Origin of the sequence: Nocardiopsis sp. NPDC006832 (assembly GCF_040635885.1) — a bacterium.
In the GTDB taxonomy this organism is placed as follows: domain Bacteria; phylum Actinomycetota; class Actinomycetes; order Streptosporangiales; family Streptosporangiaceae; genus Nocardiopsis.
In genome coordinates this window covers 1-57,671 of the sequence record NZ_JBEYLC010000020.1, presented here as the reverse complement: position 1 = coordinate 57,671, position 57,671 = coordinate 1, and the positions used below count along the sequence as shown (strand labels likewise).

Genomic DNA, 57,671 nt, shown 5'->3' with positions numbered 1-57,671 from the left:
CGTAGCTCGGCGCCTCCGAGACACGGACACTTCTCGGCACCAACGTCTTCAGGACCAGGTCCCCGAAGTGCGAACGCACCTCCTCGGCCACCTGTTGGGACAAACGGGTACGCCCGTCGTACATCGTCAGCAGGATGGTGCTTATCGACAGCCCGGTGTTGAGGTGGGACTTGACCAACTCGACGTTGCGCAGCAACTGACCGAGCCCCTCCAACGCGTAGTACTCGCACTGGATCGGGATCATGACCTCATCGCAGGCGACCATCGCGTTGACCGTCAGCAGGCCGAGCGAAGGCGGGCAGTCGATGAGGATGTAGTCGAGGTCCGTGGTGTCGTAGGCGGCGAAGGCACGCTTGAGACGTGCCTCGCGAGCCACGAGCGAGACCAACTCGATCTCCGCGCCGGCCAGGTCGATGGTGGCCGGGGCACACCACAGGTTCGGGATGTCCGGCACCGGCTGGGCGAGCTTGCGGATCTCCTCGTCCTCCACCAGGCAGTGGTAGATGGATCGAGTCTGGGCGTCACGTTCCATGCCCAGAGCGGTGGACGCGTTCCCCTGTGGGTCGAGGTCGACCACGAGGACGCGCTGTCCATGCATGGCGAGGGCGGCGGCGATGTTCACCGTCGTGGTGGTCTTGCCGACGCCCCCCTTCTGGTTGGCGACGCTGATGATGCGACAGGTCTTGGGGCGAGGCCAGGCGTCTTCGTGTCCTTGGCCGGCCATGGCCGCACGGGCCACCTGCGCTATGGGCGTTTCGGGTGCGACGGCGTGCGTGGCCCCCCATGTTTCACCTGAAACAGGGGACTGGCCCACCGCTGGTTCCGGCGATGTTTCACGTGAAACATCGAGCAGGTCTCCATAAGCACCCGCCGGTGTTTCACGTGAAACGCCGGCGTCGTCGGCTGGATTGTGGGGCACGAATGAGTTCACCTCTTCCGTCCGCGCTTCTTCTTGCCGCCCCGTCTCTTCTTCTGTGAACCTTCGGACGGGGACGGACCACCCTCGGATGTCACCGTGACGCGAACGACCGTGGTAGCGGGATCGACCTTACCCCGCCCCACCCTGATCACATCGCAGACGCTAGGCCGCATTTTCGAAACGTCTTGTTCCGCCTCCGCGAGTTCGGCCTCAGCCTGCTCCCCCTTGAGGGCCAACAGGCTGCCGTTCTTGCGCAGCAGAGGCAACGACCAACCCGCCAGACGTGCCAGCGGCGCGACCGCACGAGCGGTGACGAAGTCGGTGTACAACTCGCCACGCACCTCCTCGGCACGCCCGCGGAGCACCGTCACATTGTCCAGGCCGAGTATCTCGACGGCCTCCTCCAGGAAGACCGTCCTTCGCAGCAGCGGCTCCAGGAGGGTCATCCGGATGTCGGGGCGCAGCAGCCCGATCACCAGCCCGGGCAGTCCGGCACCCGATCCGACGTCGACCACCTCCGCCCCCTCCGGGATCAACTCCTCAACGACAGCGCAGTTGATGAGATGCCGCTCCCATAGACGGGGCACCTCGCGCGGGCCGATCAGCCCTCGGCGCACGCCATCGTCGGCGAGCAGTTCAGCGAAACGGATCGCCACGGGCAGGCTGTCGCCGAACACCTCCACCGCCTGTGAGGAGGGTACGGGGGGCGTAGCGCCGGTCTCCTCAGCGCCCGAGGTCATCGGTCACCACCTGTCGGAACTCGTCCATCGTCACTTCCATGAACCATTGATCGCCTTGTCGACCTGTCCACAGGTCGACGGCGAGTGGGACGCACGGCGGATCACGGCAGTCCGCGCGTACAGGGCTCTCCCACCGATGGATCGCGCTGGGCGCGGAATCGGGGTCGTCCTCGCACTGCCGAGGACGGGACGACTCGTGGGGAAGGCCCCGGGGACGATCCTATGTGTGAGGCGCCCCCGGGTTTCACGTGAAACACATCCCCTGGGCCACCCGAATCGAGGGAAGATACCTGAGCAAGGCTCCGGAGCCCTCCCCCGGACATACGTCGGGGGCGATGTTTCACGTGAAACATCGCCCCCGAGGATGCGGCTTCCGGTCAGTCCGCCGGACGCACCACCACGTAACGGTTGGGCTCCTCGCCCTCCGACTCACTGCGCAGACCGGCGGCGGCGACCGCGTCGTGCACGACCTTGCGCTCGAACGGGGTCATCGGCTCCAGCGAGTGGGACTCACCGGAATCCTTGACCTTGTTCGCCGCGTCGGTGCCGATCTGGAAGAGCACCTTGCGGCGACCCTCCCGGTATCCACCGATGTCCAGCATGAGCCGGCTGCGCTCACCGGTCGCCCGGTGCACCGCGAGACGGGTCAGCTCCTGGAGCGCTTCCAGGACCTCACCCTCATCACCGATCAGCTCGTCCAGGGTGGCACCGACGACAGAGACCATCGCACGGTCGCCCTCGACGTCCATGTCGATGTCGCCGTCGAAGTCCGCGATGTCGAGGAGACCCTCGATGTAGTCCGCGGCGATGTCGCCCTCGTTCTCCAGGGCCTCGATATCGATACCGGCCTCGGGTGCCTGGGCCACCGCTACACCGCCGTTCTCTTCCTCGCTACGTCCCACAGCGTTCCCGTCTCCTCATATCCGTCGGTCCCTGGCCGTCGTACGCCTCAGGGGCATTGTCGCCTGCGCACTCGAAAGTCGCCGCGGCCGACACGAAACAGGGGTCCCTACTTGGATCCACCGCTGCGCTTGGAGCGCGTCTGCTTCTTCGGCTGCTTGCGTTCGATCTTAGGCTGTTCCGTCGGCTCCGGAGCGGTTTCGGCGACCTTCTTACGCCCGAGCATGCCCTTGGCCGAACCCTTGGTGGAGTTGCCCTTCGCAGCCGGGGCCTCCTCGCCCGGAACCGGCTGGTTCCGGTACAGGAAGTGCTGCTGCACCATGGTCCACACGTTGGAGGTCACCCAGTAGACCAGAACACCGATCGGCATCATGAGACCGAAGAGCCCGAAGAGGGGCGCCATGTACATCATGATCTTCTGGGTCTGCATCATCGGGTTGTCGGGCTGCTGCGCGATGCTCCGCTTGATGCTCTGACGCATGGTCAGGAACGTCGTCGTGCCCATCAGTACACAGGCGATGGCGATGACGATCTTCGCCATGATGGGGTCGGTGGCCCCCAGCTCGGCGAGGTCCTCGGGCGAGGTGTTGAACTGGGCCGCGATGGGCGCGTGGAAGATCAGCGCCTCACGAGCGCTGTCGACCAACTCCTGGGTGAAGCCGAACTGCACCTTGCCCTCGGCCACACCACGCAGCACGCTGAACAGGGAGAAGAACACCGGCATCTGGAGCAGCAACGGGAGGCAGCCCATGATGGGGTTGGTGCCGCTCTCCTGGTACAGCTTCATCGACTCCCGCTGGAGTCGCTCCTTGTCGTGCTTGTAGCGCTCCCGAAGCTTGGCGATCTTCGGTTGCACTTCCTGCATCTTGCGCTGCGTGTTCATCTGCTTGACGAACAGCGGCACCATCAGGAGACGCATGATGGCGGTCAGCAGCACGATGGACAGGCCCCAGGCCCACCCACTGTCGGGGTCCAGACCAACGAGGGCCAGACCCGAGTGGATCCAGACCAACACGTGGCCGATGATGTTGTAAAGCCAGTCGAGCACCGGCCAACTCCTCGGTGATTCGGTTCAGCTACTGGTCCCCGGAAGCGGTGCCGGTCTGCCCGGTTCCGCCCGTAGACTCCTCGGACTCCTCGTTCCGGCGCCCTCGGGGCGGCGGAACCGGATCAAGTCCTCCGGGGTTGAAGGGATGACAACGGGCGATACGCCTGACGGCGAGCCACCACCCGTACAACGCTCCGTGCACGCGCAACGCCTCGACGGCGTACGCACTACACGAAGGATAGAAGCGACAGACCGGTGGAAAGAGCGGGCTGATGAAACGCTGATACCCGCGGATCGGCAGGATCCACAACCGTGCGAACGCCGTCGGTCTGTGCTCGGTCATCGGCTCGTCCACCGTTCTGCGCCCTCGTCGGGGCGGCGGTTCCCGTCTGTTCCGCTGATCGCGGGGGCGCTCGTGGCGGGCTTTCGCCCACCACGGCCGCCCCGGCCTCGCGAGGCCCCACGGGGTCGCTGGGCCGCGGCGATCGCGCTGTCGAGTCGTACCGCCAGGTCCTCCTGGCGCAGCTGGGCGGCGAGAGGTTTGGCACGTACTACCAGCAGGCTACCGTTTGGCAGAACACCCAATCGTTCCCGCATCAGGTGGCGCAGTCTGCGTTGTACGCGCTTGCGCACCACCGCTCCCCCGACGGCCTTGCTCACGACGAAACCGATCCGTGGCGGATCCGTCCGCTCGGAGGTCCCCGCGAAGTCGGAACGCTTCGGAGCGAGGTAGACCACGCCCAGGGCGTCGCTCGAAGCGCGTCGCCCCGAACGCATGACCGATCCGAACTCGGTGCTGTGACGCATCCGGTTCCGTGGCGACAACATCGGCGTTCCTCCGGGAGGGGTGCGGGCACCACCGGACCTCACACTCGGAACGGCCGGCGTGCCACACGACAAAGGGACCGGCCGGCGAGAAGGCCGGACGGTCCCAGTGAAGACTTGAGGCTTCGCGTGGCCTAGTGGCTCACGGTCAGCGCGGAGCGTCCCTTACGACGACGCGAGGCGATGATGGCGCGACCGGCGCGCGTACGCATGCGCAGCCGGAAGCCGTGGACCTTCGCGCGACGCCGGTTGTTCGGCTGAAACGTACGCTTGCTCACTACTGGCTCCAGGGGCGTGTCAGGAAAATGCTACGACAGACCCCCCATGATATGCGGGGCCTTACAGTGCGTTTGCCGAGGCCGCGACGTCGTGTGGATGAACACACACGAGCGCAGGCAGAATCAACGGCATAAGCATAAAGAAGATACGACCTGGTCGGGTCGGGGTCAAATCAGACCCGTCCTCGCCGGTCCGGGTCCACCGGAACAGGGCGCCGGGGGCGGTGTCGGGCACCACTGGGCGCCGATCGCCCACACGCCTGTGGACAAGTGGGCGCCCACAGGGCGGGAGGGTTCCACAAGGGGTGAGGGTTGTGGATAACCTCAGCCTGTGGATAACTTGCCGGCGGCACCCACCAAGGGCTCGAAAATCCTGCGGGCGGATGCCATGCACACGCCCTGACCTGCAAATTGTGGATAACTTCCGGCTGTGCACGGTCGACTGCCATCCTGTGGATAAACCTGTGCACAACGTGTGGACAACTGCGAGAACCTGTGGATACCCGGAGGTAGTCAAAGCCTTGGCGACCCACCGGCGAACGAGTTGTCCACAGGGTGGTTCCGGACGAGAAGTCCGGTTTCCCATCGGAGGTCCTGCCCCGACACCTCCCCCAGGGGAGGACAATGGAAGCAGTGGCCCCCGGACCCACGCACGGAAGTGACACGCAACACCCACTCCCCCGTCCCCTCAACGCCTCCGAGCAACCCACCCGAATAGATTCGCATCGAAGGGACAGCAACCATGGCAGGTCACCTTGGCTGACGCACAGGTCAACCTCGCAATGGTCTGGTCGAGCGTGTTGGACGGGATCGACAACGACGCCCTCCCCGCCCACCAGCGCGCCTGGCTGCCTCAAACCCGTCCACTGGGCCTGATCGAGGACACCGCACTGATCGCGGCGCCCAACGAGTTCACGAAGAAGGTCCTGGAGAGCCGTCTCTACCCGGCGATCAGCAAGGCGCTCTCCGCACACCTGGGGCGGGAGATCCGGGTCGCGGTGACCGTCGACCCCACCGCCGTGCCCACTCCGCCTCCGACCCCGACCTCCCCGGGCCACTATGGCGGCCCGGACCGGTTCCCCGTGGGCCGGGACCAGCCCCGACCCACCCCCGGTCCCCCGCCGTCGAACCCGAACCCGCAGCAGGGACCGCAGGCGTACCAAGAGCCCCGCGGACAGCACGCGCGGCCGGCCTCACCACACCCGGCCGAGGCACTGGGCGCCCACACTCCCGGCCAGGGCACCGAGCAGGCCGACCTGCTCGGCTCGGACCAGCCGCGTGTAGGCCCCCGGTACGACCCCGCACCCGAAGCCTGGGCGGCCACAGCCACCGGTGAGCCCCGGCGGCAGGAGTACCCGGCGCGGCATCATGGCGTACCCCCGGCCGCCCCCGGACCCGACTCCCCGCCGGCGGCCGCTTCTCCCGTGTCCGAGGGCCACACGGAACCGGCCGCCGGGCCCCCCGCGTCCTGGGGTTCCTCCAGCGGCTGGCCCACCCAGGAACAGCTGTGGCAACAGCAGGGGTGGGGTGAGGCCGGCTGGGAGCAGCCCAACCGCTGGGAGACCCCGGCTCAGGAGGCCCCCGTCGCCCCGGAACCGGCCGATCTCCCCACCGCCCCGGCCCCCGAGCCGACACCTTCCGCGGCTCCACGCCCGGAGGGTTCCGAGAAGTCCGCCGAACCTGCACCCGCGCCGCCCGAGAGGGACCTCACAGCCTCCCCGAAGTCTCCGCCGGGGCGGTCCCCCGAGATCCCACCGGGTGACTACGCGCGCCTGAACCCGAAGTACACCTTCGACACCTTCGTCATAGGGTCCAGCAACCGGTTCGCGCACGCGGCTTCGGTGGCCGCGGCGGAGGCACCCGCCAAGGCGTACAACCCGCTGTTCATCCACGGCGGTTCCGGGCTGGGCAAGACCCACCTGCTGCACGCCATCGGCCACTACACCCACCGGCTCTACGAGGGCTCGCGGGTGCGCTACGTCAGCTCCGAGGAGTTCACCAACGAGTTCATCAACTCGATCCGGGACGGCAAGGCGGACGGGTTCCGTCGCCGTTACCGGGACATCGACGTGCTCCTGGTGGACGACATCCAGTTCCTGGAGAACAAGGAGCAGACGCAGGAGGAGTTCTTCCACACCTTCAACACGCTGCACAACTCCGACAAGCAGATCGTCATCTCCAGCGATCGTCCGCCCAAGCAGCTGACGACGTTGGAGGACCGGATGCGCAGCCGGTTCGAGTGGGGACTGCTCACCGACGTCCAGCCCCCCGAGCTGGAGACGCGCATCGCCATCCTGCGGAAGAAGGCCGCGCAGGAGGGGTTGGCGGCGCCGCCGGAGGTGCTGGAGTTCATCGCCAGCAAGATCTCGACCAACATCCGCGAGCTAGAGGGCGCGCTGATCCGCGTCACCGCCTTCGCCAGCCTCAACCGGCAGTCGGTCGACCTGGACCTGACCGGACAGGTACTGCGTGACCTGGTGCCCAACAGCGAGGTCCCCGAGATCACGGCGAGCTCGATCATGTCCCAGACCGCCGCCTACTTCGGGTTGAGTCTGGAGGACCTGTGCGGGACCTCGCGTTCGCGGGTGCTGGTGACGGCCCGACAGATCGCGATGTACCTGTGCCGTGAGCTGACGGACCTGTCGCTGCCCAAGATCGGCCAGCAGTTCGGCCGAGACCACACCACCGTCATGCACGCGGACCGCAAGGTCCGGGCCCTGATGGCCGAGCGCCGGTCGATCTACAACCAGGTGCACGAGCTCACCAGCCGGATCAAGGACCAGCCCACGCTGACCTGACCGCCTGGCGACGTGTCGACAAGGGGACACGTACATAAGGAGAGAAGAGGGGTACCGCCGAGCGGTGCCCCTCTTCTCTCGTTCGTGCCCGCCCCGGCACGCCGTCGACCTGTCGACCCGTGCACAGGTCGACAGGTCGACTCGACGAGCCCGCTTCCGGGCGATCCACAGCCTCCACGGCCCCAAGGAAGCGCCCCACAGAGTTATCCACAGGCTTGTGCGGGGATATCGCCGATCACGAGTGATAGGCGCGTGTCGTACCAGAGCCGTGGTGTCCGTGCCCGAAGTCGACCGTTCGCCCTGCTTTCCAGGGCCTTCGCCGACTGTCGGACCCCTCACAGTGGTGCCGGCCAGGATCACGCACGCACCGTGACAACGAGCGATGAACAGAACTTCGGGAGGGCCTGTGGATAACCCTGTGTACAGAGTCTTTGCCCAGGTTCGCGCGTTATGTGAGTGGGCCCCAAAATTTTTTTCGCTGACTTTTCCCGAAGTTATCCACAGGAGGGGGCCAAAATCTGTGGACAACGCTGTGGATAACCTGTGGACAACCCCTCTGAGCCTGTGGGTAACCCGGGGTAGCCCTGTGGACATGAGAACCCGTCATCGGATCATCGAACCACCGGCTGCTGTGTACAACTTGGGGAAAACCTGTGGATGAAGCTGTGGACGGGGTGTGGAAAAACTAGGGGCTCCGATTTTCGTCCACAGCCGAGCCGAGTTACACACAGGGTCATCCACAGGTCCTGTGGACAAAAATCTCCGGAGTGACCTGCGAAAACAAGGGTTATCCACATTATCCACAGGCCCTACTACTACTACGCACCTTCCTTAGCTCAAATGTGGCTTCAAAACCGCTCCGCGAAAAATCTGTGGACAACGCCCCGAGATCGAGGTGACGGCGGTCCGGTCCCGAGCCGGCAGCGACAGCGGAGGAATCCGGGTAACGTGTGTTCTCGCCCCTGTCCTGCGCCGCTCTCGATCTGAGCGGTGACCCCAACGGGATCCGAGGCGGCTCCACGTGGCTCGGACCTGCGCCTCACGCCGGTTCGTCCACACCCTGTCGACGGAGCCCCCGGTAGACCCAAGAGACACCCACGAGCTGCAACGTTGAGGCTGCGACCGATCCAACGGTCGTGCGGAAAGTGAGTCGGAAAGTGAAGTTCCGGGTCGAACGCGACGTACTGGCCGACGCTGTCGCCTGGACGGCGCGCACACTGCCGACACGCCCCTCGGTGCCGGTTCTGGCCGGCATCCTCCTCGATGCCGGGGAGACCGATGGCCGTCAGCGGGTCCGCCTGTCCGGGTTCGACTACGAGGTCTCCACCCAGGTCTCCGTGGACGTCGACATCGAGGAGGCCGGGCAGACCCTGGTCCCCGGTCGACTCCTCGCCGAGATCACCCGAAACCTTCCTCCACAGACCGTGGAGATCGCGACCGACGGTCCCAAGGTCGTCGTGACGTGCGGCAGCGCGAAGTTCACCCTGAACACCATGCCGGTGGAGGACTACCCCTCGCTTCCGGAGATGCCCGGTGTCAGCGGGACGATCGGCAGCGACGTCTTCGCCGCCGCGGTGAGTCAGGTGGCCATCGCCGCCGGTCGTGACGACACGCTTCCGATGCTCACCGGCGTTCGGGTCGAGATCGAGGGCGAGACCATCACGCTCGCCTCCACCGACCGCTACCGACTCGCCGTGCGTGAACTGACCTGGAAGCCCGCGAACCCGGAACTCTCCGCGGTCGCCCTCGTTCCGGCCAAGACCCTGCACGACACCGCCAAGTCCCTCACCTCGGGCGCCGAGGTCTCCATCGCGTTGTCCGACGGTGACAGCGGTGAGGGCATGATGGGCTTCGAAGGCAGTGGTCGTCGCACCACCACCCGTCTGTTGGACGGTGAGTTCCCCAAGTACCGCGCGCTGCTTCCGGACACCTTCAACACGGTGGCCGAGGTCGGGCGAGCCGAGTTCGTCGAGGCGGTCAAGCGCGTCTCCCTGGTCGCCGAGCGCAACACGCCGCTCCGCCTGGCCTTCTCCCAGGGCGCCCTGGTCCTGGAGGCCGGCACCGGCGAGGACGCACAGGCCGTGGAAACCCTCGAAGCCGACCTGGACGGTGAGGACATCCAGATCGCCTTCAACTCCGGCTACCTGCTGGACGGTCTCGGCGCCATCGGCACCGACGTGGCCCGCCTGCACTTCACCACCTCGACCAAGCCGGCGATCCTCACCGGCAAGCCGGCCGAGGAGGGTGGCGCCCCCGAATATCGCTACCTGATCATGCCGGTGCGCCTGTCCGGCTGACGGATCCGGCAGACTCGAAGACCGATGTCCGCCGGCCGGGTCGTGGCCTCGTCCACTCCCCGGCCGGTCGGCTTCCACGTGTCCAGCAGGTGTCCAAGGGGGAGCCCAAACATGCAACTCGGAATGATCGGCCTCGGCAAGATGGGCGGCAACATGGCCGCCCGACTGCGGGAGAAGGGGCACGACGTCGTCGGCTACGACGCCTCCCCCGGTGAACGCGACGTGGAGAGCCTGGAGGCCCTCGTCGACCGACTCCAGGCGCCACGGGTCGTCTGGGTCATGGTTCCGGCCGGGGCCCCGACCACGGGCACCATCGAGAAGCTGGGCGAACTCCTCTCCGAGGGCGACATCGTCATCGAGGGCGGCAACACCCACTACGTGGACGACGCTCCTCGCGCCGAGGCGCTGAACGCCAAGGGCATCGGATACGTCGACGCCGGTGTCAGCGGTGGCGTGTGGGGACGCCAGAACGGCTACGGGATCATGGTCGGCGGCCGTGAGGAGGACGTGGCGCGTCTGCGTCCCATCTTCGACTCCCTCACCCCCGACGACGGCGGCGGCTTCGTGCACGCCGGGGCGGTCGGCGCCGGACACTTCGTGAAGATGGTCCACAACGGCATCGAGTACGGCATGATGCAGTCCTTCGCCGAGGGCTACGAACTGATGGTCGCCTCGGGGATCGTCAAGGACGTCCCCGGCACCTTCGAGAGCTGGCGAGAGGGCACCGTCGTCCGTTCCTGGCTGCTGGACCTGCTCGGTCGCGCCCTGGAGCAGGACCCGGACCTGTCGGAGCTGCGCGGCTACGTGCAGGACTCCGGCGAGGGACGCTGGACCGTGCAGGCCGCCGTGGACCTCGCGGTCCCGGCCCCGGCCATCACCGCCTCGCTCTTCGCACGCTTCGCCTCCCGGCAGGAGGACAGCGAAGCCATGAAGGTCGTCTCCGCGCTGCGCAATCAGTTCGGGGGCCACGCCGTCACCAAGTCCACCGACTCCGGCGGCGAACAACAGGACTGACCCCCTGACTCCTTCGGGGCGGCAGGGCCCGGCCCGTGCCGCCCCGCACCCTTTCCCTTCCATCACCCAGCTCCCTCGCTCCAGGAGGAAGGCCGGATGTACGTTTCCCACCTGCAACTGGCCGACTTCAGGTCGTATGAATCGGCCCTGTTGGAACTCGAACCGGGGGTGAGCGTCTTCGTCGGTTCCAACGGCCAGGGCAAGACGAACCTGGTCGAGGCGATCGGTTACGTCGCGACCTTGGCCAGTCATCGGGTCTCCTCCGACACTCCGCTGGTCCGCATGGGGGCGGAACGGGCGATCGTCAGCACCCGGGTCATGCGGGACGGGCGTGACATGCTCGTCGACCTGGAGATCAACCCGGGCAGGGCCAACCGCGCTCGGGTGAACCGAGGGGCGGCGGGCCGGCCCCGGGACATCCTCGGCATCCTGCGCAGTGTGCTGTTCGCGCCCGAGGACCTTGCCCTGGTCAAGGGTGATCCCGGAGAGCGCCGCCGTTTCCTCGACGACCTCCTGGTGGCCCGCGCCCCGCGTATGGCCGGGGTGCGTTCGGACTACGAACGGGTGCTCAAGCAGCGCAACGCCCTGTTGAAGTCGGCGTCGGCGCGGTTGCGCCGGCGGGCGACCCCGGATCTGAGCACCCTGGAGGTGTGGGATTCCCACCTGGCCGAGACCGGGGCGGAACTGTTGGCCGCCCGGTTGGGGCTGGTCGAGGAACTGCGCCCGTTGGTGGCGAAGAACTACGCGGGGCTGACCGAATCGGGTGGGCCGGCCGTACCCACCTACCGTTCCTCGGCCGTCGAGGAGGGGGGCGAGTTGCCGCGCGACCGTCCACGGCTCGTGGACACCCTGCTCTCCGCCTTGGCCGCGGCCAGGGAGCGCGAGCTCCAGCGGGGGGTCGGTCTGGTGGGTCCACACCGGGACGAGCTCCACCTGCGGCTCGGTGAGTTGCCCGCCAAGGGGTACGCCAGTCAGGGGGAGTCGTGGTCGTACGCGCTGGCGTTCAAGCTGTCGGCGTTCGACCTGCTCAGGGCCGACGGCGACGACCCGGTCCTGATCCTGGACGACGTGTTCGCCGAGCTCGACTCCGAACGGCGCCGTCGCCTTGCCGAGCGGGTGCGCGACGCCGAACAGGTTCTGGTGACCGCCGCGATCGGGACGGACATCCCCGAGGAACTCGATGGTGCGAGGTTCGGGGTGCGCCGGGGGGTGGTCGAGGGTGAGTGACCGTTATCCACAGCCTGTGGATCCGGGGTCCGGGCGCGGGGCGGAGGGGCCCGGCGGAGTCGGCGGTCGTCCACAGCCTGTGGACGGCGCGCCCTCCCCGACTCCCCCGGTGGCCTCCGGCGCGGATCTGGCCCGGCAGGCCCTCGCTCGGGCCAGGGCCGAGGCGCGGGAACGCGGTGCGGTCCCCCGCGGTGCCCCGAGGGCTCGAAGGCGTGGCCGATTGCGGTCACGGAACGAGCCCCAGTTGTTCGGGGACGCGGTCCGGACCTGGCTGATCGAGCATGGTTGGCAGGAGCAGGTGGCCGTCGGAGGGGTCTTCGGGCGCTGGGCCGACATCGTGGGCGATTTCAATGCCGAACATCTCCGCCCCGAAAGTTATTCGGAAGGTGAACTTGTCGTTGTCGCCGATTCACCGACGATGGCGGCTCACGCACGTGCGATGGTGCGGGATCTGATGCGACGCCTTAACGAGGAACTCGGGGACGGGTCCGTCATCACCATCAAGGTGAAGGGGCCGGGATCCCGGCGGAGATGACCCCATGACCAGGGTTTTCGGGGTGATTCGGGTGAGATGTGGTGCGGTGTTCGCCTTGGTCCCACCGGCGTCCCCTGGTCGCCGAACCGGGGAGGAGGGGGCCGTCGGCTCGCGGGAGGGCACTGAAGCGCGCCGGGACTTGTGTGTGGCCCCTCCCGTGTGTAGGGGCTCGGCTCCCGCCCCGATCGTTCGTTCTGGTGCGGCACAGCGCCGCCAATGCCACTTTGTCGCACCGGGCGGGGTATCATGGGGACGGTTCTTCAGACGCCTGTAGCCGGTACCACGCCCCCATGTAGAGGGTGGGCGGGCGGCCCGTGCGGTGAACGGTGATCCCCCGGGTCCGCGGTGCGCCGCCCCTTGTCGATCACCCTGCCGTGGGTTGACCGTCGTCCGTTCGGCCGCGGCCGACAGGCGTCCCCAGCAGGAGGGTGTTCCCACTTGGCCTACGACGCAGGATCAATCACGGTTCTCGAAGGGCTTGAGGCAGTACGCAAGCGTCCGGGTATGTACATCGGCTCCACCGGGGAGCGCGGTCTGCACCACCTGGTCTACGAGGTGGTCGACAACTCGGTCGACGAGGCGTTGGCAGGTCACGCCGACGCCATCGAAGTGACCCTGCTCGCTGATGGTGGGGTCAGGGTGGCCGACAACGGCCGCGGTATCCCGGTCGGCATCCACCCCGTGGAGAAGCGCCCGGCCGTGGAGGTCGTCCTCACCACGCTGCACGCGGGCGGAAAGTTCGACGGCAAGTCCTACGCGGTCTCCGGCGGTCTGCACGGTGTCGGTGTATCCGTTGTCAACGCGCTGTCCACGGCACTGGACGTGGAGATCCGCACGGACGGGCACGTGTGGCGGCAGCACTACGAGATGACCGCTCCCACCGGCGACATCGTCAAGGGTGAGGCGACCGAGGAGACCGGTACCCAGCTCACCTTCTGGGCCGACGGTTCCATCTTCGAGACCACCGTCTACTCGTTCGAGACGCTCTCCCGTCGACTGCAGGAGATGGCCTTCCTCAACAAGGGGCTCGCCATCACCCTCCGGGACGAGCGCCCCGAGTTCACCGATGACGGCCCCGTCGTGCAGACCTACCACTACGAGCAGGGTCTGGCCGACTTCGTCGACTACATCAACGCCAAGAAGGAGCCGGCGCACGCGTCGATCATCTCCTTCGAGGAGGACGGCGATGGCATCTCCGTGGAGATCGCCATGCAGTGGAACCAGTCCTACACCTCGTCGGTGCACACCTTCGCCAACACCATCAACACGACCGAGGGCGGTACCCACGAAGAGGGTTTCCGCTCCGCGCTCACGACCCTGGTCAACCGGTACGCCCGGGACCAGAGGCTGTTGCGGGAGAAAGAGGACAACCTCACCGGCGACGACATCCGTGAGGGTCTGACCGCGATCATCTCGGTCAAGCTCGCCGACCCGCAGTTCGAGGGACAGACCAAGACGAAGCTCGGCAACACCGAGGCCAAGTCCTTCGTCCAGAAGGTCACCAACGAGCACCTGCGCGACTGGTTCGAGCGCAACCCCGGTGAGGCCAAGGACATCGTGTCCAAGGCCAGCCAGGCCGCCCGCGCCCGCGTGGCCGCCCGGCAGGCCCGCGACCTCACCCGTCGCAAGACCCTCCTGGAGACCACTTCCCTGCCGGGCAAGTTGTCGGACTGCCAGTCCACCAAGCCGGAGGAGTGCGAGCTCTACATCGTCGAGGGTGACTCCGCCGGTGGCTCCGCCAAGGGTGGTCGTAACCCGCACAACCAGGCCATCCTGCCCATCCGGGGCAAGATCCTGAACGTGGAGAAGTCCCGGATCGACCGGATCCTCAAGAACCAGGAGGTCCAGGCGATCATCACCGCCCTGGGCACCGGTATCCACGAGGACTTCGACCAGGAGAAGCTCCGCTACCACAAGATCGTCCTCATGGCCGACGCCGACGTCGACGGTCAGCACATCCGCACCCTGCTGCTGACGTTGCTGTTCCGTTTCATGAAGCCGCTGGTCGAGGCCGGGAACGTCTACCTGGCCGCGCCCCCGCTCTACAAGATCAAGTGGGACCAGAAGGGTTCGGACGCGAGCTACGCCTTCTCCGACGCGGAACGCGACCGCGTCATCGAGGAGGGCATCGCCGCCGGCAAGAGGGACCCGCGCCCGCGCGACATGGTGCAGCGCTTCAAGGGTCTGGGCGAGATGAACGCCAACGAGCTGTGGGACACCACGATGGACCCCGACAGCCGAGTCCTGCTCCAGGTCACCCTGGAGGACGCGGCCCAGGCCGACGAGATGTTCAGCGTGCTGATGGGCGAAGACGTCGAGTCCCGACGCTCCTTCATTCAGCGCAATGCCAAGGACGTCCGTTTCCTGGACATCTAGGTCCTCTCCGTTCCACTCGCTTCAGCAAGCTTAGAAGGGATCGACATCCGTGACGGATGCGAATAACCCCGACGCCCCTGAGGGCGGCTCCCCCATGGAGTCCCCGCAACGTGTGACGGACCGGATCGAGCCCGTCGACATCCAGGTCGAGATGCAGCGCAGCTATCTCGACTACGCGATGTCCGTCATCGTCGGCCGCGCCCTCCCCGACGTCCGGGACGGCCTCAAGCCGGTCCACCAGCGCGTCCTGTACGCCATGTACGACGGCGGATACCGCCCCGACCGCGGCTACTTCAAGTGTGCCCGCGTCGTCGGTGACGTGATGGGTAACTACCACCCGCACGGCGACAGCGCCATCTACGACACCCTGGTCCGTCTGGCCCAGTGGTGGTCGATGCGGATGCCCCTGGTCGACCCGAACGGCAACTTCGGTTCGCCGGGCAACGACCCGGCCGCCGCCATGCGCTACACGGAGAGCAAGCTCGCTCCGCTGGCCATGGAGATGCTCCGGGACATCGACAAGGAGACCGTCGACTTCCGGCCCAACTACGACGGTCGTTCCTCGGAGCCTGTCGTCCTGCCGGCCCGCTTCCCGAACCTCCTGGTCAACGGCTCCTCGGGTATCGCGGTCGGTATGGCGACCAACATCCCGCCGCACAACCTGCGCGAGATCGCCGAGGGAGTCTACTGGTACCTGGACAACCCCGAGGCCGACGACGAGCGACTGCTCGACGAGCTGATGGCCCGGGTCAAGGGCCCCGACTTCCCGACCCGCGGCCTCATCGTGGGCAAGCGCGGCATCGAGGAGGCGTACCGCACCGGGCGCGGCTCCATCACGATGCGCGCCGTGGTCGAGGTCGAGGAGGACAGCCGCGGTCGCCAGATCCTGGTGATCACCGAGCTGCCCTACCAGGTCAACCCGGACAACCTCGCGCTGAAGATCGCCGACCTGGTCAAGGACGGCAAGGTCAACGGCATCGCCGACGTGCGCGACGAGTCCAGTGGTCGTACCGGTCAGCGTCTGGTCATCGTGCTCAAGCGCGACGCCGTGGCCAAGGTCGTGCTGAACAACCTGTACAAGCACACCCAGCTCCAGGAGACCTTCGGCGCCAACATGCTGGCGCTGGTCGATGGTGTGCCGCGCACCCTGCGCCTGGACCAGATGATCCGCCACTGGGTCAAGCACCAGGTCGAGGTCATCGTCCGTCGGACGAAGTACCTGCTGCGCAAGGCCGAGGAGCGGGCGCACATCCTGCGTGCGCTGCTGCGGGCCATGGACCGCATCGACGAGGTCATCAACCTCATCCGGGCCAGCCCCTCGGCCGACGAGGCGCGTACCGGCCTGATGGGTCTGCTGGAGATCGACGACATCCAGGCCCGGGCCATCCTCGACATGCAGCTGCGCAAGCTCGCCGCCTTGGAGCGCAACGCTCTGACCGCCGAGTACGACGAGCTGATGGCGCTCATCGCCGACTACAACGACATCCTCGGTTCGGAGGAGCGCCAGCGCTCGATCATCCGCGAGGAACTCGGCGAGATCGTCGAGAAGTACGGCGACGAGCGACGCACGCACATCATCCCGTTCGAGGGTGACATGCGCATGGAGGACTTCATCGCCGAGGAGGACGTGGTCGTCACGATCTCCCGCGGTGGATACGCCAAGCGCACCCGCATCGACAACTACCGGGCGCAGAAGCGCGGCGGTAAGGGTGTGCGCGGTGCCCAGCTCAAGCAGGACGACATCGTCCAGCACTTCTTCGTCACCACCACCCACCACTGGATCCTCTGCTTCACGAACCAGGGTCGGGTGTACCGGACGAAAGCCTACGAGCTGCCGGAGGCCGCACGCGACGCGCGCGGTCAGCACGTCGCGAACCTGCTGCCGTTCCAGCCGGGCGAGGAGATCGCGCAGATCATGGCGCTGCGCGACTACGAGGCGGCGCCGTACCTGGTGCTGGCCACGCGCGAGGGTCTGGTCAAGAAGTCGCGTCTGGCGGACTTCGACTCCGCTCGTTCGGCCGGCATCATCGCGATCAACCTGCGCGAGGACGACGAGCTCATCGCCGCCCGTCTGGTCTTCTCCGAGGACGACCTGCTGCTGATCTCCAGCGACGCCCAGGCGATCCGCTTCTCGGCCTCCGACGAGTCGCTGCGTCCCATGGGTCGCGCCACCAGTGGTGTGATCGGCATGCGCTTCCTGGAGGGCGACTACCTGCTGTCCATGGACGTCATCCGGCCCGGTGACGGTTCGACCGACGTCCTGGTCGCCACCGAGAACGGGTACGCCAAGCGGACCCTCTCGGAGCAGTACCCGACGCAGAACCGTGGCGGTAAGGGTGTGCTGACGGCCAAGGTCGTGGAGGCCCGCGGCAAGCTGGTCGGCGCCCTGATGGTGGACCCGGAGGTCGATGAGATCTTCGCGATCACCTCCGCCGGTGGTGTCATCCGCACCGGAGCCGGTGAGGTCAAGCAGTCCGGGCGTACCACCATGGGCGTCCGCCTGATGAACCTCGACAAGGGCAACAAGATCGTCGCCGTGGCCGCCAACGCGGAGGCCGCGGAAGAGGCGGAGGCCGAGGAGGTCGCGGACGCGGTCGAAGCGGCCGAGAACGCGAACGCCGACACGGGTGACGGTCAGGTCTCGGGTGAAGGCGACAACGAGGCCTAGACTGCGCGTTATACGCAGTACGTCCCGTGGGGTTCGTTTCGGCGGCCCCACGGGACCCACGGATCGATCCGTCCCAATGAAAGTCCAGCGGAAACGTTTCTATGTCTGAGAATCAGTCGAACACCAGCAGCAAAGATTCCGACGCGGCGGGTGTCGCAGGGGACTCGAACGTGGAGACGGCGGAACCGACCGCTGCGGACTCCTCGGAGACAACGGCCGAGCAGGAATCGGGGGGCGCCACAGTGAAGTCCGAGTCCACGCCTGAGTCCACGCCGGAACCCGAGTCCGAGACTCCGTCCACGCCCGAGGAGCCCAAGGCGAGCCCCGGGCCGGCGAGCCCGACCGCCGTCAAGGCGACACTGGCGAGCCGGAAGGCCCACCTGACCGTCTCCAGGGTGGAGCCGTGGTCGGTCATGAAGTTCAGCTTCGTGGTCGCCCTCGTGTGCTTCATCATCCTGTTCGTCGCCGTCGCGGTGATCTACGCGGTCCTGTCGATGCTGGGTGTCTTCGACGAACTCACCAACATGATCAACGCTCTCCTGGAGGGCGACGGTGGCGACGACGAGTTGGGTCTGAACCCGGCCGCCTGGTTCTCCCCCGGCCGCGTCCTCGGTTACACCGGTGTCGTCGGTGCGCTGAACGTCGTGCTTCTGACCGCCCTGTCCACGGTGGGGGCGATGGTCTACAACCTGGTCGCGGACCTGGTCGGTGGCGTCGACGTCACCCTCTCCGAGGCCGAGTAGTTTCGTTCGTCCGTCGGGCCCGGCTCTGCTGCTGAGAGCCGGGCCCGACGAACCTTCCGGATCGGTCCGAGCACTGTCGTGAACGGGCTAAAATGGGAGGTGAAGAGGGACGTGGTTCATCCCGCGTCACCTCTTTCGTGCCAGGAGGTCTCCGGTTCGCCCAGGCCCCCGGGATACGGTAGAGTTCCTGACGGAACGAGGGCGTATAGCTCAGTCGGTTAGAGCGCATCCCTGATAAGGATGAGGTCCCAGGTTCAAGTCCTGGTACGCCCACTCGATTTGTGCGGTTCAGAGCCTTGCTTCTCCATTCGGAGAGCAGGGCTCTTTCTGTTTCGACCGGTCATCTGACCGTGGAGCCCCACGCCCGACCCCTGCCGAGCCCGTGCTCCCCCGGTACTTGAGGGGTATCGACAGGACGCCAAGTCGACAACAGATCGAATCGCCATGTCGACCCGGCTCTGGCCGACGCTTCCCTCTTTGCCAGTGGCACGCCCAACAGCTCCAGGAGCTCCGCGGCGGCCACCCGGTAGCTCCCGCCATAGCGGAGTGGCCGTCACGGGAACGCGCCACTTCTGGCGAGCTCGGAGGCCACGACGGTTTGGCTGACCCTGACCGGAAGTTGATCAGCGTCCTGTCACAGACCGATCGCCGACTTGGGTCCCATGTAGGAACCGGCCCCGGGAAATCCGTCCTCGACCAAACGCGCGAAGCGTTCGCTGAATCCGAGGTGGGGTAGGTCCCCGGTCTTCACGAATTCCACTCCTCGGATCGGCCGCGAGTCGAGTCCTTCCGAGATGTCCCCCAGAGAACCACCCGTACGGCGAACCTCAAAGGTGATGTGCACGACGTGCACATCCTTTTCCGAGACGATGTGGTCGCACAGATACAACAGGCGCCCAACCTCGGCCTTGATCCCTGTCTCCTCGCGCATCTCGCGAACCAGGGCGTCACCGAGCGATTCGCCCTCCTCCACCCGTCCACCTGGCAAGCTCCACCTGCGTGGGCCGTCGGTGTCCTGGTCCAAGAGCAGTACTTTCCCGTCCTCGACAAGGAGGCCTGTCACTCGTGTGTCCATACCGGCACCCTAGAGAACGCAATGAGGCCATGGGGCCGACCGAGAACCAAGAGCGAACCGATGCGTGATCGCTGTCTCCGTCACACCCGGTGGGGAACACGACGATGACGACCCTGCCCGCGCGGGCAGGGTCGTCATCGTCGTGTCAGTCCTCGTCGTCAGCCTTCGACGCCGGCGTTCCGAGGCAGGCCCAGGCGTCCGCGGGTGCAGACCAGAAGGAACAGGGCGACCAGCAGGACCAGCCCGACCTCGATGGGCGAGGCCGGGGCGCCCACGGCCACACCCTTGAGTCCCGAGGCGACGTTGATCGCGGCGTGAGTGATCACCGCGGCGATCACCCCGCCTCGGGCCGAGTTGAACACGTAGCCGAGGACGACGGTGATCCCGAGGCACAGCAGGACGTACGAGGGGAAGTGGATGTTCGACTGGGAGGTGCCCTCCATGAAGAACAGCGGGGCGTGCCAGACGGCCCAGATGATCCCCAGCATCACGTTCGCGGCCAGGGGGCTGTGCGCTCCCTGGAGGCGCGGCAGGGCGAAGCCTCGCCAGCCGAGTTCCTCGTTGCCGCCACCGACCAGGGCGATGACCAGGAACTGGATCGGAACGGTCATCAGGGCCTGCCGAAGGGCGGCCTCGTCAAGGTCGGCCTGACCCAGGTAGACGGGCAGCGCCGCCGAGCCGGCGATGGCGAGAACGATCAGGACGGCGGCCGCGTAGGGCAGGAGTCCGCCTCTGCGGCGAAGGGAGTGGCGGCGGAAGAGCGCGCCCACCCCCTGGCGGCCCTGGGTGGCCGCGGTGACGATGATCGCGGCCACCATCGGGCCGAAGGCCCCGATGACGACGGCCGGCATCGGGTCGGCGCCGGGGAACAGGCGAGGGAAGATCCACCAGGTCGTCCAGGAGAAGGCGAAGGCCAGGAGGAAGAAGACGCCGAGTCCGTGGGGGGCGACGACCGTCGTGCGTGACTGATCGGGGGTGGAGGGGGCGGAGGACAGGGGGTGCGTGGAGGAGCTCGTTGTTGCCATGCCCAGAAACATACACCGTTGGATAGATACATACAACGTAGGATTGCGGATATGCTGTCGAGCATGGCTGATACAGGATCCGAGCAGCAGTTCGAGAGCGTCTTCCAACGCTCGCCGCGCAAACGCCGTGCGAAGCCGGCACTGAGTAGGGACCGCATCGTCGGAGGGACCATCGCCCTACTCGACCGCGATGGGGCCTCGGCTCTCACCATGCGCAAGGTCGCCGCCGAACTGGAGGTGCACGCGACGAGTCTGTACTGGTACGTGGAGCGGCGTGAGGATCTGGTGGACCTGGCCGTGGACGAGATCCTCGCGGGGGCCGCCTCGGCTCTCCCCGGCGCGGACGTGCCCTGGGACCTCGCGATCAAGGAGGCCGCACGCCGCTTCTACATGGCCCTGACCGAGCATACGTGGGCCGCCGAGTTCGCCGGTTCGAGACCGTTGCTCGGCCCCAACGCGATCGCCCTGTCACGGCGGATCGTCGAGGCGATCCAGGGGTCCGGTGCCGACGAGGAGGGTCAGGCGGTCATGATCAGGGCGGTGTCGAACCAGATCCTCGGTGCGGCCACGTCGGCCGTGGCCATGCGGGTGGCCAAGACCGACCATCCCGAGGGTCACGAGGGCGCGGTCTCCGCCGCGGTGGCCAAGGCCGACGCCCTGGCGGTGGAGAACACCTACTTCGACCAGGCCCTGGACCTGATCCTGACGGGAGCCGAGGCACGACTCCGTGGGTGACCCTCGGGTCGTCATGTCGACAACGAGGCGCGTCGTCATGTCGACAAGTGTCCACGAACGCGTGGAGGGCCGGCCTCCGTGTGGTGGCCGGCCCGAACCGTTGGGAAGGAAACTCGACGGCTCTTGGCAATCGAGGGTGATGGAGATGGTGATGCTGCGGGGGATGGTGCTCGGTGCGTCGACACCCTCGTCCAGAGTGACGCTCATGTCCTCCTGAACGGCCTGGGCGCCGGCGGCTCAGATCCAGCCCGCCTCACGCGCCAGCTCGGCGGCCTCGTAACGGGTCTTGACGTCGAGTTTCTCCAGGATCCCCGATAGGTAGTTGCGCACGGTGCCGTTGGCCAGATGGAGCTTGGCGGCGATGTCCTTGGTGGTGGTGCTCTGGTCGACCTCGGCCAGGATGCTCAGCTCCCGCTCGCTCAGTGGACAGCTCGGCTCCGCCAGCGCGTCGGCCGCCAAGTAGGGGTCGACGTACCTGTCCCCCACCGCGACGCGCCTGAGGACGTTGGACAGGCTCTGGGCGGACGTGCTCTTGGCGATGAAGCCGGTCGCCCCCTCCTTCAACGCCCGCCGCAGCGTTCCCGGGTTGGCGTGGCGAGTGAGGATGACACAGCGCACGTTGGGGCAGTGCTTGCGCAGTCTTCCCAAGAGCACGAGTCCACCGTCGGGCATCTCGATGTCCAGCATGGCGATGTCCGGGCGCGACTCCAACGCGATCCTGAAGGCGTCGCCACCGTTGTCCGCCTGGCCGACCACCGTGATGTCGGGCTCCAGATCGAGCAGAGCCGCGATGGCCTCACGGGTCATCGCCTCGTCCTCGGCGAGCAGTACGCGAATCAGGTCTTCCTCCCCGGGAACGTCCTTGTGCGACGCCCTGTCGCACGGTAGGGCCATTATCGCCGCCACCTCGCGGAGCGTGCCAGAGAAGTCCCGGGGCGGTTCACGCGGGGGTGAACGGACCGGTGAGGTCCCGGGCGATGTCCACCACGTCCTGGTCGTGGAAGCCGGGCCCGTGGAACACGTGGTCCCCAGGAGTGCCTGGAACGGGGTGAGCGAGTCGGGTGCGCAGATGAGGAGGACGCCCTTCATACCGTCGACGCCTTCCTTGCCCGGGAATCGTTTGTACGATCGGTCCGCACGCCGACGTCACCCTTCAGGGAGCGGGCCCATGAGCGATCGCCGACGGCTCGACGAGGCCATCACCCCGGACGGTGTGGTCCTCCGTCACGTGCGCAGGAGCCACTACCTCACGATGATGTTCGTGGTGGTCGTCCCGGTGGTCACCCTGATCGCGGTCTTTCCCGGGACGCTCCGGGCCCTGTTCCTGGTGGCGCTGGTCGGTCTGTTCTTCCTGGTGCGCATCCTGACGTTCGACGTCCTGCCCTGGCGGCCCTCGCCGCCCTACCGGGCGGTCATCACGTGGACGCTGGTGCTGGTCTCGCTGGTGGCCACCTGGTTCGCGACGGAGTGGGTCGCCGTCCCCTGGATGTGGCTGCTGCTGCCGGGAACCGCGATCGCCGACGTGATCACGCTGTACCGGAACCGACTCGGTCCCTACTACGCGCTCTCCGTCGGGTTGGCGGCGGCGACCTGTGTGTACCTGGTGAAGGCGCAGGAGGCCGGAGCGGACAGCGGCCAGCAGGCCCTGCTCTCCTTCTTCGTCGTCATGTTCATCGGGTACTGGGAGGCGACCGGTCCCATGCTGTGGCAGCGCACCGTCAGCGCGGAGCGTGCGACGTTGCGGCTCGCGGTCGCCGAGGAGCGGCTGCGTCTGTCCGAGGACCTGCACGACATCCTGGGCCGGGCCCTGGAGGTCGTGGCGTTCAAGGGCGAACTCGCGGCACGGCTCGTCGAGGCGAAACCGGAGCGTGCCCGCACTGAGATGGAGGAGATCCAGTCGGTCGCGCGTGGTGCCGTACACGACGTACGGGAACTGGTGCGCAACCGTCGGGCCACCCACCTGCCCGAGGAGGTGCGCGCCGCCGAACGGCTGCTGCGATCGGCCTCCGTGCGCTGCGAGATCGAGGGCGACTTCGACGACGTGGACGAGCGATCGAGCGGGGTCTTCGGAAGCGTGATCCGCGAGTCGGTCACCAACATGCTGCGGCACGCGACCCCGACGACCTGCCTCATTCGCTGGTCGCGCGAGGGGGATCACCTGGAACTCACGGTGCGCAACGACGGGGTGCCGCCGGTGAACACCTCCTCCGAAGCCGACGAGGGCAGCGGCATCGTCGGCATGCGTCGACGTGTCGCCGAACACGGGGGCGAACTGACCGCCGAGGAGCATGACGGCACGTTCACCCTCGTGGCCCGGGTGCCGGCGGCGGTGACCGCTCGCCCGGCACGACGTCGGTGGTGAGCGACGGCGGTCGCTCTCCCAGGGACGACCCCAGAGCACGCGTGAGGAAGCAGAACTCCTCCACCGCCTGTGCCTCGCCGGCCGTCAGGGTCCCGGACCCGTGTCCGAGCCGGTGCCGTAGCGCGTAGAGCGCGACACCCGGTGGTTCCTCCGCGGACCCGATCAGCGGTCGGAGGTCGAGCGGTCGGCGCGTTGGGCGGAGATGACGACGACCACCCGACCGACGGAGTAGACCAGGATGGCCGCCATGCCGAGGATCTGGATCAACGGCCGGTCGGAGACGAACAGGTGGATGATGAGCCCGACGACACCGATGGTGATGAGCTGGACGAGGACCTCTTGGGCCACGCTCGTACCGGGCTTGAGGCCGGAGAGGGCGTACAGGAAGTTCATGGTCTTCTCCTTGTGGGTCCGATGGCTTCGGGGCGCCGTCCCCGGGGGTCAGGAACGGGGCTCCCACCGCCAGGTACGCGTCGTCACGAAGATCGCGAGCGCCGTCCACCCCACGAGGAGGACGATGTCGGCGACCACCGGCGACACCGGTAGGGGGAGGGTCTGGAGTCCGGCTCCCGAGCCGCCCCAGCCCTTGGTGATCAGGTCCGCCGCGGGGACGAGGGGGACGAGGATCGAGAGCCAGGAGACGATCTCGATCGGGTGGTCGAGCAGTTGGGCGCCGATGACGGCCAGGATGAGCAGCGGCATCATCGTGAACATGACGCGCTCGTGGTTGCCGGTGATGGACACGATGAAGGTGCCCAGGGTGGGTGCGAGGATCAGCCCCAGGACGACCCCGACCAGCACCAACGGCAGGTTCTCGGGTGCCGGGGCGCCGGTCACCAGGAACACGGCCAGCATCAGGAGCATCTGGGTGAGGCCGAGCGCCGCGACCGCGAGCAGGTTGGCGGCGATCAGCTCCGCGCCGTCCAGCTCCGTGGTTCGCAGTCGCTTGTAGACCAAGGTGTCCCGACGTGACGAGAGCTGCGTCGCCGTGCTCATGTACGGCGTCATCATCAGCGCGTACATGAAGTACACGCCGAGTGTGGCGCCCCACTGCTCCGAGCCCTCCGGTCGCTGCCCCAGGTAGGAGAGACCGACCAACATCATCGGCAGGAGCAGTGCGACCGCGAGCACGCCCTTGCGACGCGTCAGCAGCCGTAGTTCGGTGAGGGTGAAGGCCATCATGAGGGCGAACCGCCCGCGTGAGCGGATCATGGTCCGGTCCGGGGCGGCCGGGCGCGTTTCGTTCGTCGTCATGACGTGGTCACGTCCTCCTTGACGCGGTGCTCGGCGTCGGTGCTCGGCGGCTCGTCCGAGGAGAGCCGTTCGTCTCCCACCCGGATCGCGTGGAAGAGGTTCTCCAAGGTGGCGGCTTGGGCGTGCAGGTCGGTCAGGGTGAACCGTTGGCGCTCCGCCCAGTTCAGGAGGAGGGTCAGGTCCGTCTGGAGTGTCGAGGTCTCGATCCGCAGCGAGGCTTCCGAACCGTCGGTGTACCGCTCCATGGTCGGGACGGCGGACAGGGCGGGCAGCCGGTCCGCCTCCGCGTCGGGCAGGCGGGCGGTGATGGTGGCCGGGTACGAGGCGAGGACCTCGCGCTTGGTCCCGGCGACGGCGACACGTCCCTGGTGCATGATGGCCAGGCTGTCGGCCAGGGACTCGGCCTCTTCGAGGTAGTGCGTGGTCAGGATGATGGTGGAGCCGTTCGACCGCAGCTCGTCGACCATGGACCAGAGGCGCCGACGGGACTCGGGGTCCAGCCCGGTGGTGGGCTCGTCGAGCACCACCAGCTCGGGGGAGCCCCACACCGCCAGTGCGATGTCCAGGCGTCGCTTCTCGCCGCCGGACAGCTTGTCCAGACGGACCCCGGCACGGTGGGAGAGTTCGACGCGCTCCAGGACCGAGTCCACGTCGTCGACACGACCCGAGATGGAGCTCCAGAGGTGTGTCATCTCGCGGACGGTCATCTCCGTGAGGAAACCGGCCTCCTGGAGCATGAAGCCGGTTCGTCGACGCAGGTCGCGGCGGTCGCGGAAGGGATCCAGGCCGAGGACGCGGATGTGGCCCTCGTCCGGCCTCCGGTAGCCCTGGATCAGTTCCAGCGAGGTGGTCTTCCCTGCGCCGTTGGTACCCAACAGGGCGAACACCTCACCTCGACCGGCGCGCAGGGAGACGTCCTTGACGGCCTGGAACGAACCGTAGGAGTAACAGAGCCCGTCGACTTCGACTGCGAGTTCGGTGAGCGGTGGTGTGGACATGCCTTCACTGTCACAGCGCGGCTCTCACACGGGTAAGTACCGCGCTGTCACGGAAACCGGATGACAGCCACGGGAGGATGTCACACTGCGTCAAGCGATTCGTGCGCAGCGGTGATGATCTGCTCCTGATCGGAGTCCTTGAGGGAGGGGTACAGGGGCAGCGAGAGGACCTCCTCGGCCACGGCCTCCGTCACGGGGAGGGAACCCGGCACGTACCCCAGGTGCGCGGAGCCCGACGTCAGGTGGACCGGGCGGGGTAGCGCACCGTCGTCCGTACCCCGCGGCGGGCGCCCACGGCGTCTCAGCATGTGGACTTGTCGCCGTGCGGATTTGTCGACCCTTCACCGTGACCGCGTGGTCGCGTGGTGTTCGAAGTGCCTGAACAACCATGGTTCCCCACCGACCGTTCGGTCAGGTCATAGGGTCCCAGCTGCGAATATTTGGACCCTGGTGTAGAAAGTGCTCTGACTCACATGCCATGGTGTCCTAGGGCTCAGGCGCATACCGTCCAAATACCTCCGTGTCGTGACACCCGTCGCGGCCGGAGCGGAGTGTGCGTCGCGGCCCCGCCAGCGAATCCGGCCACGGCCGGCTGAGAAATACGGAGCATTGATGGCGACTTCCGACGCCGCGACCCCCGGCCCCCGGCCACTCGACCAGAAGGAGAGGCGAAAGGTCCTCGCGGGGACGATGGTCGGCACCACCATCGAGTGGTACGACTTCTTCATCTACGCCCAGGCGGCGGGCCTCGTACTCGCCCCGCTCTTCCTGGCGCCCCTGTCCGAGAGCAGCCCCGCCGTCGCTCAGGTGCTGTCCTTCGCCACCATCGGCATCTCGTTCCTCTTCCGACCGCTCGGCGCGATCGTCGCCGGGCACCTCGGCGACCGCTTCGGGCGCAAGAAGATCCTGGTCGCCACCCTCATCCTGATGGGGTTGGCCACCTGCGCCATCGGCCTGCTGCCGACCTACGCCCAGATCGGCATGGCCGCGCCCATCATGCTGATCCTCATGCGCGTGCTCCAGGGCTTCTCCGCCGGTGGAGAGTGGGGCGGTGCCGCCCTGATGTCGGTGGAACACGCACCGGTGAACAAGCGCGGCTACTTCGGCGCCTACCCGCAGATCGGCGTGCCGTGCGGCATGATCCTGGCGACCTTCGTGGTCTGGCTGATCACCGCGATCATCGGCGCCGACGCCTTCCTCGAATGGGGCTGGCGCATCCCGTTCCTGCTGTCCTTCGTGCTGATCATCATCGGTCACCTCATCCGCAAGACGGTCGAGGAGTCCCCGGTCTTCGAGCTCATGCAGGAGCGCCGGGCCAAGTCCTCCGCCCCGCTGGGTCGGTTGTTCCGTGAGAACACCCGCGAGGTCGTCCTGTCCGCGCTGATCTTCGTCGCCAACAACGCCGCCGGCTACCTGGTCATCGCCTTCCTCGCGACCTACGCCTCGCGTCCGGTCGAGGAGTTCGGTCTGGGCATGGAACGCGGTCCGGTCCTGCTCGCGACCACCCTGGCGTCCTTCGGCTGGCTGATCTCCACCCTGTACGGGGGTTGGATCTGCGACAGGATCGGCCGGGTGCGCACCTTCCAGATCGGCTACGTCCTACTCGCCGCCTGGGCAATCCCGATGTGGTTCATGGTCGACACCGGGAACATCTACATGTACTTCCTCGGCGTCTTCGTCTTCACACTGACCTTCGGGCTGAGCTATGGCCCCCAGTCCGCGCTGTACGCCGAGATGTTCCCCGCGGAGGTGCGCTACTCGGGTGTCTCCATCGGCTACGCGCTCGGTGCCATCCTGGGCGGCGCCTTCGCCGCGATGATCGCTGAACTGCTGCTGACCAACTTCGGTGCCTCCTGGACCATCGGCGTCTACATCGTGGTCCTGTCCGTGATCTCCTTCGTGGCGGTCTCCCTGGTGAGGAAGGACATCCAGGGCGTCGACCTGCACGTCGAGGAGGTCGCCGGGGCCAAGTAGACGTAGCCCCCTCACACGGGACGCGGCCCCGGTTCGACGGCGAACCGGGGCCGCGCCGTCGTTCGGTGGACGGCGCCTCAGCGCTCGACCACGTGGCGTTCGTTGGGGACGCAGTGGGTCATGGTCAACCCGGACACGTCCCTGGGGCCGTTCGCTCCCAGGTTCGCCAGCCGCTCCCGGTCCTCGTCGGTGAGGTCCTGGCCGCGCAGGGGCTCCATGCCGGCCACGTCACCGGGCGCGATCCCCAGCCCTTCGCCGACCCGGAGTCCCAGTTCGTCCTCCACCAGGAGGAAGTGCCACACCATTCGCTCCTGGATGGGGCGCACGCACTGGGAGAGCAGGTCCGTGAAGTTGTGCACCAGGTCGTCGCGCTCCCACTGCTCCATCAGCCTGAAGCGCTGCCCCGCCTGCTGATAGTCGTTGGCGCGACCGATGCGCTTACGGGTCAGGCGCCCCCGGATCTGCGGCCCCTGCTCGTCATGGGTGGGGAACCGCCCCTCCCGGAGCCCGCCGGTGATGGAGGGTTCGTAGTTGACGTGCGGGTTCTCGCCGCCCTGGTCCTGCCCGTAGGCCATCAGCCCGTCGCGCTGGTTGGTGCGCACTTCGGTGTGCTTGGCCTGGTTGACCGGCAACTGCAGGTAGTTGGGGCCCACGCGGTACCGCTGGGTGTCGCTGTAGGAGAAGGTGCGGCCGACCAGCATCTTGTCGTCGGAGAAGTCCAGGCCGTCGACGAGGACGCCGGTACCGAAGGAGATCTGCTCGTTCTCGGCGAAGTTGTCCGAGACGTTGCGGTCGAGCACGATGCGACCCACCGGCTTGGGCGGGAAGTCCTGCTCGGGCCAGGTCTTGGTGTCGTCCAAGGGGTCGAAGTCGAGTTCGGGATGCTCGTCGTCGCTCATCATCTGCACGAGCAGTTCCCACTCGGGGTGGTCACCGCGGTCGATGGCCTCGTGCAGGTCCTTGGTCGCGTGCCCGGTCTCGTCCGCCTGGACGTTGGCGGCGTCGGCCTCGGTCATGCTGCGCACACCCTGCTTGGGCATCCACGTGTACTTGACCAGGACGGTGTCGCCCGTCTCGTTCACCCACTTGTAGGTGTTGACGCCGAACCCCTGCTGGTGCCGGTAGTCCGAGGGGATGCCACGGGGACTGAACAGGTTGACGATCATGTGCATGCACTCGGGTGTCTGGGACATGAAGTCGAAGATCCGGTTCGGCTCCTGTCGGAAGGTCACCGGGTCCGGTTTCAGCGCGTGGATCACGTCCGGGAACTTGATGGCGTCCCGGATGAAGAAGACCGCGAGGTTGTTGCCGACCAGGTCCCAGTTCCCGTCCTCGGTGTAGAACTTGATGGCGAAACCCCGAGGGTCCCGCGCGCACTCGGAGGAGTCGCGTCCGCCGATCACCGTGGAGAAGCGCAGGGCCACTTCGGTGTGCCGACCCGCGCCCTGGAAGAGCCTGGCCCGGGTGAAGCGCTCGATCGGTTCGTCGCCCCACTTGCCGTAGGACTCGAAGTAGCCGAACGCGGTCGCCCCTCGCGCGTGCACGACGCGTTCCGGGATGCGCTCGCGGTCGAAGTGGCTGATCTTCTCCAGGAACTGGTAGTTCTCCAGGGTGGCGGGCCCCCGTTCGCCCACCGTGCGCTGGTTCTGGTTGTCGTAGACCGGGTGGCCCTGGCGATTGGTGAGCACTTCGCGCTCGTCGCCTGCTTCGGGCCCCTGGCTGGATACGTCGGTCATGTCGGCGGTCCCCCGTGTCGGTCGTGTTCCCCTCACTCCCCTGCCCGTGGTTGCGCTGAGTGATGCCCAGGTGACCGAATAATTGCCGAAGGAAAGGTCGACGGGGAGGAGCGCCCCGCGTTTCACGTGAAACACCGGGGCTGGACGCTTCCGACGCCGATTCGTGGGGTCAGGCGTCGCGAACCTGGTCGGGGCGCTCGACCACCGGAGGCAGCACGGACCAGGGGAAGTTGATCCAGCGGTCGGTGTGCTTCCACACGTACTCGCACTTGATCAGCGACTGCGGCTTCTCGTAGATGACCGCGCTACGTACCTCGGCGACGTGCGCGGAGCAGAAGTCGTGCACGAGCTTGAGGGTCTTGCCGGTGTCGGCGACGTCGTCGGCCACCAGGACCTTCTTGTTGCTCAGGTCCACCACGTTGGGGACCGGGGGCAACATGACGGGCATGTCGAGGGTGGTGCCGACGCCGGTGTAGAACTCCACGTTCATCACGTGCAGGTTCTTGACGTCCATGGCGTAGCCCAGACCACCGGCGACGAACAGGCCGCCGCGTGCGATGGACAGGATGATGTCGGGCTCGTACCCGTCGTCGGCGATCGTCTGGGCCATCTCGCGAATGGCGGTGCCGAAGAGCTCGTAGGTCAGGTTCTCGCGCTCGTCGCTCACGGTCTGGTTTCCCCCTGGTAGCCCTGGCGTTGTCCGGTTCGCGGCGGCGTCTCGCAGGTCAGGCCGTCCGCCGCACCGGTACATGCTAACGACGCCCGGGTACCCGAATGGCGGCGCGGTGAGCCCACCGGGTGTCGGTTCGGCGACGAGTCGAGGTGGGGACGAATCGATGGGTCGACACGTGGGGTGAGGGTCACTCGCCCCTGAGTCGTGGGCCACATGTCCACGAGCGGCGGTGTCCTGGGTCACATATTCAGACCTTTTGTCACTTATTGGTCCTTCCCTCATGACATTTTCTTGATTCTGTCCGGTTTGTGGCGAACAGATGGCCGGAAACAGCACCATGTCCGCATACAGATCTTCCGCGCACCAGGAGGTTGCAGCATGGCTGAACACCAGGGCCTACTCCCCTCCGAGCGGCCGCTACAGCTGCTCGACGAGACCGGAACCCCGGTCGACGGCTCCGGGCTCGCGATGCCCGACAACCAGCGCCTCCTGGAGGCGTACACCTCCCTGGTGATCGGCCGCAGGGTCAACGACCAGGCCGGTGCCCTCGTCCGACAGGGCCGCCTCGCCGTCTACCCCTCCTCCCACGGGCAGGAGGCATGCCAGACCGGTGCCGCGCTCGCCCTGGCCGACGGAGATTGGCTCTTCCCCACCTACCGCGACACCGCCGCCGTCATCGCGCGCGGAGTCGACGCCGTCGAGGTCCTCACCCTCCTCAAGGGCGACTGGCACGCCGGCTACGACCCCTACGCGCACAACGTCGCACCCCAGGCCACCCCGCTGGCCACCCAGCTCCTGCACGCCGTCGGCGTCGCCCACGCCGCGCGCCTTCGCGGTGAGGACACCGTCGTCATGGCGCTGTGCGGTGACGGCGCCACCAGCGAGGGCGACTTCCACGAGGCGTTGAACTTCGCCGCCGTGTTCAAGGCCCCGGTCGTGTTCTTCGTACAGAACAACGAGTACGCCATCTCCGTGCCCCTGGCCCGACAGACCGCCGCCCCCTCACTCGCCCACAAGGGCATCGGCTACGGCGTTCCCGGCGAGCGAGTGGACGGCAACGACGCCGCCGCGGTCCTCGCCGTCCTGGAGCGCGCCGTCGCATCGGCCCGTTCCGATGGGGGCCCGCGGTTGGTCGAGGCGCACACCTACCGGATGCAGGCGCACACCAACGCCGACGACGACACCCGCTACCGCGACGGCGGCGAGGTCGACCCGTGGGTGGAGCGCGACCCGTTGACGCGCATGGAGAAGTACCTCAAGCGCAAGCGGGTGCTCACCAAGACCAAGCGGGCCGAGATCGCCGAAGCGGCGGAGGCCGTCGCCGCCCACATGCGCGAGGGCGTCGCGAAGAACACCGACCCCGATCCCGCCGAACTGTTCGCGCACGTGTTCGCCGACCCCACCCCACAGCTGAACGAGCAGGCCGCCTTCCTGGCCGACGAACTGAGCAGAGAGGGCAACTGACATGGCGACCGAGAAGCTCTCCATGGCGCAGGCGCTCAACCGGGCGCTGCGCGACTCCCTCACCGAGGACCCCTCCGTGTACGTGTTCGGTGAGGACGTCGGACCGCTCGGCGGCGTCTTCCGCATCACCGACGGACTGACCGCCGAGTTCGGTGAGGACCGCTGCTTCGACACCCCGCTGGCCGAGTCCGGCATCGTCGGCATGGCCGTGGGCATGGCGATGAACGGCATGCGCCCGGTCGTCGAGATGCAGTTCGACGCGTTCGCCTACCCGGCCTTCGAACAGATCGCCAGCCACGTGGCCAAGACCCGCAACCGCACCCGCGGCCGGGTCGGTCTGCCCATCGTCATCCGCGTGCCCTTCGCCGGCGGCATCGGCGGCGTCGAGCACCACTGCGATTCCTCCGAGGCCTACTACGCGCACACCCCCGGCCTGAAGGTCGTCACCCCGGCCACCCCCGAGGACGCCTACCACCTGCTGCGCGAGGCCATCGCCTCCCCCGACCCCGTCGTGTTCATGGAGCCCAAGAAGCTCTACTGGGCCAAGGAGGAGGTGGACTTCGACCGACCCGTGCCCGCCCTGGGCAAGGCCGTCGTCCGCCGAGAGGGCACCGACGCCACGCTCATCGCCTACGGGCCGTCCGTGCCCACCGCGCTGGAGGCCGCCGAGGCCGCCGCGCAGGAAGGGCGCAGCCTCCAGGTCGTGGACGTGCGCTCCCCCGTCCCCTTCGACGACGAGACCGTGTGCGCCGCCGTGCGCTCCACCGGTCGCGCCGTCGTGATCGCCGAGGCGAGCGGCTACGCCAGCGTGGCCTCCGAGATCGTCGCCCGGGTCACCGAACGCTGCTTCCACTCCCTGGCCGCCCCGATCCGCCGCGTCACCGGCTTCGACATCCCCTTCCCCCCGCCCAAGCTGGAGCGGTACCAACTGCCCGGCGTGGACCGCATCCTCGACGCCGTCGACGACCTGCAGTGGGAGGACCAGTGACCGCCCAGAACTTCGACCTCCCCGACCTCGGGGAGGGCCTGACCGAGGCCGAAGTGGTCCGGTGGCTGGTCGCCGTCGGCGACACCGTCACCCTCGACCAACCGATCGCCGAGGTCGAGACCGCCAAGTCGATCGTCGAGGTCCCCTCCCCCTACGCCGGGACGGTCACCGTCCTGCACGGACAGGAGGGCGAGGTGATGGCGGTCGGCAAGCCGCTCATCACCGTGGACTCCGGCACGGCCGCCGACTCCGCGGGTGAGCGCTACCGCGAGGAGGAACGCGCCGGCTCGGGTTCGGGCAACGTCCTCATCGGTTACGGCACCCCCGAAGCGCAGGCCACGGGACGGCGCCGCAGGCCCCGCGACCGTCCGCCGGCGCGTGGATCCCAGCCCGCGAACCCGACCCGTCGGGTCCCCCTGGTGACCTCTCCCCTGGTCCGCCAGATGGCCCGGGAAGCCGGGCTGCGCGTGACCGACATCCAGGGAAGCGGACCCGGCGGGCTCATCACCCGACGGGACGTAAGCTCCGCGATCGAGGCGGCCGGTGCCTCCACCACCGCTCCGGCCCCGTCCGCCCCGATCGCGGTCCACTCCCCCGCTCCCCCGCCCACCCCGGCCCCGGTGGCCCCGGGCGCCGTCGACACCCGCACCGGCCTGGCCGAGTCCCGGCGGGCCCCGATGGGCGCGTTCCGCCGGTCCGTCGCCGCCTCGCTCTCCCGCAGTCGTCAGGAGATCCCCGAGGCGACCGTGTGGGTGGACGTGGACGCCACCGAACTGGTGCGCCTACGCCGGTCCGATCCGGAAGGTCCCGGCCTGCTCGCCTACGTCGCCCGCTTCGCCCTGGCCGGTCTGCGAGCCCACCCGGAGCTCAACGGCCTGGTGGACACCGAGCGCGAGGAACTCGTCCAGTACGACGGGGTCAACCTGGGCCTGGCCGTCCAGACCGACCGCGGCCTGGTAGCCCCGGCCGTCATGGGCGCGCACCGGCTCACCACCGCCGAACTGGACACCGAGATCAAGGAGCTCTCCCGGAGGGCCCGCGAGGGCAAGGCCACCCCGGCCGAACTCACCGGTGGCACGTTCACCCTGAACAACTATGGGTCACTGCGGGTCGACGGCAGCGCCGCGATCATCAACCATCCCCAGGTGGCGATCCTCGGACTCGGCCGCGTCATCGACCGTCCGTGGGTCGTCGACGGGGAGCTGACGGTCCGCAAGATCACGCAGCTGTCCTTCGCCTTCGACCACCGCGTCTGCGACGGCGGTGCGGCGGCGGGCTTCATGCGCGTGGTCGCCGACGCCATGGAGGCCCCGGCCAAGGCCATCGCCCGCCTATAAGTGGTGACGCCGAACGGAAGCGCCCCGGAGGGAGTCGGCACCCGACGGGGCGCTTCTCATGCCCGATGGTCTTCGAGGGTGGCGCGCATCCGGCGCAGGCGTGGGCCGAACGCGCCACGGAGCGCGGTGGCCAGGACCAGGTCGCCCAGCGGGCCCAGACCGGTGGAGAACTCGACCACGTCGGTGTGCCGGGTGCTCGATCCGAACGGCTCGACCCGGTGGGTGTGCCGCCAGTATCGGAAGGGGCCGTGTACCTGGAGGTCGCTGAACGAACGCCCCGCCTCGAAGGCGTCGATCACGGCGTTCCAGCGCACCGGGTAGAGCCCGGCCGTGCCCCAGCGCAGATCCATGACGGCATCGGCCTCGAACGGTTCGGGCCACTCCAGGACCTCCACCCCGGGAGGCATGGCGTCCAGGAACCCGGCCTCGCTGATGATCAGCGCGAACACCCGCTCCACCGGGGCGTGGAAGTCCTCGGTCACCCGCAGCGTGGTGGTGCGCCGGGGCGGGACTCGTCGGTCACGTTCACGCACGTCGCTCCCCCTTCGTCGAGATCCCCAGCATGACAGCGCCCCCGGTCCGAGCGTGTGCTCGGACCGGGGGCGTCTGCGTGTGTCGTCCTGTCGCTCTGTCGACTCGGCTACATGGCGATTCGGCTACTTGTCCGTTCGGCTACTCGTCGCCCTTGGCGACCAGGGTGAGGACGTCGTAGGTGGCGACCGCCTCGTCGTTCTGGTCGGTGACGACCGCGTCCCAACGCACCTCGCCGTAGTCGGCGTTGGTGCGCGGGGTGATCTGCTTGGCGGTCAGGGTCACCTTGATGACCGCGTCCTCCTTCACCGGGGTGAGGAAACGCAGGTTGTCGACGCCGAAGTTGGCGAGCACCGGGCCCGGGGCCGGGTCGACGAACAGACCGGCGGCCAGCGACACCACCAGGTAGCCGTGCGCCACGATCCCGCCGAACAGCGGGTTGGCGGCGGCGGCCTCCTCGTCGGTGTGCGCGTAGAAGGTGTCCCCGGTGAACTCCGCGAAGTGGTCGATGTCCGCGCGGGTCACGGTGCGCTCGGCCGACGCGATGGTGTCGCCGATCCGCAGCTCGGTGAGGTCCTTGCGGAACGGGTGCACGTCGCCGATGTCCCGGCGCGAGCCCGTGGTCCAGTGGCCGGTGATCGCGGTGAGCATGTCCGGGGAGCCCTGGATCGCGGTGCGCTGCATGTGGTGCTTGACGCCGCGCACACCGCCCAGCTCCTCGCCGCCACCGGCGCGACCGGGGCCGCCGTGCACCAGGACGGGCAGCGGGGAACCGTGGCCGGTGGACTCCTTGGCGTCGTCGCGGTTGAGCACCAGGATGCGGCCGTGCCAGGGGGCCGTGCCCAGGACGACCTCGCGGGCCACGTCCTCGTCGTTGGTGACCAGCGAACCGACCAGGCTGCCCTGGCCGCGTGCGGCCAGTTCCACGGCCTCGCCCACGGTGTCGTAGGTGATGATCGTGCTGACCGGACCGAAGGCCTCCACGTCGTGGGGTTCCCTCGCGCCGGGCTCGGCCCGCAGCAGGATCGGCGACATGAACGCGCCGGACTCGTCGTCGGCTCCGGTCACCTCGACCCGCTCCGGGTCACCGAACACCAGTTCGCTGGAGGTGCGCAGTGCCTTGACCGCCTTGCGGACCTCCTCGCGCTGGTCTTGTGAGACCAGGGCGCCCATGCGCACGTCGGGGTTGTCGGCCGCGCCGACCCTCACCTTGGAGAGCCTGCCGATGAGGGCCTCGGTGACCGCTTCGGCCATCGACGTCGGGACGATGACGCGTCGGATGGCGGTGCACTTCTGGCCCGCCTTGACGGTCATCTCGGTGACGACCTGCTTGACGTACAGGTCGAACTCGGGGTCCTCGGGCTTGACGTCGGGACCCAGGATCGAGCAGTTGAGGGAGTCGGCCTCCACGTTCAGTTGGACCCCGCCGCTGACCACGTTCGGGTGGTTGCGCAGGATCGTGCCGGTGGACGCCGAGCCGGTGAACCCGACGATGTCCTGCGGGCCCAGGTCGTCGAGCAGGCCTCGGTGGCTGCCCACCAGGAGTTGGAGCGAACCCTCGGGCAGCAGGCCGGACTCCACCATCCGCTTGACCACGGCCACCGTCAGGTAGGAGGTCTGACCGGCGGGCTTGACGATGCTGGGCAGGCCCGCGATGAAGGCGGGGGCGAGCTTCTCCAGCATGCCCCAGACGGGGAAGTTGAAGGCGTTGATCTGCACGGCCACGCCCGGGCGGGAGGTGTAGACGTGTTGGGCGACGAAGGTGCCGCCCTTGCTCAACTGTTCGAGTGGGCCGTCCAGGATGACCTTCGCGTTGGGGAGTTCGCGGCGGCCCTTGCTGGAGAAGCTGAAGAGGGTGCCGAAGCCACCGTCGACGTCGACCATGGTGTCGCGGGCGGTCGCGCCGGTGCGGTGGGAGAGCGCGTAGAACTCGTCCTTGTACCCCATGAGGTGCTTGGCGAGTTCCTTGAGGATGTTGGCCCGCTGGTGGAAGGTGAGTTCTCGCAGGGCCGGGCCGCCCACGGTGCGCGCGTACTCGACCATTCCGGCGACGTCGGGACCGTTCTTCGAGATGCGGGCGACGGTCTCGCCGGTGTTCGCGTCGGCCAAGGGCGAGCCCTCGTCCGTGGGGGTGAACCACGACCCCTGGGCGTAGCTCTCCAGTACTTCGGACACCTGACGGTCCTCTCCTCGGATGGCGGGTCTGCTGGAACAGTATTACAGACCGATCGGTCAGTAAATAGGGCCGTGCCTGCGCAAGCGTGTGCCACCAGTGCTTTCCGCGGAAGGCGCGGGGCACTTTCGCCGTCTTCGAAAGCCGACTTACCGTGGACCCATGACCGACTACGCGCGGATGTACCGTCTTGGTTTCACCCCCTGGGAGCGCTACGGTCCCGCCGCGGGGGCGCAACTTCGTTCCTGGCTCGAACGCGAGTCCCGGGAACGAGACAGCCCCGGTCGCGCGCTGGACATCGGTTGCGGACGTGGGCAGTTCACCCCCGAACTCGTCGGACGTGGTTGGGAGACCACCGCCGTCGATCTCGTTCCCGCCGCCATCGAAGCCGCTCGCCGGAAGGGCCCCGCCGAGGTCACCTACCTCGTCGGAGACGCGACCGACCTCTCCCCCGACCTCGGCACCTTCGACCTGTTCCTCGACATCGGTTGCTTTCAGGGCCTCGACGAGAGTCAACGCGCCGCCGAAGGGCGAGGGGTCACGGCCCTGGCCAACCCGGGCGCCACCCTGCTGATGCTCGCCTTCGGCCCGTCGATCTATCGACGAATGGTCGAAGGGGTGTCGCGAGCGGAGGTCGAGGCGGGATTCCCCGAATGGGAGTTGGTCGACGTGGAAGACGCGTCGACCGAAGGCCTGGGCTGGCCCATGAACCGGACCAACCCCCGGTGGTACCGCTTCCGTCGCCCCATCCGCTGAGGATTCAACGTGCCCTGATCCCTGAACGCTCGTCTACTACAGGCGCACACTGGACATCAGCGCGACCCACTCCGCAGTGGAGAAGTCGAGGTGACCGTTCTTCCTGTTCTGTGTGTCCCGAACAGCGGTCCCACCAGGAAGGTCGGCGACCTCCACACAGTTGCCGGTGGGTTGGCTGTAGCTGGACTTCCGGAAGTGAAGATACGACGGGTTTCCTGTGGGCATCGGTGTGCCCACCTCCTTCGGATCGGCTGCGCTTGCACCTGGAAATGCCCTGAAATCCTTGATGTGGAACGGCTCAGTGGGGTCAGGATCGTCTACACAGCCGCCCTATCCCCGGGTACAGTGCGTGCGGGAAAGTCATCAGGACAGAAAACGGCCCCGGTAGCCTGCCGGGGCCGATTCTTGTGTGCTCAGAACTGATCGCTGTCGACAGCTTGGCCGATGGGGAAGGTGTGGCGGGAAGCCGCGCAGATCGTTTCAAGGGCGTGGATCGGAGTGTCGTCGGTGGAGTAGCTGACCCTGAGCACCTGCACGACCCACTCGCCGGGGATCTCCAGAAGATCGGCCTCGTAAGGGGTGGCGGGGCGTGCGGTCAGGGTCTCCACCGCATGGCCGAATCGGTGCCCGAGGTCCTCGATGGCAGCCTGGAGCGTTGGGAGGACGAAGCCCTCCCCATCGAGACGTGTGTTCTCGCCGACGTCCACTCGGAAGTACGACGTCGAGATCCTGACCGGAACGCTGTTGGCCCAGAACATCTTGCGGCGGGCGATGATCGGATCTCCCGGTTCTACCTGCATGCCTTGGGCGACATGTTCGTTCGCCGGCTCCTGGCCCACGAACAGCATCTTGCGCTCGGGAGTGAGCCCCTGCTGTTCGGCTTCGGTCAGGTAGAGCGACTTGGAGCCGCGTGTGCTCGGCGGCGTCGGCAGAGCGCGCTGGACGAGAACTCGGGGCTGAGGTTCCAACGGACCGGTCGGAGCTTTGTGCGCGGGCTCCTCGCCGCCCGCCTTCTTCATTTGAGACACACGGCCCGGGGACACACCCAGGTGCCGGGCGATGCCCTCCTGCCTCATCCCGCCCTGTTGAGCCTCGATGATGGCTCCTCGGCGAATGCGTGAGAGCTCCACGCTCTGCCCTTGCAAACTGGTCATGGCGGCGGAAGCCGCGCGGGCTCTGTCCAGCGGGTCCGGCATGGCTGCGATGTCATGCAATGTCCTTGCGTCCAAGGTGAATCCTCACTTCGGGTACTCCACCAGAACTTTAGCCCCCCTATTGCATCTAACGAAGAGGGGGGTTACAGTCGTCACGCGCGAAAGTTTAGCCCCTATAAATTCGGCGATTTCGGCGCCGATGCGTGGGCGGTGGAGTGGTTGGCGATCACACATCCAGTGTGCCCGAGACCGCCGGAGCTGAGCGTGGCACCGCATGGGCAGGCTTGGCGGTCACGATCATGCGGTGCTCTTCCTGATGACTCGATCGGCCGGACCTCCCATCTGGCACCTGACGAAGGGGCCGCGCCATGCCGCGCTACCTGAACCTCTCCAAACCGGCGTATGTGCGCCGGTGTGCTCTTGAGATCACGAGCCGCCGTCGCTCTCACCGGGCGTCCCGCGTGCGCGCCTACGCCGCGATCCGTCCTCCGCGCTCGCCCCGTCCCTCGGTGCCTTCGCCGCGTCGGCCGTTGGACACCGCTCCCTTGGAAGTCCTTCGCACGGTTCTGGCCGGGCTTCACCGGCTGGTGGTGGCGTGCTGATGATCGACACCTGCACCACCGACTTCCTGGTCGCCACCGAGGAAGCACTGCGAGTCTCCGCTCCCACCCACGCTCTGAACCAACGCCTCGCCCTGGTTCGCGAAGCCCTCCGTGCGGCCCACGAAGAAGGCGACATCGAGCTGGCCACGCAGTTGATCGACCTGGTCGAACCGGCCGAGCGTCAGGTGGTTCGGGCGAATGTTCTTCCGATGCCCGAACGGGTCCTGTGCGAACTGCTGTACCCGCACTGGCAGATGACCGTCGAGGGCGGACCACCCCACGAGGAGTTCATCGCCTACCGGCCCATCGGCTGGTCCGGCGATGGCGACCCCTACGAACGGATCAGCGCCCCCACTCGCATGGAACTGCTCCGCCTGCTCGCCCACCGACACCTGGGCCACCGGCCGACGAAGCCCTGACAGCCGCTTACTCCTGAAAAGCAAAGTGCCCGGACCGGTGCTGACACACCGGACCGGGCCGATCAACCACCTGCAAGCACCAGGAGGATGACCGTGCAGCACCCTATCGGTCGACACCACCGACGTTGCCGAAGCCTGACCGAACACCTGTGGGCCTTGTTCGCCCTCACTTTGGCCTCGGTCCTGGCCCAACTCTTCATTCCCAACGCACCGAAGCGACTCGCGCTCCCGAGTGGCCAGGTCGAGCACCGGAGTCGGGCGGACGACTTCCCGAGCCCGCCGACCTGGGTCTCAATAGCCCAAGAGGTCTCCCAGCGCTGGGAGGACGACTATCCCGACCCGGACCAGATCGCCGGCGCCCTGGTGCGTCCCTATCTCGCCCCGCTCCCCCGCCCCCACGCACCTGTCGGCGACCTGCTCGCCGACTCCGGGAAGGGCGAGTTCGACGACCTCACCGAAGCGATCCGCACCTACCTCAGGGTCTGTGCCTGACCCCGGTGAAGACGAGCTTATGAAATATTCACTGTATAATGGGAATGAATATCGCCCTTCGAGCGCTGATAACTCGTAGAGCCCATAAGTTTCGTCGGCGTCACCGGTCCGATTCCGGTGGTAGTAGCGGGCGCGTTCATTCTAGTCCTTCCTTTCGTGCTGGTGAAGCTGGACATCCTCGACGATGAAGGCAAGTGGAGCGTAAGCGGCCTCTGCGAGGCCATGAAGAAGGTGGGGGAGCTCATGGAAAGTACTCGGTCCCTGGTATCCACCGCCCGCTCGATCTACGGAGTGGTTTCCACGCTGGCTGTTGTACCGACCCGCAGAAGCTGAGGTCGGAATCGAGGGCCCCTCAGCTGAGTGGGCCCTCTTTTTGTTCCTCTGCCCCGTGAAGGTGTCAGGTGCCACCGGGTCCGGTATGGCTGCAATGTCTTTGCCCCCAAGGTGCTTGTCCACCTCACCGGTCGAGAGCGTCGAACATCGACTTCGCGCTCTCGGACTCCTCGGTTCGACCGGTGGCGATCTGCCCGTCGGCCTCCCGCTCTCCCGATCGCCATTCCGGGTTCCAAAACCACGCCTGGTCCGTAGCGGGTTCGGTCACGCCACGAAGTACGACCTGCCCGTCCTCGCCGGTCCCGTCTCCCATAGCTGTCGAGAACCCTTCTGTCGCGGTGCGCTACCGCAACAACCTAGAGGGCATGCCGCCCCGCTGTAGGCATATCGAGAAGTCGCCGTGTGGCCATGTCGACCTGGGGAGAGGGCGACGTATCGACAAAACGGCGCGGCCCGGGTCGAAATCGACCTGGGCCGCGCCTTGACCACAGATGGTTTTGTCGACAAATCGACTGATGGCGACTACCGCGTCAAGGACAGGACCTCGGCACCGGGCAACTCCGCCAGCAGCGGGCCGGGGACCCGCAGCTTGGACCGGCGCAGGCCACTGCCCACGACCACCCAAGGGGTGTCATGGACGGCCTTGTCCACCAGGACCGGCCAACCCTCCGGCAGCCCGAACGGGGTGATGCCGCCGTACTCCATGCCGGTCATCTCGGTGGCCTCGTCCATCGGGGCGAAGGACGCCTTACGCGCGCCCAGGTGCTTGCGCAGTACCCCGTTGACGTCGGCCCGCTGCGTGGCCAGGACCATGCAGGCGGCGTATTCGATCTCGCCACCCCGCTTGGCCGCCAGCACCACACAGTTGGCGCTGGTGTCCAGGGTCTGTCCGTAGCGCTCGCAGAAGGCCGCCGTGTCCGCGACCTCCGGATCGATCGCTCCGGCACGGACCGACCCGTCGAACCGGGTCACCGCCTTGCGTACCGGCTCGGCCATCAGTTCAGGGTGGTCCAGCGCGGGCACCCACTCGATCCGCTCCGTCATGACCGCTCCCCACTCGCGTTCCGCACCGTGCGGCACCATGATGCCGCACGGCCGGTAGTGGAAAAGGCCGTACCCGGCCATCGGGCGGTCGTATTCCGAAGTCGACCGTCCCCTGAAGACGTGCGGGGGCGAGCCCGACCGAGCCGAGAACGTCCTGGACTTCTCGGAGATGGAGGACGAAACGTTGATGGGAGGGCCTGACTCGCGGAACCCACACTCGCGAGCATCTCCCCCATCGCCGGTGCCGTATCCAAGCTCAAATAGTGGTCTATACCTCTGATTCGGTTGTCAGAACTTGGAGTGCCGCCGCAGGATCGCCTCGGTGAGTTCACCGAGTTCGGCGGCGCGGTAGCCCGGCCACCCGTGCACCAGCTCCAGGTACGGGGCGGGGATGGCCGAACGCCCCCACCTGGCACCCACCAGCGCCCCGGCGATGGCGGCCACGGTGTCGGTGTCGTCGCCGGCCCGCACCGCGGCCATGACCGGTGCGGCGTAGCGGTCGGGCGAGGACTCGTCCACGGGACTGTGGACGATCGCCGACCAGGCCGCCTGTAGGGCCGACACCACGAAACCGTTGGGTGCGAAGAAGGACGGCGGCTCCTTCTCGGCCTCGACCAGCCGCGCCTCCCAATCCCCGCGCGCCGACGGCGGCAACAGGTCCAGCCCGCCGCGCACTCCGTCGTAGGTGCCGTGCACGATCGCGTGCCGGATCGCCTCGGACCACAGCACACAGGCCTGGGCGGCCAACGGGTCGCCGTGGGTGAGCCGGCTGTACCGGGTGGCGCTCTCCGCCAGACCCTCAGGGTCGTCCAGGTGGGCCAAGGCCAGTGGAGCCGTGCGCATCAGCGAACCGTTGCCCGCGCACCGCTCCCCCGCCTCGAACATCCGCTCGGAGCGACGGGTCATGGCCTCGGCGGCGCCGCCCCCGTGCTCGGCGAGGGCCCGAACGGTGTCCTCCAGGACTCGGGTGGTCTGCACACCGACGTCGGAGGCGCCCTCGCCGAACCAGGTCAGGAATCTCCGAGCGGTCCGCTCCAGCGCATCCGGGGAACGGGGTTCGTCGTGGTCGCGGAGCGCCTCGGCGATGCACACAGCCATCTGCGTGTCGTCGGAGTACTCGCCCGGCTCGTAGGGACCCAACCCGCCGCCGACCATCTCGGGTGTTCGATCCTCGGCCAGACGAGGGGCGAATTCGTAGGGGACGCCCAGGGCGTCCCCGCACGCGGTGCCCAGCAGGGCGCCGGCGGCACGGTCGATCACGGCGGAGGGGATCACGGCACCTCACAGGGGCGGTGGAAGGGTCGGAAGTACCAGACTAGCGCCGGGTGATCGTCCGAATTCGGCCTGATCGAAGACGTTATGTGAGGGTTCGGCACCGTACAATCCGACTCATGACCCCCGACCCCCACACCGGTCTCACGCTGCGCGGCCGTGTGCTCATCGGTGACCGCCTCCGAGGAGACGGAACGGTGTCCGAGTACTCCGGCACCGACGCCGACCGGCCCGTCACGGTGACCCTTCTCGCCCCCGAGGTCGCCGCCGACCCCGCGAACATGCAGGCCTTCCTCGGCCGCGCGCGGTCCCTCGCCCGTGTCGACGCCCCCGGTCTGGCCCGGATCCTGGAAGAGGGCGTCGACGGCGACCTCGTGTACACGGTCACCGAACACCTCCCCGGCCAGACCATCGCCCAGGTGCTCGAAGGGGGAGAACGGGGACTGCGGTACGCGCCGCACGCCGCCCTGACGATCGTCACCGGCGTGCTCACCGCGCTCAACGAGGCCCACGACCAAGGCGTCGTCCACGGTGGGCTCGGCCCCCGGAGCGTGGTCCTGGACGGTGAGGGCCGGGTGACGGTCACCGGCTTCCGGATGCTCGGCATCGAGGGGGTCACCCCCCGCACCGACGTCCACGCGGTCGGCAGCCTGCTCCACACCCTGTTGACGGGTTCGCACCGGTTCGACGACGACACCGTGCCGTCCCCTTCCTCCTTGGTCCCCGGCCTGGCACCGGAGCTGGACGAACTCGTCGCCGACGCGACCGAGCCCAACCCGAGGAACCGGCCTCGCGACGCCGGCCAGTACCTCGCCATGGTCGAACGGGTCGCGCGGTCCCTGCCCGGACCGGCCGGCGACACGGGTCCGGGCACGGAACCGATCCCGGTGGTCGAAGCCCAGGCCGAACCCACGGTGAAGCACCCCGTGCCCCTGTGGCGCCGCGCCCCGTTCCTCGCGATCGTGGCTGTCCTGGCCTTGGTGCTCGTCGCCGCCGGTTGGGCCTTGGTGCCCGACGACACCGCCGAACTCCCCGACCTCCTCGGCTACACCACCGAGATGGCCGAGGTGGAGCTCGAAGCCCTGGAGCTGGGGTTGGCGTACTCCTACGACGAGACCTACAGCGACGATGCCCAACCCGGCGAGGTCGCGGCGACCGACCCCGCAGCCGGGACGGAACTGGGCGAGGGCGACACGGTCCTGCTCTCGTTGTCCATCGGGGCGAGGTACGTGGAGGTGCCCGACGTGGTGGGCGGCACCGAGTCGGAGGCCCGCGACCTCCTGCGGGACAGCGGCTTCGACGAGATCGAGGTGGTCCGGGAACACTCCGCCGACCACGACCCCGGCACCGTCCTGTCCACCATCCCCGAGGTGGGCGAGGACGGCGACCGCGAGGAGGGGATCACCCTCCACGTCAGCGAAGGGGTCATCGTGCCCACCCTGACCGACATGACGCGGGACGAGGCGTCCGCCGCCCTCGAATCACTGGAGCTGACCACCACCGTGGTGGAGACGTCCAGCGAGACCGTCACCGAGGGGTGGGTCGCCGCCCAGAACCCGGAACCCGGCACGGTCCTCCCCGAGGACGGAGAGGTCACCCTCACCGTTTCCACCGGCCCGGAAGAGGTCGAGGAACCGGAGGGGACCGAGGACGAGGCGGCCGGCTCCGACCCCGAGGAGGGCGCGGACACGGAGGAACCGGAGGCACCCGCCGAGTGCTCCGCCCAGGCCTGGGACTCGGGAGCCACCTATGACTCCGGTGACCGTGTCCAGTACGAGGGACGCGTGTACGAGGCCCGACGGTGGACCATGGCCATCCCACCGAACGTCGGCGGTGAGTGGGGCGCCTGGTCCGACCAAGGCCCCTGCTGATCGGTAGCGTCCACACCCCCTTCGGAGGGGACTTCGACTCTGTGGGCACTAACTACACCGATTCGCGTTCGAATGTATGCCTCAGCTACATGTGAAACCGATCACCACGGATCTAACTTCGGGATGGCACCCCTCATCCCCCTGTGGGTCGCGCCGCGACCAACGGCGGGTGCCGACTGGAGGAAGAACATGCGAAAGACCCCTCTGGCCGCCGGAGCCATCGCGGCCACGCTCACCATGACCGCCTGCGGCAGTCCTGGCGACGCCGCCGGCACCGACGGCGAAGGGCCGATCAAGGTCGGCATCGTCTACTCGTCGACCGGTCCGCTGGCCACCTACGGCGAGCAGTACCGGCAGGGCTTCGAGGCCGGCCTCGACCATGCCACCAACGACACCCGGGAGATCGAGGGCCGCCAGATCGAGGTCACCTACCTCGACGACGCCGGCGAACCCGACAAGGCCATCTCCGCGGCCCGCGAACTGATCGGCGAGGGGCACGGCATCATCGCCGGCTCGACCGCGTCGGGCATCGCCGTGCAGGTCGCCCCCCTGGCCGAACAGAACGACATCCTGTTCATCTCCGGGGCCGCCGCCACCGACGCCGTCACCGGGATCAACGACAACACCTTCCGCTCCGGTCGCCAGACCTACCAGGACATCCTCGCCGCCGCCAGCTTCATGGACGACCCCGAGGACTCCGACGTCGTCGTCTTCGCCCAACAGAACGCCTTCGGTCAGGACAACGTCGGCGCCGCGACCGAGGTCCTCGAAGCCGAGGGCGCCAACGTCGACAGCGTCTTGGCCCCACCGGACACCACCGACCTCACCCCCTTCGCCGAGCAGGTCAACCAGGCCGACCCCGACCTGGTCTTCGTCGCCTGGGCGGGCGAGACCGCCTCCGCCATGTGGCAGTCCCTCGACCAGCAGGGCATCCTCGACTCCACCGAGGTCGTCACCGGGCTCGACATCAAACCCTCCTACCCGATCTTCGGTGAGGCCGGCGACCGCATCTCCTTCCTGTCCCACTACTTCGACGGGGCCTCCGAAACCGAGATCGCGCAGATCCTCAAGGAGACCATCGAGGCCGACGGCGGCGAGGTCGACCTGTTCACCCCCGACGGCTTCACCGCCGCACAGATGGTCGTGCAGGCCGCCACCGCCGGCGACGAGACCGCCGACCGCGTCGACGCCCTGTCCGGCTGGACCTTCGACGGCGTCAAGGGCGAAATCCACATCCGTTCCGAGGACCACGCCCTCATCCAGCCGATGTACCAGGTCGAACTGGTCGGCGAGGGAGACGACGCCCACCCCGAACTCGTCGCGGAGATCCCCGCCGCCGACGTCGAACCCGCGATCGCGGAGTAGTCATGAGCACCCACACCCCACCGTCGGGCGCGACCACCGCGCCCGACGGGGGCGCGACCGCGCCCGACACCGCCACGTCCGTCCTGGAACTGCGGAACCTGAGCTGGTCCGTGGGCGGCGCCGTCATCGTCGACGACATCACCATGTCCGTCGAGGAAGGCGGGTTCGTCGCCCTCATCGGCCCGAACGGGGCGGGCAAGACCTCCCTGTTCAACCTGGTCAGCGGCCTCACCAAGCCCACGGGCGGCACGATCCGGCTGGCGGGCGAGGACGTCACCCCCCACGCGTCCCACCGCCGGGCACGCCTGGGCATGGGCCGTACCTTCCAGACCTCCAGTGTCTTCGCCGACCTCACCGTCGGCGCCAACGTCGGTCTGGCCGTCCAGGCCCGCACGGGGGAGTCCCGCCGCTTCTGGCGCCTGGCCGCCCCCACCGGCGGAAAGGACGCCGCCCGGGTCCTGGACCTGGTCCGGCTCTCCCATCGCGTCGACCACCTCGCCGGGGATCTCTCCCACGGCGACAAACGCAAGCTCGAACTCGCCCTCCTCCTGGCCCGCGGGCCCCGGCTCATCCTCCTCGACGAACCCATGGCCGGGGTCAGCGCCGGAGAGATCGGCGAACTCACCAACGTCATCCAGGACGTGCACCGCGAACAGGGATGCACGGTCCTCATGGTCGAACACCACATGGAGGTGCTCCTCGACATGGCCGACCGACTGGCCGTCATGCACCACGGTGCCCTTCTCACCTACGCCGACCCCGAGACCGCCATGGCCGACCCCGACGTCCAGGCCGCCTACCTCGGGGACGGCGCGTGAGCGCGCCCGCGCCGCTCCTGGAAGCGGACGACCTGCACGTGTGGATCGAGGGATCGCACATCCTCCAGGGAGTGTCCTTCTCCGTGCCCGACCACGGCGTCACCTCGGTCCTCGGCCGCAACGGCGTCGGCAAGACCACCACGGTCAAGGCACTCCTGGGCCTGGTGCCGCGCACCGGCAGGGTCGTCTTCGACGGCGCCGACATCACCGAACGACCCACCCACGCCATCGTCACCAAGGGCATCGGCTACGTGCCCGAGGAACGCGGGATCTTCGCGGCCCTCACCGTCGCCGAGAACCTGCGCCTGGCCGAACGACGCCCGGGCGAACCACGCTACGACCTCGTCCACGAGCTCTTCCCGGAACTGCGCAAGAGGGCGAACCAACCGGCGGGCACCCTCTCCGGAGGCCAACAGCAGATGCTCGCCATCGGACGCGCCCTGCTCAACGACAACCGGCTGCTCATCGTCGACGAACCGACCAAGGGCCTGGCGCCCCGGATCGTCCGCGAGGTCGCCGACGCGGTGGCCACCGCCGCCGAGAGCGTCCCCGTGCTGCTCGTGGAACAGAACCTCTCCCTGGTCCGCCGGGTCGCCGACCAGGCCGTGGTGATCGACGCCGGAAGCGTCATCCACACCGGTTCCGCGTCGGAGCTCCTCGACGACGCCGAGCGCGTCCGTTCCCTCCTCGGCGTGGCACGGACCGCCACCGACGAACCCACCGACAGGCGGGTGGACACCACATGAGCACCGTCGTACTCCTCATCATCACCGGGCTCGGCCTCGGTGCCCTGTACTTCCTCATCGCCTCGGGCCTGTCCCTGATCTTCGGCCTGATGGACGTCCTCAACTTCGCCCACGGCGCGTTCCTGGCCATCGGTGCGTACGGCACCTGGTGGGCCGCCCAGTACCTGCCCGGTGCCGGCCCGGCCGGGGTGGGCTTCCTGCTGGCCATGGTCTTCGGTGTGGCGGCCGGAACGCTCGCCGCCGTCCTGGTCGAACTATGCGTGATCCGGCCGCTGTACGGCAGACACCGCGAACAGATCCTCGCCACCGTCGGCCTGAGCCTGGCCGTTCCCGCGCTCATCCAGGCGATCTGGGGCGCCGACCCGCACACCTTCCCCAAACCGGAACTGGTGTCGGGCACGCTCCCCCTGCTGGGCGTCAACGTGCCCAAGGACCGCTACCTGCTGATCCTCGCCGCGATCGTGGTGTTCGTCGCCCTGTCGCTGTTCAACTCCCGCACCCGCTACGGGCTCATCGTCCGCGCGGGCGTGCAGGACCGCGCCATGGTCACCGCGCTCGGCATCGACGTGCGCAAGTCGTTCACCCTGGTGTTCGCGATCGGTGGGGCCGCCGCCGCGCTGGCGGGTCCCCTGGGCGGCCTCTACTTCGGGGTGGTCACACCCACCCAGGGGATGTCGCTACTGATCTTCGCGTTCATCGTGGTCGTGATCGGTGGCACCACCTCGCTGACCGGCTGCGCGATCGCCTCGGTGACGGTCGGCCTCATCCAGCAGTTCGCCAACTACTACACCGTCGCCGGCCTCGGTGACATCGCCGTGGTCGCCGTGCTGGCCGCGGTCCTGCTCACCAGACAGGGCGGCCTGACCGCGAAGAAGTCCGCGGAGAGGGTGGCATGATGACCGACACCGACACGACCCTCCGTGAGACCACCGGCCCCTCGAAGGGGCCCGAGATCTCCGACGTGCGGCGACGCCGTTCCCTGCCCTGGTGGGCGGTGCCCGCCGTGGTCCTCGTGGTGGCGCTGTCCCTGCCCTTCTCCACCCTGTACGTCCCCGGGCTGTTCGAGGGCGCCCTCAACAGCCCGTCCACCCTGCACCTGCTCGCGCTGTGCCTGGTCTTCGGTGGTCTGGCCACCAGCTACGACCTGCTCTACGGGCGGGTGGGACTGCTGTCCTTCGGACACGCCCTCTACTTCGCCTGCGGCGCCTACGTCGCCGCGCTGCTCATGTCGGTCCTGGAGCTGCCCCTGCTGTGGGCGGCCGTGATCTCGGTGACCGGTGGAACCCTCCTGGCCCTACTGCTCGGCGCGGTGTCGCTGCGCGTCAACGGCATCGCGTTGGCCATGGTCACCCTCGCCTTCGCCGAGGCCGGATCCATCCTCATCTCCCGCGACCCCGGCCGTTGGACCGGCGGCGAGGAAGGGCTCTCCCTCAGCGCCGAGGCCGTCCCCGACGCGTTCGTGGGCGTGGTCAACACCGTCAACCTGTACTGGGTGGCAGTCGGCTACCTGGTCGTGGTCCTGGGTGTGGTCTGGTGGCTGTGCGCCTCGCCCGTGGGCCGGGTCTGGCAGGGCATCCGCGCGAACGAACAGCGCGTCGCGGTCCTGGGCATCAACCCCTACCCCTACAAGCTGGTCGCCTTCACCGTCGGCGGTGGCCTGGCCTCCCTCGGCGGCGTGGCCTACCTCCTGGTCAACGGAGGGGTCACCCCCGGCATCACCACCGCCGAGTTCACCCTCACCCTCCTGGTGATGGTCGCCCTGGGCGGCGCGGGCACCCGATGGGGACCCCTCCTCGGAGCGGCCCTCTACACCTACGCCGAACACCGGCTCCTTCAGTCGGGTGGGGCCTTCGACGCCCTGCCCACCTGGATCGGCGCCCCGCTCTCCCAACCACTCTTCATCCTCGGCACGCTCTTCGTCCTGATGGTGTTCTTCTTCCCCGGCGGCCTCGTCGCCCTCCCGGGACGGATCAAGGCCGCCGTCCGGGACCGGCGTACCGAACGCACACGAAAGGCGGACCACGCGTGACCACACCCTCCCGTAGCGACGGGGACGAACACACCGTCCCCGTTGTCGGGGGCGACCTGGCCGTGACGACCTGGGGCTCCGGCCCCGGGGTCCCGGTCCTGGCCGTCCACGGAATCACCGCCAACGGTCACTCGTTCGCCCGTACCGCGACCGAACTCGCGAAGCTCGGGGGACCCCCGACCATCGCCCCGGACCTGCGCGGCCGGGGCGCCAGCGGGCACCTGCCCGGACCACACGGACTGGCGGCCCACGTCGACGACCTCCTCGCCGTACTCGACGGCCGCGGGGTACGGCGCACCGTGGTCGTGGGCCACTCCATGGGCGCGTTCGTCGCCGCCCTACTGGCCGTACGCCACCCCGAGCGGGTGTCCGGTCTGCTCCTGGTGGACGGCGGCTTCGGTCTGCCCGTGCCGCCCGGAACCGACATCGAGGCCGTCATCGGCCCGGCGATGGCCCGCCTGCGCATGACCTTCGAGTCCCCCGACGCCTACCGGGACTTCTGGAAGGAGCACCCGGCCTTCGTCGGGCGCTGGAGCACCTGGGTGGACGACTACGTCCTACGCGACCTGGTCGGCGAACCACCGCGACAGCGGTCGGCCTGCGACGAGGAGGCCGTGCGGGTCGACGGTGCCCAGGTCGTGTCCGACGAGGAGGTACTCGGCGCGATCCACCGCCTGCCCTGCCCGGCCCACCTGCTGTGGACCGCGCGCGGACTCATGGACGAGAGCCCCGGCCTGTACACGTCCGAACGGCTCGCCGGTCTCCCCGAGTCCGTGCGCGTCACGGAACTGCCCGAGGACAACCACTACAGCCCGCTGTTCTCCTCAAGTGCCGCCCTGGTCGCCGAGCAGGTCCACGCCCTTGTCGAGGAGACCGTGCAGGTGCAGGGCCAGTTGTAGCTCCAAGGCGCGGTCGGGGCGCTGCCAGTCCGTCCCGATCAACTGCCCGATCCGCTCCAAGCGCTGCGCCACGGTGTTCACGTGGATGTGCAGGTCGTCCTTGGCGCGGGACAGGTTGCCCCCGGCCGCGAAATAGGCCCCCAGGGTCTCCACGAGCAGTGTGTTCCGCCGTTCGTCGTACTCCAGCAGTGGACCCAAGGTCGCGGAGACGAACCCGGACACGTCCCGGTTCTGGCCGAGCAGCAGACCGGAGAACCCCAGGTCCTCGATGGTCGCGCAATCGCCCTCCCGGCCCAGTGCCCGCAGCGTCTGCAGGCAGCGAACCGCCTCGGTGAACGTGTCCAGGAACGTCCCGAGCCCGCCGGTGGGCCCGGCCAGACCGGCCGTCACCGGACCGTTGGCGGCGGCGGACAGCTCCGCGCACACCCGCCGCCCCACCTCGGAGGGATCCGACCCCGGAAGCGCCAACACCAACCGACCACCCCGGCTCGTCGCCAGACCGCCCGTGGTCTCGGCCACGAACGACGCCGCCGATCGCAGCCGATGTGGATCGGCGCCCACGGCCTCGGCCACCACCAGCACGTGCGGCGCGTCCAGGTCGGCCTGCAACAGCGCCGCCCGTTGACGCAACGACACCGGATCCCGCGCCGGCACCTCCAGCAACTCGTTGAGCAGATCGCCGCGGACCCGGTGCTCGGTCTCGCTCACCGAACGTCGGATGAGCAGCAGCAGGGCCGTCACCATGGCGGCCCTCTCCAACACCCGCTGGTCCGTGCCGTCCAGCGCCACGCCGCGCAGCACGAGCGTGCCCAGAGGCTCGCCTCCCGCCGCCGCGGCCGCCACCCAGGCGTCGTCCACGGCCACCGCGCGGCCGCTCGCCAAGGAGGAACGCACCGCCTCGGCCACCTCGTCGTCCCCCTCCGCCAAGGGATCGCCGCCCGGGGAGGGATCGTTCACCTCACCCGAGGGCGACGCGGTCACCGACACCTCCGAGGTCCGGTCGTGGATGCGCACCGAACCGCCCAACACCTCGGCGACCGCGGCCGCGACCTCGCGCACCCCGCCACCACCCAGCACCAGGTCGGTGAACCTGTCGTGTGCCGCGGCCGAACGCTCCACCGACGCGGTGTGCCGCTGCAACCTCTCGTTGACCGTGTGCAACTCGTCCAAGGCACGCCGGGTGTCGTCGATCAGGTTCGCGTTGTCGATCGCGATCGCCGCGTGGGTGGCCAGCGACGACAACAACGCCACCTCGGAGTGAGCGAAGGGCCGCTCCCGTCGGTTCGCGGCGAACAACACCCCCATGCCCCGCCCGTTCATCTTCAACGGCACGCCCAGGATCGCGACCAGGCCCTCCTCGCGTACCGCGTGGTCGATGTTCTCCGCGTGCTCGAAACGGGGGTCGGTGAAGTAGTTCGCGGTCACGTACGGCAGTCCGGTGGTGGCCACCAGACCGCCCAGCCCCTTGCCAGGGGCCAACCGCACCTTCTGGAAAACGGCGGACACCGAACCCGCGGTCACCCGCATGTAGGTGTCCCCCGCCTCCGCGTCACTCAGGGTCAGGTAGGCCACGTCCGTGCTCAACAGATGCCGGGCCCGCTCCACGATGGCCTGCAACACCTGGTCCAGACTGCGCATCCCCGCCAGGTCGTTGGCGGTCTCGAACAACGCGCTCAATTCGGATTCACGGCGTTGCCGGTCACGCAGGACCGACCGCACCCGCAGCGCCGCGAACTTGGCCTCCTCCAACGCCGAGACCGTGTCCGCGTCCGCGCCACCCGAACGCGCGCGAAGCACCGGCCGCTCGTACTCCACGGCCGGTGCGTCGCGCAACAGCAGATCCAGGAAGAACGCCTGGTGCCCGGCGTCCGCCGGGCCATCCCCGCGAGGGGGTTCCGGGGTGGTGTTCAGCTCGCGCTCCAAGCTCCGTCGACGGGGAGCGACGCTCCGTTGATGAACGAGGCGTCGTCACTGCACAGGTAGGCGACCAGTTCGGCCACCTCCGCGGGTTCGATCAGGCGTTTCACGGGAGTCCGGGCCAACAGCACCTCGGACACCACATGCTCCTCGGGGATACCGTGCGCCGTGGCCTGATCGGCGATCTGCTTCTCCACCAGGGCGGTCCGCACGTAACCGGGGTTGACGCAGTTCGACGTCACCCCCCGCTCCGCGCCTTCCAGAGCGATCACCTTGGAGAGCCCCTCCAAGCCGTGCTTGGCCGCGACGTAGGCCGACTTGTAGGCGGAGGCGCGCAGTCCGTGCACGGAGGAGATGTTGACGATCCGGCCCCAACCACGTTCGTACATGTGGGGCAGCGAGCCCCGCACCAGACGGAACGGGGACTCCAGCATGAGCCGCAGGATCAGGGAGAAGCGATCCGGGGGGAAGTCCTGCACGGGCGCGACCGTCTGCACTCCGGCGTTGTTGACCACGATGTCGGCGCCGCGCGCCGCCTCCTCCGCGGAATCCAGGTCGGTCAGGTCCAGTTCGACGGCCTCGCCCACGCCCTCCTTCTCCAAGGCGGTGAGCGCGGAACCGTCGACGTCGACCAAACGTACCGAGGCTCCGGCGGCGGACAGTCTGCGGGCACAGGCCAGGCCGATACCGCCGGCTGCACCGGTCACCAGCGCGATCCTGTCGGTGAGGTCGACCTGGGCGGTGTGGGGGGAAGCCTCTGTCGTCATGTCAGCAAACTAGGACGGGGTGGGACCGTGGGGGATAGCTCCGATGAACACACCTCTGGGATGGGACATGTGGTGATCCGCCATGGGCGAGGGGTCTCCTGTGGGGTTCCCACTCGAACAGCCTAAGTGATCGGGGTCTCTCGCACATGTTGTCCACATCACAATCTGCCTAGGCTCCAAGTCAGGGTTCGGCCGAACCACCCCCGCTGATCGACCCCCGGAGCCGTACATGCACCCCCAGAGCAGTCCACCTCCGTCAGCCCCCGCCAGGTACCTGCCGCCGATCATCGCCCTGGCCGCGGCCTTCCTGTTGGTCGCCGCGACGATCGTCGCCCTGGCCCCACGAGCCTCCGCCGCGACCCTGGACCCGGTGCCCTCCTTCGGCACCGACCCCGGCGCCCTCTCCATGTACGAGTACGTCCCCGACGACCTCCCCGCGGGCGCACCCGCGGTCGTACTCCTGCACGGATGCGCCCAGGATGCCGCCGCCTACCACCAGCACTCCGGCTGGGCGGAACAGGCCGACGCCTCCGGGTTCGCCCTCGTCTACGCCGAACAGAGCAGCGCCAACAACGCCACGAGCTGCTTCAACTGGTTCGAACCCGGCGACGTGGCCCGCGACTCCGGTGAGGCCCGATCCATCCGCTCGATGGTGGAACACGCCATCGACGCGCACGGACTGGACGCGGATCGCGTATACGTCTCCGGACTGTCCGCGGGCGGTGCCATGGCGGCCGAACTCCTCGCCGCCTACCCGGACGTGTTCGCCGGCGGAAGCATCGTCGCGGGTGTCCCCGTCGGCTGCGCCACCGGCATGGTCGACGCCTTCACCTGCATGAACCCGGGTAAGGACCGCACACCCGAACAGTGGGGCGACGAGATCCGCGCCAAGCTACCGGACGGGGCCGACCTGCCCCGGGTCGCGGTCTGGCACGGTACCTCCGACACCACCGTCGCCCCGGCCAACGGGGACGCCTCGGTGGCCCAGTGGGCGAACGCGGGCGGTGTGCCCACCGATCCGGACACCACCGAGCAGTTGCCCGGATCCACAACGGCCTCGTACTACGGAGGCGGGCCCGACGACGCAGCCATCGCCCACTACTCCGTCTCCGGTCTGGGCCACGGAACCCCGGTCGACCCCGGCTCGGGTTGCGGCACCGCCGGCGCCTACTTCCTCGACGCGGTCTGCTCCAGTGGGTACACGGCGCAGTTCTGGGGGATCGACGGTGGGGTCGGACCCACCGACCCACCGACGGAGGAACCCACCGATCCGCCCTCGGGCGAGTGCGTCACCGCGAGCAACTACGCCCACGTCACCGAGGGGCGCGCGGAGCACCGGTTCGGGATGGTCTACGCGGCCGGCTCCGACGACCCGCTCGGCCTGTGGAACCCGGCCGTGACGACCTCCCTCACCGAGACCTCACCGGGCCACTGGGAGCACACCGTCGACGGGTGCTGAGCGAAAGACGCGGGGCGGGCGGGCCATCGGCCCACCCGCCCCGCTCCATTCCCCTCCCGGCCTTCGGAGGACGGGCACGACCCCCGTGGTGCCCGTCCTCCGCTCCTCCCCCTCAGGTCTCCTCGGCGACCCGTGCCTCGCCCGCGAGCACGTTGGCGGTCAGCCTGCGCAACGCGAGTCTGGTCGCCTCGAACTCCTCGTCCGGAAGGTCGATCACCCGCCCGATCGCCTCGGGGATGCCCCGAGTGCGGGCGCGGAGGGCGCGGCCCTCGTCGGTGGAAGTGACCCGCACCGAACGCTCGTCCTCGGGATCACGATCCCGACGGAGCAGCCCGTTGGTCTCCAGCCGCTTGAGCAGGGGGGTAAGGGTTCCGTAGTCGAGTTGGAGCACCGCGCCGATCTCCTTGACCGAGCACCCGCCTCGCTCCCACAGCAGCATCATCACGAGGTACTGCGGGTAGGTCAGACCGAGCGGATCGAGCAACGGGCGGTACAGGTTGGTGACAGCGCGGGACGCCGCGTACAGCGCGAAGCACATTTGCTCGTCGACTGGCGGGAGTGCGAAGTCGCCCTTGGGGGCGGGGGAACGGTCGGGCATCACTCGACATCGTAGTAACCACGCACCCGATGTCAAAGCCCACAATCACCTTGTGCGCAATGTAAATGGAGCAAAGAGGTCGGCTCGCGTCCGCGAACCGACCTCCACCCACGGGAACGGTCAGGAGCCCTCGGGTGGACGAGTGCCGGCCGGAAGCCGTCGCTTGAGCACCTTCCCGGTGGCGTTGCGCGGCAGTTCCGCCAACACGATCACGTCACGCGGGACGGAGAAACGCCCCACCAGCTCCCGAACATGCAGCCGGATCCCGTTCGGATCCACCGACCGTCCCTCGTAGGGCACCACGTACGCCGCGAATCGCTGTCCGAACTCCTCGTCCGGAACCCCGGTCACCACGACCTCGCGCACCGAGGGCAGCGTCACGATCGCCTCCTCCACAGGCCGGGGGAAGACGTTCTCACCACCCGAGACGATCATGTCGTCGTCACGCCCGGCCACGTGCAGCAGACCGTGTACGTCCACGTGACCGCGGTCGCCGGTCTCCATCAGACCGTCGGACACCCGCTTGTTCCTCCCGTTCGTGTACCCGTCGAAGAGCATGTCGTTGCCGACGAATATCGCGCCCTTCGACCCCTGGGGAACCTCCCGACCCCGTTCGTCCAGGACCGCGATCCGCGTACCGAGCGGCGGCCGTCCCGCGGTGGTCGGCGCCGTCCGCAGGTCTTCGGGGGAAGCGATGGTCGCCCACGACACCTCGGTAGACCCGTACAGGTTGTAGATGACGTCGCCGAACGCGTCCATGAAGTCGCCGATCAGCTGCGGGCTCATCGCCGAACCACTACACGCCACGATCCGCAGCGAAGAGGTGTCGTACTTCTCCCGCGTCGACCGGGGCAGGTCCATGATCCGCCGAAGCATCACCGGTACCGCGAACAACGCCGTGCACCGCTGCTCCTGAACGGTCCGCAACACGTCCTCCGGCTCGAACAACCGGCGCATCACCAGGGTCGACCGCATCGACATGCCCAACTGGACACCGGCCAGCCCCCAGGTGTGGAAGATCGGCGCCGACACCAGGATCCGGTCCTTGGAGTTCAACGGGATCCGCGACAGTACCGAGGCCGCGTCCTGTGGACCCTTCGGGGTCGGGCGCCGTGCTCCCTTCGGCGCCCCCGTGGTCCCCGAGGTCAACACGATCAACCGACCCGGACTCTCGGGCGGGACGGGGTCGGGCTCGGTGGGCTCCTCGACCTTGGTCGGGATCCGCGGACCCGGCACCACGGTCTCCCCCCACGACGTCACACGTGGGATCTCCGGCGGCAACCCCTTGTACAACTCCTCGAAGTCCGAGTCCGCGACGAGCAACGACACCTCGTTGTGTTCGATCACGTCCACCAACGGACCGGCGGCCAACCCGGTGTTCAACAGGACGGCGTCGGCGCCCAGGCGGCCACAGGCCATGGCCGCCTGCACCATCCCGGCGTGGTTGCGACACAGGATCCCCACCCGGGACCCGGGGCGGACCCCCAGGCGCCTCAGCTCGTGGACCAGCTGTCTGGCCAGCCGGTTCATCTGTCCGAAGGTCGTCACCCCGGAGTCGTCGATCACGGAGATCTGGTCGGGGACCCGCTCGCCCGCGGCGGCGTAACCACCGGCGATGGTCGCCCCCCAGGTCTTGAGCTGGCGTAGCTGGCGGACGATCTTGTCCGGGCGGCCGACGGAGAAGACCCCGGCCCTGACGAGTACGGACACCACCTTGAGGGTGTGGATCAGATTGGACCGGGTGGACGGGCCACCGACTGAGGACGGCATTCGGTCTCCGGGGGAGTACGGGGACGGGCGAAGCGGTCCGCGCCCTCCGAGGAGCCTTCGCCTCGTGACTCCACGGAGTACTGCGAAGGTAGGTCAGATGCGCACGGGATTCTTCGTCGCGGAGTGAGTGATCACCGACGCGTGGTTGTCACCGGGTGAGCCTCGAGACCGATACTGGAATGATTATTTCAAGTCTCTGACCTGCGGTGATATTAGAAACTTGCTGGTGAGAGTCGAAACGATCCCGTGCCGGTGCAAGTAATGGGCAAGGGTCGTGCATTTGTCATGAAGTGAGCTTCGGTGGAGCGGGTATTCATCGGTCGGGTGAGCGTTGCGGGTCCGGGAGCCGACGCGGGCAATAGAGGAACGCGCGTACGCGCGCGAGGAGGGGGCCGGATCCGGCTCTCCGAAGGGGCGAACGGCGTGTGTTGGCCGAAGCGGGGAGCCGAGGTGGAGGTCGGGTGACCGGCGACACAGGCGGTTCGGTTTGCCGGGTGCGTGGAGTGCGGGTAGTGTTCTCCAGGTCGCCGCAGGACGGCGAGTGGCCCCCAGGGTCGACTCGGAACCGGACTGCGATCACAGACATCCTCTTCAAAGCAGCCTGGTTCGAGCGGTGCTCGGAGCATGTAAACTCGAAGAGTCGCTTCAAAAGCCCAGCGTTCAAACC

At 68.0% G+C, this 57,671-nt stretch carries 53 protein-coding genes and 1 tRNA gene (1 of these 54 running past the window's edge); 27 read left to right on the top strand and 27 right to left on the bottom strand.

All coding sequences use genetic code 11. The features are described from left to right. The 7 genes from ABZ717_RS12340 to rpmH all read right to left on the bottom strand — a co-directional run. Positions 1-724: the 5' portion of an AAA family ATPase gene (locus tag ABZ717_RS12340; RefSeq protein WP_358508739.1), read on the bottom strand. Its footprint begins 104 nt before the window's first position; the window shows 724 of its 828 coding nt (coding positions 1-724); its start codon is at positions 722-724; its stop codon lies beyond the left edge, outside the window. 203 nt (positions 725-927) lie between these two features. Then, a complete protein-coding gene (gene rsmG, locus ABZ717_RS12335) occupies positions 928-1,659 on the bottom strand; it encodes a 16S rRNA (guanine(527)-N(7))-methyltransferase RsmG (RefSeq protein ID WP_358508681.1) in 732 nt (243 codons plus the stop codon). A gap of 377 nt (positions 1,660-2,036) precedes the next feature. Further along, positions 2,037-2,525: a R3H domain-containing nucleic acid-binding protein gene (locus ABZ717_RS12330; protein WP_358508737.1), complete on the bottom strand. Its 489-nt coding sequence runs from the start codon at positions 2,523-2,525 to the stop codon at positions 2,037-2,039. Between the two features lie 143 nt (positions 2,526-2,668). Then, positions 2,669-3,607: a membrane protein insertase YidC gene (yidC, locus tag ABZ717_RS12325; RefSeq protein ID WP_358508680.1), complete on the bottom strand. Its 939-nt coding sequence runs from the start codon at positions 3,605-3,607 to the stop codon at positions 2,669-2,671. A 28-nt stretch (positions 3,608-3,635) separates the two neighbouring features. Continuing rightward, a complete protein-coding gene (gene yidD, locus ABZ717_RS12320) occupies positions 3,636-3,950 on the bottom strand; it encodes a membrane protein insertion efficiency factor YidD (RefSeq protein WP_084392256.1) in 315 nt (104 codons plus the stop codon). Then, positions 3,947-4,435 carry a ribonuclease P protein component gene (gene rnpA, locus ABZ717_RS12315; protein ID WP_358508677.1) on the bottom strand — a complete coding sequence of 163 codons (489 nt, stop codon included), beginning with the start codon at positions 4,433-4,435 and terminating at the stop codon, positions 3,947-3,949. Before rnpA ends, yidD begins: the two co-directional genes overlap by 4 nt. A gap of 131 nt (positions 4,436-4,566) precedes the next feature. Beyond that, the gene (rpmH, locus tag ABZ717_RS12310) at positions 4,567-4,710 is read right to left on the bottom strand and encodes a 50S ribosomal protein L34 (protein WP_033303406.1); all 144 of its coding nucleotides are present in this window, start codon (positions 4,708-4,710) and stop codon (positions 4,567-4,569) included. Between the two features lie 755 nt (positions 4,711-5,465). Here rpmH and dnaA point away from each other — a divergent pair. The 9 genes from dnaA (at position 5,466) to ABZ717_RS12265 (ending at position 18,641) form a co-directional block, all read left to right on the top strand. Beyond that, the gene (gene dnaA / locus ABZ717_RS12305) at positions 5,466-7,508 is read left to right on the top strand and encodes a chromosomal replication initiator protein DnaA (protein ID WP_358508675.1); all 2,043 of its coding nucleotides are present in this window, start codon (positions 5,466-5,468) and stop codon (positions 7,506-7,508) included. Positions 7,509-8,665: 1,157 nt separating this feature from the next. Then, positions 8,666-9,805, top strand: a complete 1,140-nt coding sequence (gene dnaN / locus ABZ717_RS12300; RefSeq protein WP_358508673.1) for a DNA polymerase III subunit beta — start codon at positions 8,666-8,668, stop codon at positions 9,803-9,805. Between the two features lie 111 nt (positions 9,806-9,916). Then, entirely contained in the window at positions 9,917-10,819 is a 903-nt protein-coding gene (gene gnd, locus ABZ717_RS12295; protein WP_358508671.1) for a phosphogluconate dehydrogenase (NAD(+)-dependent, decarboxylating), read from the top strand. Positions 10,820-10,915: 96 nt separating this feature from the next. Next, entirely contained in the window at positions 10,916-12,046 is a 1,131-nt protein-coding gene (gene recF, locus ABZ717_RS12290) for a DNA replication/repair protein RecF (protein ID WP_358508669.1), read from the top strand. Positions 12,047-12,125: 79 nt separating this feature from the next. Continuing rightward, a complete protein-coding gene (locus tag ABZ717_RS12285) occupies positions 12,126-12,581 on the top strand; it encodes a DUF721 domain-containing protein (protein WP_358508735.1) in 456 nt (151 codons plus the stop codon). A gap of 438 nt (positions 12,582-13,019) precedes the next feature. Further along, the gene (gene gyrB, locus ABZ717_RS12280) at positions 13,020-14,957 is read left to right on the top strand and encodes a DNA topoisomerase (ATP-hydrolyzing) subunit B (RefSeq protein ID WP_358508667.1); all 1,938 of its coding nucleotides are present in this window, start codon (positions 13,020-13,022) and stop codon (positions 14,955-14,957) included. 49 nt (positions 14,958-15,006) lie between these two features. Next, on the top strand, positions 15,007-17,625 hold the full coding sequence (gene gyrA / locus ABZ717_RS12275) for a DNA gyrase subunit A (protein ID WP_358508665.1): 2,619 nt from the start codon (positions 15,007-15,009) through the stop codon (positions 17,623-17,625). Between the two features lie 101 nt (positions 17,626-17,726). Next, positions 17,727-18,368, top strand: a complete 642-nt coding sequence (locus ABZ717_RS12270; protein ID WP_358508663.1) for a DUF3566 domain-containing protein — start codon at positions 17,727-17,729, stop codon at positions 18,366-18,368. Positions 18,369-18,567: 199 nt separating this feature from the next. Beyond that, a tRNA-Ile gene (locus tag ABZ717_RS12265) sits at positions 18,568-18,641 on the top strand. 361 nt (positions 18,642-19,002) lie between these two features. Here the strand turns inward: ABZ717_RS12265 and ABZ717_RS12260 are convergent. Further along, entirely contained in the window at positions 19,003-19,431 is a 429-nt protein-coding gene (locus ABZ717_RS12260; protein ID WP_358508661.1) for an NUDIX hydrolase, read from the bottom strand. A 170-nt stretch (positions 19,432-19,601) separates the two neighbouring features. Further along, positions 19,602-20,480 (bottom strand): type II CAAX endopeptidase family protein, encoded by an 879-nt coding sequence (locus tag ABZ717_RS12255; protein WP_358508659.1) that lies wholly within the window; start codon positions 20,478-20,480, stop codon positions 19,602-19,604. A 39-nt stretch (positions 20,481-20,519) separates the two neighbouring features. On the opposite strand from ABZ717_RS12255, the gene ABZ717_RS12250 reads away from it, so the two are divergent. After that, positions 20,520-21,203 carry a TetR/AcrR family transcriptional regulator C-terminal domain-containing protein gene (locus ABZ717_RS12250; RefSeq protein ID WP_358508658.1) on the top strand — a complete coding sequence of 228 codons (684 nt, stop codon included), beginning with the start codon at positions 20,520-20,522 and terminating at the stop codon, positions 21,201-21,203. A gap of 237 nt (positions 21,204-21,440) precedes the next feature. On the opposite strand, the gene ABZ717_RS12245 is transcribed toward ABZ717_RS12250, so the two are convergent. After that, the gene (locus ABZ717_RS12245) at positions 21,441-22,097 is read right to left on the bottom strand and encodes a response regulator transcription factor (protein WP_358508657.1); all 657 of its coding nucleotides are present in this window, start codon (positions 22,095-22,097) and stop codon (positions 21,441-21,443) included. A 274-nt stretch (positions 22,098-22,371) separates the two neighbouring features. Here ABZ717_RS12245 and ABZ717_RS12240 point away from each other — a divergent pair, with 274 nt between their 5' ends. Then, positions 22,372-23,565 (top strand): histidine kinase, encoded by a 1,194-nt coding sequence (locus ABZ717_RS12240; protein WP_358508655.1) that lies wholly within the window; start codon positions 22,372-22,374, stop codon positions 23,563-23,565. Positions 23,566-23,727: 162 nt separating this feature from the next. Here ABZ717_RS12240 and ABZ717_RS12235 read toward each other — a convergent pair whose 3' ends face one another. The 4 genes from ABZ717_RS12235 to ABZ717_RS12220 all read right to left on the bottom strand — a co-directional run bounded on the left by ABZ717_RS12235 (position 23,728) and on the right by ABZ717_RS12220 (position 26,125). Continuing rightward, entirely contained in the window at positions 23,728-23,958 is a 231-nt protein-coding gene (locus ABZ717_RS12235) for a hypothetical protein (RefSeq protein ID WP_358508653.1), read from the bottom strand. Between the two features lie 48 nt (positions 23,959-24,006). Further along, the gene (locus tag ABZ717_RS12230) at positions 24,007-24,819 is read right to left on the bottom strand and encodes an ABC transporter permease (RefSeq protein WP_358508651.1); all 813 of its coding nucleotides are present in this window, start codon (positions 24,817-24,819) and stop codon (positions 24,007-24,009) included. Then, positions 24,816-25,817, bottom strand: coding sequence for an ABC transporter ATP-binding protein (locus tag ABZ717_RS12225; RefSeq protein WP_358508649.1), 1,002 nt, complete (start codon positions 25,815-25,817; stop codon positions 24,816-24,818). Before ABZ717_RS12225 ends, ABZ717_RS12230 begins: the two co-directional genes overlap by 4 nt. 80 nt (positions 25,818-25,897) lie before the next feature. Continuing rightward, the gene (locus tag ABZ717_RS12220) at positions 25,898-26,125 is read right to left on the bottom strand and encodes a DegT/DnrJ/EryC1/StrS family aminotransferase (protein WP_358508647.1); all 228 of its coding nucleotides are present in this window, start codon (positions 26,123-26,125) and stop codon (positions 25,898-25,900) included. 304 nt (positions 26,126-26,429) lie between these two features. Between ABZ717_RS12220 and ABZ717_RS12215 the strand changes: the two genes are divergently transcribed. Continuing rightward, positions 26,430-27,791 (top strand): MFS transporter, encoded by a 1,362-nt coding sequence (locus tag ABZ717_RS12215; protein WP_358508645.1) that lies wholly within the window; start codon positions 26,430-26,432, stop codon positions 27,789-27,791. A gap of 77 nt (positions 27,792-27,868) precedes the next feature. Here ABZ717_RS12215 and ABZ717_RS12210 read toward each other — a convergent pair whose 3' ends face one another. Both ABZ717_RS12210 and ABZ717_RS12205 read right to left on the bottom strand, forming a co-directional pair. After that, the gene (locus ABZ717_RS12210; RefSeq protein ID WP_358508643.1) at positions 27,869-29,527 is read right to left on the bottom strand and encodes a catalase; all 1,659 of its coding nucleotides are present in this window, start codon (positions 29,525-29,527) and stop codon (positions 27,869-27,871) included. 169 nt (positions 29,528-29,696) lie between these two features. Continuing rightward, a complete protein-coding gene (locus tag ABZ717_RS12205) occupies positions 29,697-30,194 on the bottom strand; it encodes a phosphoribosyltransferase (RefSeq protein ID WP_358508641.1) in 498 nt (165 codons plus the stop codon). A 384-nt stretch (positions 30,195-30,578) separates the two neighbouring features. Here ABZ717_RS12205 and pdhA point away from each other — a divergent pair, with 384 nt between their 5' ends. The 3 genes from pdhA to ABZ717_RS12190 are packed head-to-tail and all read left to right on the top strand — an operon-like array spanning position 30,579 to position 33,989. After that, positions 30,579-31,664 carry a pyruvate dehydrogenase (acetyl-transferring) E1 component subunit alpha gene (gene pdhA / locus ABZ717_RS12200; RefSeq protein WP_358508639.1) on the top strand — a complete coding sequence of 362 codons (1,086 nt, stop codon included), beginning with the start codon at positions 30,579-30,581 and terminating at the stop codon, positions 31,662-31,664. A 1-nt stretch (position 31,665) separates the two neighbouring features. After that, positions 31,666-32,652, top strand: coding sequence for an alpha-ketoacid dehydrogenase subunit beta (locus tag ABZ717_RS12195; protein ID WP_358508638.1), 987 nt, complete (start codon positions 31,666-31,668; stop codon positions 32,650-32,652). Continuing rightward, positions 32,649-33,989, top strand: a complete 1,341-nt coding sequence (locus ABZ717_RS12190) for a dihydrolipoamide acetyltransferase family protein (protein WP_358508636.1) — start codon at positions 32,649-32,651, stop codon at positions 33,987-33,989. The genes ABZ717_RS12195 and ABZ717_RS12190 overlap by 4 nt, the downstream gene beginning before the upstream one ends. Positions 33,990-34,045: 56 nt before the next feature. Here the strand turns inward: ABZ717_RS12190 and ABZ717_RS12185 are convergent, their stop codons facing one another. Both ABZ717_RS12185 and paaZ read right to left on the bottom strand, forming a co-directional pair. Continuing rightward, positions 34,046-34,522: an SRPBCC family protein gene (locus tag ABZ717_RS12185; protein ID WP_358508634.1), complete on the bottom strand. Its 477-nt coding sequence runs from the start codon at positions 34,520-34,522 to the stop codon at positions 34,046-34,048. A 139-nt stretch (positions 34,523-34,661) separates the two neighbouring features. Then, positions 34,662-36,695 carry a phenylacetic acid degradation bifunctional protein PaaZ gene (gene paaZ / locus ABZ717_RS12180; RefSeq protein ID WP_358508632.1) on the bottom strand — a complete coding sequence of 678 codons (2,034 nt, stop codon included), beginning with the start codon at positions 36,693-36,695 and terminating at the stop codon, positions 34,662-34,664. 160 nt (positions 36,696-36,855) lie between these two features. Here paaZ and ABZ717_RS12175 point away from each other — a divergent pair, with 160 nt between their 5' ends. Then, positions 36,856-37,449, top strand: a complete 594-nt coding sequence (locus ABZ717_RS12175) for a class I SAM-dependent methyltransferase (RefSeq protein WP_358508630.1) — start codon at positions 36,856-36,858, stop codon at positions 37,447-37,449. A gap of 36 nt (positions 37,450-37,485) precedes the next feature. Here ABZ717_RS12175 and ABZ717_RS12170 read toward each other — a convergent pair whose 3' ends face one another. Beyond that, the gene (locus ABZ717_RS12170) at positions 37,486-37,674 is read right to left on the bottom strand and encodes a DUF397 domain-containing protein (RefSeq protein WP_358508628.1); all 189 of its coding nucleotides are present in this window, start codon (positions 37,672-37,674) and stop codon (positions 37,486-37,488) included. A gap of 188 nt (positions 37,675-37,862) precedes the next feature. Next, on the bottom strand, positions 37,863-38,678 hold the full coding sequence (locus ABZ717_RS12165) for a UTRA domain-containing protein (RefSeq protein ID WP_358508626.1): 816 nt from the start codon (positions 38,676-38,678) through the stop codon (positions 37,863-37,865). 526 nt (positions 38,679-39,204) lie between these two features. Here ABZ717_RS12165 and ABZ717_RS12160 point away from each other — a divergent pair. The 3 genes from ABZ717_RS12160 (at position 39,205) to ABZ717_RS12150 (ending at position 40,449) form a co-directional block, all read left to right on the top strand. Further along, positions 39,205-39,624 (top strand): hypothetical protein, encoded by a 420-nt coding sequence (locus ABZ717_RS12160; protein WP_358508624.1) that lies wholly within the window; start codon positions 39,205-39,207, stop codon positions 39,622-39,624. A 93-nt stretch (positions 39,625-39,717) separates the two neighbouring features. Further along, the gene (locus ABZ717_RS12155) at positions 39,718-40,116 is read left to right on the top strand and encodes a hypothetical protein (protein WP_358508623.1); all 399 of its coding nucleotides are present in this window, start codon (positions 39,718-39,720) and stop codon (positions 40,114-40,116) included. A 156-nt stretch (positions 40,117-40,272) separates the two neighbouring features. Further along, entirely contained in the window at positions 40,273-40,449 is a 177-nt protein-coding gene (locus tag ABZ717_RS12150; RefSeq protein ID WP_358508621.1) for a hypothetical protein, read from the top strand. Positions 40,450-40,573: 124 nt separating this feature from the next. On the opposite strand, the gene ABZ717_RS12145 is transcribed toward ABZ717_RS12150, so the two are convergent. The 3 genes from ABZ717_RS12145 to ABZ717_RS12135 all read right to left on the bottom strand — a co-directional run bounded on the left by ABZ717_RS12145 (position 40,574) and on the right by ABZ717_RS12135 (position 42,768). Next, a complete protein-coding gene (locus ABZ717_RS12145) occupies positions 40,574-40,717 on the bottom strand; it encodes a hypothetical protein (RefSeq protein WP_358508619.1) in 144 nt (47 codons plus the stop codon). 254 nt (positions 40,718-40,971) lie between these two features. Continuing rightward, positions 40,972-41,493 carry a YbaK/EbsC family protein gene (locus ABZ717_RS12140; RefSeq protein ID WP_087103395.1) on the bottom strand — a complete coding sequence of 174 codons (522 nt, stop codon included), beginning with the start codon at positions 41,491-41,493 and terminating at the stop codon, positions 40,972-40,974. Between the two features lie 288 nt (positions 41,494-41,781). Further along, a complete protein-coding gene (locus ABZ717_RS12135; protein WP_358508617.1) occupies positions 41,782-42,768 on the bottom strand; it encodes an ADP-ribosylglycohydrolase family protein in 987 nt (328 codons plus the stop codon). Between the two features lie 116 nt (positions 42,769-42,884). Between ABZ717_RS12135 and ABZ717_RS12130 the strand changes: the two genes are divergently transcribed. From ABZ717_RS12130 to ABZ717_RS12100, 7 genes are all read left to right on the top strand, one after another. Then, positions 42,885-44,636, top strand: coding sequence for a PASTA domain-containing protein (locus ABZ717_RS12130; RefSeq protein WP_358508615.1), 1,752 nt, complete (start codon positions 42,885-42,887; stop codon positions 44,634-44,636). Positions 44,637-44,825: 189 nt separating this feature from the next. Next, a complete protein-coding gene (locus ABZ717_RS12125; protein WP_358508613.1) occupies positions 44,826-46,001 on the top strand; it encodes a substrate-binding domain-containing protein in 1,176 nt (391 codons plus the stop codon). 2 nt (positions 46,002-46,003) lie between these two features. After that, a complete protein-coding gene (locus ABZ717_RS12120; protein WP_358508612.1) occupies positions 46,004-46,819 on the top strand; it encodes an ABC transporter ATP-binding protein in 816 nt (271 codons plus the stop codon). Next, positions 46,816-47,565 carry an ABC transporter ATP-binding protein gene (locus ABZ717_RS12115; protein WP_358508610.1) on the top strand — a complete coding sequence of 250 codons (750 nt, stop codon included), beginning with the start codon at positions 46,816-46,818 and terminating at the stop codon, positions 47,563-47,565. The genes ABZ717_RS12120 and ABZ717_RS12115 overlap by 4 nt, the downstream gene beginning before the upstream one ends. After that, positions 47,562-48,461, top strand: a complete 900-nt coding sequence (locus tag ABZ717_RS12110; RefSeq protein ID WP_358508608.1) for a branched-chain amino acid ABC transporter permease — start codon at positions 47,562-47,564, stop codon at positions 48,459-48,461. The genes ABZ717_RS12115 and ABZ717_RS12110 overlap by 4 nt, the downstream gene beginning before the upstream one ends. After that, positions 48,461-49,594, top strand: coding sequence for a branched-chain amino acid ABC transporter permease (locus ABZ717_RS12105; RefSeq protein ID WP_358508733.1), 1,134 nt, complete (start codon positions 48,461-48,463; stop codon positions 49,592-49,594). The genes ABZ717_RS12110 and ABZ717_RS12105 overlap by 1 nt, the downstream gene beginning before the upstream one ends. Next, on the top strand, positions 49,591-50,493 hold the full coding sequence (locus ABZ717_RS12100; RefSeq protein WP_358508606.1) for an alpha/beta hydrolase: 903 nt from the start codon (positions 49,591-49,593) through the stop codon (positions 50,491-50,493). The genes ABZ717_RS12105 and ABZ717_RS12100 overlap by 4 nt, the downstream gene beginning before the upstream one ends. Here the strand turns inward: ABZ717_RS12100 and ABZ717_RS12095 are convergent. Together ABZ717_RS12095 and ABZ717_RS12090 are read right to left on the bottom strand one after the other, a co-directional pair. Then, positions 50,419-52,416, bottom strand: a complete 1,998-nt coding sequence (locus tag ABZ717_RS12095) for a GAF domain-containing protein (RefSeq protein ID WP_358508604.1) — start codon at positions 52,414-52,416, stop codon at positions 50,419-50,421. The genes ABZ717_RS12100 and ABZ717_RS12095 overlap by 75 nt on opposite strands. Next, complete coding sequence (locus ABZ717_RS12090; protein ID WP_358508602.1) at positions 52,401-53,177, bottom strand: 3-hydroxybutyrate dehydrogenase; 777 nt, start codon at positions 53,175-53,177, stop codon at positions 52,401-52,403. The genes ABZ717_RS12095 and ABZ717_RS12090 overlap by 16 nt, the downstream gene beginning before the upstream one ends. Before the next feature lie 229 nt (positions 53,178-53,406). On the opposite strand from ABZ717_RS12090, the gene ABZ717_RS12085 reads away from it, so the two are divergent. Continuing rightward, a complete protein-coding gene (locus ABZ717_RS12085) occupies positions 53,407-54,636 on the top strand; it encodes a PHB depolymerase family esterase (protein WP_358508600.1) in 1,230 nt (409 codons plus the stop codon). A gap of 112 nt (positions 54,637-54,748) precedes the next feature. On the opposite strand, the gene ABZ717_RS12080 is transcribed toward ABZ717_RS12085, so the two are convergent. Continuing rightward, a complete protein-coding gene (locus tag ABZ717_RS12080; RefSeq protein WP_358508598.1) occupies positions 54,749-55,234 on the bottom strand; it encodes a MarR family transcriptional regulator in 486 nt (161 codons plus the stop codon). A gap of 120 nt (positions 55,235-55,354) precedes the next feature. Continuing rightward, positions 55,355-57,004, bottom strand: a complete 1,650-nt coding sequence (locus ABZ717_RS12075; RefSeq protein ID WP_358508596.1) for an AMP-binding protein — start codon at positions 57,002-57,004, stop codon at positions 55,355-55,357. Positions 57,005-57,671: the final 667 nt, after the last annotated feature.

Coding starts and splice junctions, on each gene's coding strand:
- rsmG (WP_358508681.1), bottom strand. CDS start 1,659: ATGACCTCGGGCGCTGAGGAGACCGGCGCTACGCCCCCCGTACCCTCC.
- yidD (WP_084392256.1), bottom strand. CDS start 3,950: ATGACCGAGCACAGACCGACGGCGTTCGCACGGTTGTGGATCCTGCCG.
- rnpA (WP_358508677.1), bottom strand. CDS start 4,435: ATGTTGTCGCCACGGAACCGGATGCGTCACAGCACCGAGTTCGGATCG.
- gnd (WP_358508671.1), top strand. CDS start 9,917: ATGCAACTCGGAATGATCGGCCTCGGCAAGATGGGCGGCAACATGGCC.
- recF (WP_358508669.1), top strand. CDS start 10,916: ATGTACGTTTCCCACCTGCAACTGGCCGACTTCAGGTCGTATGAATCG.
- ABZ717_RS12270 (WP_358508663.1), top strand. CDS start 17,727: ATGTCTGAGAATCAGTCGAACACCAGCAGCAAAGATTCCGACGCGGCG.
- ABZ717_RS12255 (WP_358508659.1), bottom strand. CDS start 20,480: ATGTTTCTGGGCATGGCAACAACGAGCTCCTCCACGCACCCCCTGTCC.
- ABZ717_RS12250 (WP_358508658.1), top strand. CDS start 20,520: ATGCTGTCGAGCATGGCTGATACAGGATCCGAGCAGCAGTTCGAGAGC.
- ABZ717_RS12245 (WP_358508657.1), bottom strand. CDS start 22,097: ATGGCCCTACCGTGCGACAGGGCGTCGCACAAGGACGTTCCCGGGGAG.
- ABZ717_RS12240 (WP_358508655.1), top strand. CDS start 22,372: ATGAGCGATCGCCGACGGCTCGACGAGGCCATCACCCCGGACGGTGTG.
- ABZ717_RS12235 (WP_358508653.1), bottom strand. CDS start 23,958: ATGAACTTCCTGTACGCCCTCTCCGGCCTCAAGCCCGGTACGAGCGTG.
- ABZ717_RS12230 (WP_358508651.1), bottom strand. CDS start 24,819: ATGACGACGAACGAAACGCGCCCGGCCGCCCCGGACCGGACCATGATC.
- ABZ717_RS12225 (WP_358508649.1), bottom strand. CDS start 25,817: ATGTCCACACCACCGCTCACCGAACTCGCAGTCGAAGTCGACGGGCTC.
- ABZ717_RS12220 (WP_358508647.1), bottom strand. CDS start 26,125: ATGCTGAGACGCCGTGGGCGCCCGCCGCGGGGTACGGACGACGGTGCG.
- ABZ717_RS12215 (WP_358508645.1), top strand. CDS start 26,430: ATGGCGACTTCCGACGCCGCGACCCCCGGCCCCCGGCCACTCGACCAG.
- ABZ717_RS12210 (WP_358508643.1), bottom strand. CDS start 29,527: ATGACCGACGTATCCAGCCAGGGGCCCGAAGCAGGCGACGAGCGCGAA.
- pdhA (WP_358508639.1), top strand. CDS start 30,579: ATGGCTGAACACCAGGGCCTACTCCCCTCCGAGCGGCCGCTACAGCTG.
- ABZ717_RS12195 (WP_358508638.1), top strand. CDS start 31,666: ATGGCGACCGAGAAGCTCTCCATGGCGCAGGCGCTCAACCGGGCGCTG.
- ABZ717_RS12175 (WP_358508630.1), top strand. CDS start 36,856: ATGACCGACTACGCGCGGATGTACCGTCTTGGTTTCACCCCCTGGGAG.
- ABZ717_RS12170 (WP_358508628.1), bottom strand. CDS start 37,674: ATGCCCACAGGAAACCCGTCGTATCTTCACTTCCGGAAGTCCAGCTAC.
- ABZ717_RS12160 (WP_358508624.1), top strand. CDS start 39,205: ATGATCGACACCTGCACCACCGACTTCCTGGTCGCCACCGAGGAAGCA.
- ABZ717_RS12140 (WP_087103395.1), bottom strand. CDS start 41,493: ATGACGGAGCGGATCGAGTGGGTGCCCGCGCTGGACCACCCTGAACTG.
- ABZ717_RS12130 (WP_358508615.1), top strand. CDS start 42,885: ATGACCCCCGACCCCCACACCGGTCTCACGCTGCGCGGCCGTGTGCTC.
- ABZ717_RS12125 (WP_358508613.1), top strand. CDS start 44,826: ATGCGAAAGACCCCTCTGGCCGCCGGAGCCATCGCGGCCACGCTCACC.
- ABZ717_RS12120 (WP_358508612.1), top strand. CDS start 46,004: ATGAGCACCCACACCCCACCGTCGGGCGCGACCACCGCGCCCGACGGG.
- ABZ717_RS12110 (WP_358508608.1), top strand. CDS start 47,562: ATGAGCACCGTCGTACTCCTCATCATCACCGGGCTCGGCCTCGGTGCC.
- ABZ717_RS12105 (WP_358508733.1), top strand. CDS start 48,461: ATGACCGACACCGACACGACCCTCCGTGAGACCACCGGCCCCTCGAAG.
- ABZ717_RS12090 (WP_358508602.1), bottom strand. CDS start 53,177: ATGACGACAGAGGCTTCCCCCCACACCGCCCAGGTCGACCTCACCGAC.
- ABZ717_RS12085 (WP_358508600.1), top strand. CDS start 53,407: ATGCACCCCCAGAGCAGTCCACCTCCGTCAGCCCCCGCCAGGTACCTG.
- ABZ717_RS12080 (WP_358508598.1), bottom strand. CDS start 55,234: ATGCCCGACCGTTCCCCCGCCCCCAAGGGCGACTTCGCACTCCCGCCA.
- ABZ717_RS12075 (WP_358508596.1), bottom strand. CDS start 57,004: ATGCCGTCCTCAGTCGGTGGCCCGTCCACCCGGTCCAATCTGATCCAC.